This window comes from Nonomuraea insulae (genome assembly GCF_042656245.1).
In genome coordinates this window covers 56191-111802 of sequence record NZ_JBHSPA010000112.1, presented here as the reverse complement: position 1 = coordinate 111802, position 55612 = coordinate 56191, and the positions used below count along the sequence as shown (strand labels likewise).

The 55612-nt window shown below is 69.9% G+C and carries 53 protein-coding genes and 2 pseudogenes (1 of these 55 cut by a window edge); 26 read left to right on the top strand and 29 right to left on the bottom strand.

What is annotated here, in order from left to right:
• The first annotated feature begins 420 nt into the window (after positions 1–420).
• Complete coding sequence (locus ACFPZ3_RS62490) at positions 421–1917, top strand: IMP dehydrogenase (protein ID WP_379523897.1); 1497 nt, start codon at positions 421–423, stop codon at positions 1915–1917.
• Positions 1918–2031: 114 nt separating this feature from the next.
• On the opposite strand, the gene ACFPZ3_RS62485 is transcribed toward ACFPZ3_RS62490, so the two are convergent.
• From ACFPZ3_RS62485 to ACFPZ3_RS62475, 3 genes are all read right to left on the bottom strand, one after another.
• Positions 2032–3375, bottom strand: a complete 1344-nt coding sequence (locus ACFPZ3_RS62485) for an FAD-binding oxidoreductase (RefSeq protein ID WP_379523896.1) — start codon at positions 3373–3375, stop codon at positions 2032–2034.
• 353 nt (positions 3376–3728) lie between these two features.
• Positions 3729–4619, bottom strand: a complete 891-nt coding sequence (locus tag ACFPZ3_RS62480; protein ID WP_379523895.1) for an aminoglycoside phosphotransferase family protein — start codon at positions 4617–4619, stop codon at positions 3729–3731.
• Between the two features lie 169 nt (positions 4620–4788).
• Complete coding sequence (locus tag ACFPZ3_RS62475; RefSeq protein ID WP_379523894.1) at positions 4789–4926, bottom strand: hypothetical protein; 138 nt, start codon at positions 4924–4926, stop codon at positions 4789–4791.
• 185 nt (positions 4927–5111) lie between these two features.
• Here ACFPZ3_RS62475 and ACFPZ3_RS62470 point away from each other — a divergent pair, with 185 nt between their 5' ends.
• Positions 5112–6260: a cellulose-binding domain-containing protein gene (locus tag ACFPZ3_RS62470; RefSeq protein WP_379523893.1), complete on the top strand. Its 1149-nt coding sequence runs from the start codon at positions 5112–5114 to the stop codon at positions 6258–6260.
• 19 nt (positions 6261–6279) lie between these two features.
• Here the strand turns inward: ACFPZ3_RS62470 and ACFPZ3_RS62465 are convergent, their stop codons facing one another.
• From ACFPZ3_RS62465 to ACFPZ3_RS62440, 6 genes are read right to left on the bottom strand one after another with little or no spacing between them, the layout of a single operon-like run.
• On the bottom strand, positions 6280–7293 hold the full coding sequence (locus tag ACFPZ3_RS62465; RefSeq protein WP_379523892.1) for an ABC transporter ATP-binding protein: 1014 nt from the start codon (positions 7291–7293) through the stop codon (positions 6280–6282).
• On the bottom strand, positions 7286–8266 hold the full coding sequence (locus ACFPZ3_RS62460; RefSeq protein ID WP_379523891.1) for an ABC transporter ATP-binding protein: 981 nt from the start codon (positions 8264–8266) through the stop codon (positions 7286–7288). The genes ACFPZ3_RS62465 and ACFPZ3_RS62460 overlap by 8 nt, the downstream gene beginning before the upstream one ends.
• Positions 8263–9198: an ABC transporter permease gene (locus ACFPZ3_RS62455; RefSeq protein WP_379523890.1), complete on the bottom strand. Its 936-nt coding sequence runs from the start codon at positions 9196–9198 to the stop codon at positions 8263–8265. Before ACFPZ3_RS62455 ends, ACFPZ3_RS62460 begins: the two co-directional genes overlap by 4 nt.
• A 14-nt stretch (positions 9199–9212) precedes the next feature.
• Positions 9213–10139 (bottom strand): ABC transporter permease, encoded by a 927-nt coding sequence (locus ACFPZ3_RS62450; RefSeq protein ID WP_379523889.1) that lies wholly within the window; start codon positions 10137–10139, stop codon positions 9213–9215.
• A gap of 11 nt (positions 10140–10150) precedes the next feature.
• Positions 10151–11707: an ABC transporter substrate-binding protein gene (locus ACFPZ3_RS62445; protein WP_379523888.1), complete on the bottom strand. Its 1557-nt coding sequence runs from the start codon at positions 11705–11707 to the stop codon at positions 10151–10153.
• A 44-nt stretch (positions 11708–11751) separates the two neighbouring features.
• A complete protein-coding gene (locus ACFPZ3_RS62440; protein ID WP_379523887.1) occupies positions 11752–12684 on the bottom strand; it encodes a 5-dehydro-4-deoxyglucarate dehydratase in 933 nt (310 codons plus the stop codon).
• Between the two features lie 94 nt (positions 12685–12778).
• On the opposite strand from ACFPZ3_RS62440, the gene ACFPZ3_RS62435 reads away from it, so the two are divergent.
• Together ACFPZ3_RS62435 and ACFPZ3_RS62430 are read left to right on the top strand one after the other, a co-directional pair.
• Positions 12779–13564 (top strand): IclR family transcriptional regulator, encoded by a 786-nt coding sequence (locus ACFPZ3_RS62435; protein WP_379523886.1) that lies wholly within the window; start codon positions 12779–12781, stop codon positions 13562–13564.
• 44 nt (positions 13565–13608) lie between these two features.
• Complete coding sequence (locus ACFPZ3_RS62430; protein WP_379523885.1) at positions 13609–13833, top strand: hypothetical protein; 225 nt, start codon at positions 13609–13611, stop codon at positions 13831–13833.
• Between the two features lie 32 nt (positions 13834–13865).
• On the opposite strand, the gene ACFPZ3_RS62425 is transcribed toward ACFPZ3_RS62430, so the two are convergent.
• Positions 13866–15074, bottom strand: a complete 1209-nt coding sequence (locus ACFPZ3_RS62425) for an AI-2E family transporter (RefSeq protein ID WP_379523884.1) — start codon at positions 15072–15074, stop codon at positions 13866–13868.
• 681 nt (positions 15075–15755) lie between these two features.
• On the opposite strand from ACFPZ3_RS62425, the gene ACFPZ3_RS62420 reads away from it, so the two are divergent.
• The 3 genes from ACFPZ3_RS62420 (at position 15756) to ACFPZ3_RS62410 (ending at position 18605) form a co-directional block, all read left to right on the top strand.
• Entirely contained in the window at positions 15756–16952 is a 1197-nt protein-coding gene (locus tag ACFPZ3_RS62420) for a hypothetical protein (RefSeq protein ID WP_379523883.1), read from the top strand.
• Positions 16953–17030: 78 nt separating this feature from the next.
• A complete protein-coding gene (locus ACFPZ3_RS62415) occupies positions 17031–17867 on the top strand; it encodes an SGNH/GDSL hydrolase family protein (protein ID WP_379523882.1) in 837 nt (278 codons plus the stop codon).
• Positions 17868–18044: 177 nt separating this feature from the next.
• A complete protein-coding gene (locus ACFPZ3_RS62410) occupies positions 18045–18605 on the top strand; it encodes a hypothetical protein (RefSeq protein WP_379523881.1) in 561 nt (186 codons plus the stop codon).
• Positions 18606–18621: 16 nt separating this feature from the next.
• On the opposite strand, the gene ACFPZ3_RS62405 is transcribed toward ACFPZ3_RS62410, so the two are convergent.
• Entirely contained in the window at positions 18622–18888 is a 267-nt protein-coding gene (locus tag ACFPZ3_RS62405) for a PucR family transcriptional regulator (RefSeq protein WP_379523880.1), read from the bottom strand.
• Positions 18889–18956: 68 nt separating this feature from the next.
• Between ACFPZ3_RS62405 and ACFPZ3_RS62400 the strand changes: the two are divergent.
• The 3 genes and pseudogenes from ACFPZ3_RS62400 to ACFPZ3_RS62390 all read left to right on the top strand — a co-directional run.
• A pseudogene (locus tag ACFPZ3_RS62400) lies at positions 18957–19358 on the top strand (acetamidase/formamidase family protein); the annotation flags it as partial.
• A 28-nt stretch (positions 19359–19386) separates the two neighbouring features.
• A pseudogene (locus tag ACFPZ3_RS62395) lies at positions 19387–19629 on the top strand (acetamidase/formamidase family protein); the annotation flags it as partial.
• A 90-nt stretch (positions 19630–19719) separates the two neighbouring features.
• Positions 19720–20946 carry an MFS transporter gene (locus ACFPZ3_RS62390; protein WP_379523879.1) on the top strand — a complete coding sequence of 409 codons (1227 nt, stop codon included), beginning with the start codon at positions 19720–19722 and terminating at the stop codon, positions 20944–20946.
• 57 nt (positions 20947–21003) lie between these two features.
• On the opposite strand, the gene ACFPZ3_RS62385 is transcribed toward ACFPZ3_RS62390, so the two are convergent.
• The 5 genes from ACFPZ3_RS62385 to hisD all read right to left on the bottom strand — a co-directional run bounded on the left by ACFPZ3_RS62385 (position 21004) and on the right by hisD (position 26134).
• Entirely contained in the window at positions 21004–21414 is a 411-nt protein-coding gene (locus ACFPZ3_RS62385) for a hypothetical protein (protein ID WP_379523878.1), read from the bottom strand.
• Between the two features lie 195 nt (positions 21415–21609).
• Positions 21610–22365, bottom strand: a complete 756-nt coding sequence (locus ACFPZ3_RS62380; protein WP_379523877.1) for a hypothetical protein — start codon at positions 22363–22365, stop codon at positions 21610–21612.
• A gap of 78 nt (positions 22366–22443) precedes the next feature.
• A complete protein-coding gene (locus tag ACFPZ3_RS62375) occupies positions 22444–23763 on the bottom strand; it encodes an MFS transporter (protein ID WP_379523876.1) in 1320 nt (439 codons plus the stop codon).
• Positions 23764–23791: 28 nt separating this feature from the next.
• The gene (locus ACFPZ3_RS62370) at positions 23792–24829 is read right to left on the bottom strand and encodes a phosphotriesterase family protein (RefSeq protein ID WP_379523875.1); all 1038 of its coding nucleotides are present in this window, start codon (positions 24827–24829) and stop codon (positions 23792–23794) included.
• Between the two features lie 15 nt (positions 24830–24844).
• Entirely contained in the window at positions 24845–26134 is a 1290-nt protein-coding gene (hisD, locus tag ACFPZ3_RS62365; RefSeq protein ID WP_379523874.1) for a histidinol dehydrogenase, read from the bottom strand.
• Positions 26135–26255: 121 nt separating this feature from the next.
• Here hisD and ACFPZ3_RS62360 point away from each other — a divergent pair, with 121 nt between their 5' ends.
• Positions 26256–27191, top strand: coding sequence for a LysR family transcriptional regulator (locus ACFPZ3_RS62360; RefSeq protein WP_379523873.1), 936 nt, complete (start codon positions 26256–26258; stop codon positions 27189–27191).
• A 214-nt stretch (positions 27192–27405) separates the two neighbouring features.
• On the opposite strand, the gene ACFPZ3_RS62355 is transcribed toward ACFPZ3_RS62360, so the two are convergent.
• Positions 27406–28443: an ion channel gene (locus ACFPZ3_RS62355; RefSeq protein WP_379523872.1), complete on the bottom strand. Its 1038-nt coding sequence runs from the start codon at positions 28441–28443 to the stop codon at positions 27406–27408.
• Positions 28444–28680: 237 nt separating this feature from the next.
• On the opposite strand from ACFPZ3_RS62355, the gene ACFPZ3_RS62350 reads away from it, so the two are divergent.
• On the top strand, positions 28681–29370 hold the full coding sequence (locus ACFPZ3_RS62350) for an MFS transporter (protein ID WP_379523871.1): 690 nt from the start codon (positions 28681–28683) through the stop codon (positions 29368–29370).
• Positions 29371–29517: 147 nt separating this feature from the next.
• Here ACFPZ3_RS62350 and ACFPZ3_RS62345 read toward each other — a convergent pair whose 3' ends face one another.
• From ACFPZ3_RS62345 to ACFPZ3_RS62335, 3 genes are read right to left on the bottom strand one after another with little or no spacing between them, the layout of a single operon-like run.
• Positions 29518–30486: a hypothetical protein gene (locus ACFPZ3_RS62345; RefSeq protein WP_379523870.1), complete on the bottom strand. Its 969-nt coding sequence runs from the start codon at positions 30484–30486 to the stop codon at positions 29518–29520.
• Positions 30483–30797, bottom strand: coding sequence for a hypothetical protein (locus tag ACFPZ3_RS62340; RefSeq protein ID WP_379523869.1), 315 nt, complete (start codon positions 30795–30797; stop codon positions 30483–30485). Before ACFPZ3_RS62340 ends, ACFPZ3_RS62345 begins: the two co-directional genes overlap by 4 nt.
• Positions 30794–31135, bottom strand: coding sequence for a YbaB/EbfC family nucleoid-associated protein (locus ACFPZ3_RS62335; RefSeq protein WP_379523868.1), 342 nt, complete (start codon positions 31133–31135; stop codon positions 30794–30796). Before ACFPZ3_RS62335 ends, ACFPZ3_RS62340 begins: the two co-directional genes overlap by 4 nt.
• Before the next feature lie 1004 nt (positions 31136–32139).
• Here ACFPZ3_RS62335 and ACFPZ3_RS62330 point away from each other — a divergent pair.
• The 7 genes from ACFPZ3_RS62330 (at position 32140) to ACFPZ3_RS62300 (ending at position 39938) form a co-directional block, all read left to right on the top strand.
• Entirely contained in the window at positions 32140–33048 is a 909-nt protein-coding gene (locus ACFPZ3_RS62330) for a zinc-binding dehydrogenase (protein WP_379523867.1), read from the top strand.
• A 71-nt stretch (positions 33049–33119) separates the two neighbouring features.
• Positions 33120–34037, top strand: coding sequence for an AraC family transcriptional regulator (locus tag ACFPZ3_RS62325; RefSeq protein WP_379523866.1), 918 nt, complete (start codon positions 33120–33122; stop codon positions 34035–34037).
• A 1584-nt stretch (positions 34038–35621) separates the two neighbouring features.
• On the top strand, positions 35622–37181 hold the full coding sequence (locus ACFPZ3_RS62320) for a sensor histidine kinase (RefSeq protein ID WP_379523865.1): 1560 nt from the start codon (positions 35622–35624) through the stop codon (positions 37179–37181).
• A 70-nt stretch (positions 37182–37251) separates the two neighbouring features.
• Positions 37252–37686 (top strand): roadblock/LC7 domain-containing protein, encoded by a 435-nt coding sequence (locus tag ACFPZ3_RS62315; protein WP_379523864.1) that lies wholly within the window; start codon positions 37252–37254, stop codon positions 37684–37686.
• Positions 37683–38084 (top strand): DUF742 domain-containing protein, encoded by a 402-nt coding sequence (locus ACFPZ3_RS62310; RefSeq protein WP_379523863.1) that lies wholly within the window; start codon positions 37683–37685, stop codon positions 38082–38084. Before ACFPZ3_RS62315 ends, ACFPZ3_RS62310 begins: the two co-directional genes overlap by 4 nt.
• Complete coding sequence (locus tag ACFPZ3_RS62305) at positions 38065–38667, top strand: GTP-binding protein (RefSeq protein ID WP_379523862.1); 603 nt, start codon at positions 38065–38067, stop codon at positions 38665–38667. Before ACFPZ3_RS62310 ends, ACFPZ3_RS62305 begins: the two co-directional genes overlap by 20 nt.
• Positions 38664–39938, top strand: a complete 1275-nt coding sequence (locus tag ACFPZ3_RS62300) for a cytochrome P450 (RefSeq protein ID WP_379523861.1) — start codon at positions 38664–38666, stop codon at positions 39936–39938. The genes ACFPZ3_RS62305 and ACFPZ3_RS62300 overlap by 4 nt, the downstream gene beginning before the upstream one ends.
• Before the next feature lie 42 nt (positions 39939–39980).
• On the opposite strand, the gene ACFPZ3_RS62295 is transcribed toward ACFPZ3_RS62300, so the two are convergent.
• The 4 genes from ACFPZ3_RS62295 to ACFPZ3_RS62280 form a co-directional block, all read right to left on the bottom strand.
• Positions 39981–41198, bottom strand: coding sequence for a cytochrome P450 (locus ACFPZ3_RS62295; RefSeq protein WP_379523860.1), 1218 nt, complete (start codon positions 41196–41198; stop codon positions 39981–39983).
• A 298-nt stretch (positions 41199–41496) separates the two neighbouring features.
• Entirely contained in the window at positions 41497–42306 is an 810-nt protein-coding gene (locus ACFPZ3_RS62290; protein ID WP_379523859.1) for an HD domain-containing protein, read from the bottom strand.
• The gene (locus ACFPZ3_RS62285; protein WP_379523858.1) at positions 42303–42614 is read right to left on the bottom strand and encodes a PadR family transcriptional regulator; all 312 of its coding nucleotides are present in this window, start codon (positions 42612–42614) and stop codon (positions 42303–42305) included. The genes ACFPZ3_RS62290 and ACFPZ3_RS62285 overlap by 4 nt, the downstream gene beginning before the upstream one ends.
• An 84-nt stretch (positions 42615–42698) precedes the next feature.
• Complete coding sequence (locus ACFPZ3_RS62280) at positions 42699–44747, bottom strand: S9 family peptidase (RefSeq protein ID WP_379523857.1); 2049 nt, start codon at positions 44745–44747, stop codon at positions 42699–42701.
• A 174-nt stretch (positions 44748–44921) separates the two neighbouring features.
• Here ACFPZ3_RS62280 and ACFPZ3_RS62275 point away from each other — a divergent pair, with 174 nt between their 5' ends.
• Entirely contained in the window at positions 44922–45632 is a 711-nt protein-coding gene (locus ACFPZ3_RS62275) for a class I SAM-dependent methyltransferase (protein WP_379523856.1), read from the top strand.
• Positions 45633–45653: 21 nt separating this feature from the next.
• Here the strand turns inward: ACFPZ3_RS62275 and ACFPZ3_RS62270 are convergent, their stop codons facing one another.
• Genes ACFPZ3_RS62270 through ACFPZ3_RS62260 form a run of 3 tightly spaced genes read right to left on the bottom strand, consistent with a single transcriptional unit; the run spans position 45654 to position 49684 of the window.
• The gene (locus tag ACFPZ3_RS62270) at positions 45654–48554 is read right to left on the bottom strand and encodes a BTAD domain-containing putative transcriptional regulator (RefSeq protein ID WP_379523855.1); all 2901 of its coding nucleotides are present in this window, start codon (positions 48552–48554) and stop codon (positions 45654–45656) included.
• 25 nt (positions 48555–48579) lie between these two features.
• The gene (locus ACFPZ3_RS62265) at positions 48580–48738 is read right to left on the bottom strand and encodes an SDR family oxidoreductase (RefSeq protein ID WP_379523854.1); all 159 of its coding nucleotides are present in this window, start codon (positions 48736–48738) and stop codon (positions 48580–48582) included.
• Between the two features lie 4 nt (positions 48739–48742).
• The gene (locus ACFPZ3_RS62260; protein WP_379523853.1) at positions 48743–49684 is read right to left on the bottom strand and encodes a LacI family DNA-binding transcriptional regulator; all 942 of its coding nucleotides are present in this window, start codon (positions 49682–49684) and stop codon (positions 48743–48745) included.
• 165 nt (positions 49685–49849) lie between these two features.
• Here ACFPZ3_RS62260 and ACFPZ3_RS62255 point away from each other — a divergent pair, with 165 nt between their 5' ends.
• From ACFPZ3_RS62255 to ACFPZ3_RS62230, 6 genes are all read left to right on the top strand, one after another.
• A complete protein-coding gene (locus ACFPZ3_RS62255; protein ID WP_379523852.1) occupies positions 49850–50641 on the top strand; it encodes an ABC transporter permease in 792 nt (263 codons plus the stop codon).
• Positions 50638–51429 (top strand): ABC transporter permease, encoded by a 792-nt coding sequence (locus ACFPZ3_RS62250; RefSeq protein ID WP_379523851.1) that lies wholly within the window; start codon positions 50638–50640, stop codon positions 51427–51429. Before ACFPZ3_RS62255 ends, ACFPZ3_RS62250 begins: the two co-directional genes overlap by 4 nt.
• On the top strand, positions 51426–52403 hold the full coding sequence (locus ACFPZ3_RS62245; RefSeq protein ID WP_379523850.1) for an ABC transporter ATP-binding protein: 978 nt from the start codon (positions 51426–51428) through the stop codon (positions 52401–52403). The genes ACFPZ3_RS62250 and ACFPZ3_RS62245 overlap by 4 nt, the downstream gene beginning before the upstream one ends.
• Before the next feature lie 23 nt (positions 52404–52426).
• Entirely contained in the window at positions 52427–53485 is a 1059-nt protein-coding gene (locus ACFPZ3_RS62240) for an ABC transporter substrate-binding protein (RefSeq protein WP_379523849.1), read from the top strand.
• Positions 53482–54570, top strand: coding sequence for an adenosine deaminase family protein (locus ACFPZ3_RS62235; protein WP_379523848.1), 1089 nt, complete (start codon positions 53482–53484; stop codon positions 54568–54570). Before ACFPZ3_RS62240 ends, ACFPZ3_RS62235 begins: the two co-directional genes overlap by 4 nt.
• A gap of 80 nt (positions 54571–54650) precedes the next feature.
• Positions 54651–54836: a DUF4236 domain-containing protein gene (locus ACFPZ3_RS62230; protein WP_379523847.1), complete on the top strand. Its 186-nt coding sequence runs from the start codon at positions 54651–54653 to the stop codon at positions 54834–54836.
• A 9-nt stretch (positions 54837–54845) separates the two neighbouring features.
• On the opposite strand, the gene ACFPZ3_RS62225 is transcribed toward ACFPZ3_RS62230, so the two are convergent.
• Together ACFPZ3_RS62225 and ACFPZ3_RS62220 are read right to left on the bottom strand one after the other, a co-directional pair.
• The gene (locus ACFPZ3_RS62225) at positions 54846–55457 is read right to left on the bottom strand and encodes a TetR family transcriptional regulator (RefSeq protein WP_379523846.1); all 612 of its coding nucleotides are present in this window, start codon (positions 55455–55457) and stop codon (positions 54846–54848) included.
• 46 nt (positions 55458–55503) lie between these two features.
• Positions 55504–55612, bottom strand: the final stretch of a protein-coding gene (locus ACFPZ3_RS62220) for a DoxX family protein (protein ID WP_379523845.1). 251 nt of this gene lie beyond the right edge of the window; 109 of the gene's 360 nt are visible here — the last part of the coding sequence; the start codon falls outside the window, past its right edge; it ends in the stop codon at positions 55504–55506.

Sequence of the window (55612 nt, the reverse complement as noted above, 5' to 3'; positions counted from 1 at the left end):
GCGAGAACCAGCGAAACCAGTCCCCGTAACGCGGTTGCCCCATTCATCTTCGGTCCGATCTTCTTGATCATGAGACGGCGGAACAGTTCGGACGATTTATCGGACGCCGCTGGTGACATTCCGGGGTCTTTCCGGAGGAATCGCCGAAAGCCGGAAACAGATTGCTCATCGTGCCACGCTCCTGTTGCGGTGTGAGGGGCAATCGCCGGTGAAGCGGGGAAGATTCGTGCGGCGGCGGAGCAGTCGATAGGGTGCCAGGTCACGACCGCACCCGTTTCGACACGGGCTGGTCAGGGCTCTGCCGCAGTTCGTGGCATCTCCACAGCTGCCACGCCGGCACCTGCCTGCCCGGGTCTTGGAGCACGGGGCGATCTTCACGGCCGGGCAGTCGGGCCCCGGCCGACGGGTCAGGAGGAACAAGTGGCACAGATCATCGCCGAGGTTTCAAGGACGTTCAACGAGTTTCTGCTCCTTCCGAACCGGACCCGGACCGACTGCTCACCCGCGACGGTCGACCTGTCCACGCCCTTGGTGCGGCACGTCGTGGGCGAGCAGCCGGCGATCGAACTGAGTTCCCCGTTCACGTCCGCGATCATGCAGGCTGTCAGCACACCGGAACTCGCGATCGCGCTCGCGCGCAACGGCGGTCTGAGCTTCCTGCACCACAACCAGCCGATCCAGGACCAGGCGGCAGCCGTCCGGCAGGTGAAGAACTTCAAGGCCGGGTTCGTCACCAGCGACACCAACGTCCGCCCGGAAGACAGCCTGAGCCACCTGGTCGCCGTCATGCGACGCACGGGTCACAGCACCGCCGCGGTCACCCACGACGGCACCGCCACCGGCCGCCTCCTCGGCCTGGTGACCTCTCGCGACTTTCATCCCCAGCGCCACGACCTCGACGGGCCGGTGAGCGGTCGGATGATCGCTATCGCCGACCTGCCCCACGCCGGTGCCGACACCACGCTCTCCGAGGCCAACGCGCGGCTGTGGGAGCAGCGGCTGGACTGCCTTCCGCTGCTGGACCCCGACGGCCATCTGCGGTATCTGGTGTTCCGGTCCGACTACGCGGACAACAAGCGCTTCCCGAACCAGGCCGTGGACTCCGCCAAGCGCCTGCGCGTGGGCGCGGGCGTCAACACCCACGACTACCGGGAGCGCATCCCCGCTCTGCTGGAGGCGGGCGCGGACGCGCTGTGCTTCGACTCCTCCGACGGCTACAGCGACTGGCAGGCGCAAGCCCTGACCTGGGTGAAGAAGCACTATCCGGAGGTCCCCACCGGCGGCGGCAACGTGGTCGACGGTGAAGCCTTCACCTTCCTCGCGGAGGCCGGCGCGGACTTCGTCAAGGTCGGCGTGGGCGGCGGCTCCATCTGCATCACCCGCGATCAGAAGGGCATCGGCCGCGGCCAGGCCAGCGCGGTGCTGGACGTCGCCGCGGCCCGGGACGCCTTCCGTGAGCGCACCGGCGAGTACGTGCCGATCTGCTCCGACGGCGGGCTGGTGCACGACTACCACATGGCCCTGGCACTGGCGATGGGAGCGGACTTCGTCATGATGGGGCGGTACTTCGCCCGCTTCGACCAGGCGGCCGGCGCGAAGCTCCCCACCCGGGACGGTTTCGTGAAGGAGTACTGGGGCGAAGGCTCGAACCGTGCCCGCAACTGGCAGCGCTACGGCCAGGGCAGCCAGGGGCTGATCTTCGAGGAAGGCGTCGACGGCTACGTCCCCTACGCCGGTGACCTCAACGAGGGACTCGCCCTGACCATCGCCAAACTCAAGACCACGATGGTGTCCTGCGGCTCCACCACTCTTGCGGAATTCCAGTCCGCGGCCCGGCTGACCCTGGTCTCCGACCAGAGCTTCCAGGAGAGCCACGCCAGCGTCACCCTGCGGGACACCCCGGCGACCATCGCCTGAGCCACGGGCTACCGGCTGGAGGGGGAAAGTGCTCGGTCGGAACAACCCCCTCCCGCTCGTATTTTCGGCCCGCACACAGGATGCTGCCCCAATCCCCAACTCGTTGTTGGGCGCCTACCGGGGTCGGATGTTGTGGTTGCGGGAGAACAGATTGCCGGGATCGTACTGGCGCTTGACCGCCGCGAGCCGCTGATAGGTGTGCGGCGGATAGATCGCGGCGACATCCTCCTCGGTGGCAGAGGTGAGGAAGTTGGCGTAGGCGCCGCTGACATGAGGCGCGAGTCTGGCCCAGATCGCCTCCAGCGCGGGACGCGCGGCCTCGATGACCGGTTCAGGACCCGCGGAGGTGGTCACGAACATCAACTCCGCCTGGCGATGGGCGTAGGCGGTGGCATCGTCGGGGACCCGGGCGACCGCACCGCCGACGCCCCGGACGGAGATCAACGGCGAGCCCGGCGATGCCCCGGCCTCGGCGAGGATCCGCAGCACCCGCGCCACCGATTCGGTGTCGACGAACGCGCTTCGGACGAGGAACCGCAGGCCAGGAGGCGGGGTCACGCCGCCTTCCTCCAGCGTGTCCGCATACGGCTTGAGCGCGACGTCGTCGCCGAGCACCGTGCCGAGCCGGCGGATCGGGTCGATGGCCTGCGCGGCGAGTGCTGGGTCATCGCCGTCGAAGGCGACGTGGATCTCGACGGGCGCGTCGGGCCCGCCGGCGAAGGGATTGGCGAAGTTCGCGATGGAGGTGAGCTCGTCGGGGGCGGTGCGCAGGTACTCCGCCCAGCTCTGGAGCACGACGGCCGCCTCCGCCGCCGGGAAAGCGATCTTGCCATGGAACACGTCGGTCGTCGTATGGGCCGCGAACTCCAAAGCGGTCACGATCCCGACATTGCCGCCACCCCCGCGCAGCGCCCAGAACAGTTCAGGGCGCTCGGTGGCGCTGGCCCGTACGAGCTGTCCACTGGCGGTGACCACCTCGGCGGCGACCACGTTGTCCAGCGCCAGGCCGTACTTCCTGACCTTCCACCCGATACCGCCGGTCAACGTCAGCCCGCCGACACCAACGCTCTTGGTGTCGCCCGAGGAGATCGCCAGGCCATGCGGGGCCAGGGCGGCGACGACCTGTCCCCAGATAGCGCCGCCGCCGATCCGCACCAGGTGACGCTCCTTGTCGATGATCTCCACGTTCGCGAGCCGGCTGAGGTCGACCACGACGCCGTCGTCGTTGGTGCCGAAACCCGCGAAGGCATGGCCACCGCCGCGCACGGACAGCGGCAGGCCGGCGCCGACCGCGAATCTGACCGCTGCCTGCACGTCGGCGACGCCGGCGGGCCGCAGGACGTAGGCCGGACTCCCCGACGCGAACACCGCGCCACTGGTCGATGCGTACCGCGCCGCGCCGGGTTCGATGATGTCGCCGCCGAAGGTACGGCGAAGGCTGTCAAGCGCTGAGCTCATCATGGTCCCTTTCCAGGAAAGGCCGGGCACGTTGAAACGGGCGTTCAAGGTGCGCTCCCAGCCGGTCGACCATGAGATGCCGACGGCTCGAACCCTGTGACAGCGCGCTGATATGACGTACGCCACACGCAGGCGACCAGCGCAGCCTCGTACGGCGGGGGCCTCACAGCTGGTCGAGGTTGGCGGCCTTTGCTGTACGCCCGCCCTTCATGGGCGGTGGCCGGGGCCGTCCGCGGGTACCGGGGCGACCGGGAAGCCCTCCTACCGCGGGAACCGGGACGCGATCAACTGGCGTACGCGCCGGGGTGCGGAACCCGGATCCGATCCGCCCGATGTGAGGCGGACGGGCGGCATCACAGGGACGATGCCACGATGCGGTCGAGTGTCCGCCGCCCCATCGCGCTCATCGTCGGATTGCTGTCGACGTAGTACCAGACGGTGCCCATCGCCTGGGCGAAGGCCCAGGCCTTGCCGCGTTCCCACTCCAGGTCGTCGCAGCCCAGGGTCCGCCGGAGCACCTCCCGCGGATGGGGTCGCAGCAGGTGCCAGGCGCCGACCAGGTCCAGCGCGGGATCGGCCGGGCCGAAGCCGCCGCCGTCGAGGACGCCGCCGAGGCGGTCGTCCGTCACCAGCACGTTTCCGGGGATCAGGTCGCCGTGGCTCATCACGTCGTCACCGTCGCGCGGCAGTTCCCGCAGCCGGCTCCAGATGTGGCGCAGCCGCGGCACCTGCATGAGCCCCTCGCTTTCCCTGAAGCACGTGTCCATCCATTGGTCATGGGCGGTGAGGTCGCCGCCGCGCCCTCCGCCGCTGAAGCGCCGGCCCCTGGTTTCGGCCCCTCTCAGGGCGGCGATGAAGGCCGCGAGGTCTTCCGCGAACTCCTCCGACCCGCTCGGATCTGCGTCCGTGGCGACCGTTCCCGGCAGCCACGTCTGGACCGACCACGGCATGGGGTAGCCCGCGCCGGGCTCCCCCAGGGCCACGGGTTCGGGCGTGGGGAACGGCGAGACCTGCGCCAGCTCCGTGCTCGCGCGGGCTTCCCGCTCCAGATCCGACCGCGTGGTGTCGGCATCGGCCATACGCAGGGGGAAGCGCGCCGCGAGGTCGTCCCCGATACGGAAGATCGTGTTGACCGTTCCCGTCGACCGCACCGGTCGGACCTCCAGGTCGCTCCACTGCGGGAACTGCTCCTTGACCAGGGTGGCGACCACCTCTGCCGGCACGTCCACCTGGTCGTCGTGCATGGTCACTTCATGCGCCCTTTCGGCAGTGGCTCAAGGCCGTGGGTGAGGACGAACACCCGTACGGGCGGTCGCAGGATCAGCGCTCCGCCCAGTCGGCGAGCACCGCCTGGATCTGGCGGGTCGTCACGGCGGCGATCCGGGGCGGCTCCCAGGCATAAGCGGGAGGCGATCAGGTCAGCAGGTTACCGGTGTGGAAGTCCCCGTGCAGCCAGGCGAACTGAGGCAGATGGAGAGCCTGCTGCGCGGACTGCTCGCCGACCCCCGTTCCGGCCGCGCCCTCACCGGCCTGATCGCCGACACCCAGCACGCGCCGGACCTCGCCCGCGGGTGTGAAAGATTCATCGGCGGGCGGGCGCGCCCGCTGGTGGGGGCGGGTGCGGGAGCGGGCGGCGTTGACAGTGCACGCCGCGCACACGGAACATCTCCGTCGGAGACCGGATTGGGAGCGCTCCCACGCCACCGTGTCAGACCGACCCGAAAGTGAGCGATGTCATGACCCGCCCCCTCGCACGGCTGTGGAGCGCCGTCGTCTGCGCCGCCGCCCTGGCGCTCGCCGGCCTCGTCGTGAGCGTCCCCGTCGCGGCAGACACCGGCTGCCGGGTGGACTACACGGTCAACCAGTGGCAGGGCGGCTTCACCGCCCAGGTGAAGGTGACGAACCAGGGGACGGCGCTCAACGGATGGCGGTTGCGCTGGACGTACGCCGGGGACCAGCACGTCACCAGCGCCTGGAACGCCCAGGTGGAGCAGAACGCCGCCACCGTGACGGCGATCAACGTCGCATGGAACGCCTCCCTGCCCACGGGCGGCACCGCCGAGTTCGGCCTGCAGGGCACCTGGTCGGCGGCCAATCCCGCGCCCGCCGACTTCACCGTCAACGACGCCCCCTGCAACGGCGGCCCCACCCCGACCGTGACCCCCACGGTGACTCCCACGGTGACCCCGACGAGCCAACCGGGCTGCACGAGCGCGGCGATCTGCTCCGGTTTCGAGGACCAGTCCTCCACCCCGTCCGGCGACTGGCAGGTCGTCACCCCCAACTGCTCGGGCACCGGCACGGCCACCATCGATCCGGCCGTCGCCCACAGCGGCGCCAAGTCCCTGCGGATCGACGGAGGCGGCAGCTACTGCAACCACGTCTTCGCTTCCACCACTCGCGCCGTCTCGCAGATCGGCCCCGTAGTCCACGCCCGGATGTGGATCCGCCACACGACCGCCCTGCCCACCGGGCACATCAGCATGATCACCATGGCCGACGCCGGCGACGGCAACCGCGACCTGCGCGTCGGCGGGCAGAACGGCGCCCTGCAGTGGAACCGCGAGTCCGACGACGCCACCCTCCCCGAGCAGAGCCCGGCAGGCGTCGCCCTGAGCACCCCGCTCCCGGTCGGCCGCTGGGTCTGCCTCCGCTACGAGATCGACACCGCCCGGCAGTCGATGCGCACGTTCCTCGACGACCAGGAGGTGACCGGCCTGCGCGTGGACGGCGTCCCCACCCAGGACGTGGACTCCCAGTGGCTGCGCCGCACCACCGCCCCACGCCCGGCGACGCTCCGGCTCGGCTGGGAGAGCTACGGCAGCGACCGCGACACCCTCTGGTACGACGACGTCGCCGTGAGCTCGTCCCCGCTGTCGTGCTAGCCGACGCTCACCCTCACCCTCACCCGATGGCCGCCCCCTGGAGTGGGAGGTGGCACGCGGCCGCGTGCAGCGGCTCGTCGCCGGACGGCTCCAGCGGCGGCACCTCCTGGGCGCAGACGTCCTGTGCCTTCCAGCAGCGGGTCCGGAACCGGCACCCCGACGGCGGGTCGAGCGGGGAGGGCACCTCGCCCTTGAGCAGGATCCGTTCGCGCCGCACTCCCGAGGTGACGTCGAGCACCGGCGCGGCGGACATCAGGGCGGCGGTGTAGGGATGGCGTGGCCGGTCGAACACCTGCTCCGTCGGCCCCGTCTCGACGATCTTGCCGAGGTACATGACCGAGACCCTGTCGGCGACGTGGCGGACGACGGACAGGTCGTGGGAGATGAACACGTACGACACGCCCAGTCTGGATTGCAGGTCGGTGAGCAGGTTGAGCACCTGCGCCTGGACCGACAGGTCGAGCGCCGACACGGGCTCGTCGCAGACGATGACGTCCGGTTCGAGGGCGAGCGCGCGGGCGATTCCCAGGCGCTGGCGCTGGCCCCCGGAGAACTCCTGCGGGTAACGGCGCGCGTCGCCCGCCCGCAGCCCCACCATCTCGAGCAGCTCCGCCACCCGCCTGCCGCGCTCCTTCGCCGGCACCAGATCACGGTGCGTCCGCCACGGCTCGGCGACGATGTCCTCGGCGCACAGCCGGGCGTTCAGTGACGCGAACGGGTCCTGGAACACCATCTGGACCCGACGGCGCCACTTGAGCAGCTCCTTGCCGCGCAGGGCGAACGGATCCGTGCCCTCGAACCTGACGCTGCCCTCGTCCGGGCGCTCCAGCATGAGCAGCACCCGGGCCAGGGTCGACTTGCCGCAGCCGGACTCCCCCACCAGGCCCAGCGTCTCGCCGTGCGCCAGCCGCAGGTCGACTCCGTCCAGCGCGCGCAGGCGGTTGCGGCCCGAGCTGCCACGGGCCACGTGGAAGGTCTTGCTCACCCCTGCCACGTCCAGCAGAGAAGCCTCCATGGTGGCAGGTTCAGTCATCGGTCAGCTCCCTCCAGTGGTGGCACGCGGACAGACGCCCGGGCCCGGTCTCGACGAGGATCGGGCGCTGCTCCGCGCACACGTCGCCGGCGATCGGGCAGCGCGCGCGGAAGGCGCAGCCCGAGGGCACCGAGTGCAGGTCCGGCGGGCTGCCGGGGATGGACTTCAGGGTGGCGCCGCGCGCGACCTCGGCCGGCACCGAGTCGAGCAGCCCGCGGGTGTACGGGTGGCGTGGCCGGGAGAACACCTCCGCCACCCGGCCGGTCTCGACGATGCTGCCCGCGTACATGACGGCCACGTGGTCGGCCTGCTCGGCCACGACCGCGAGGTCGTGCGTGATCAGGATCAGTGCCGTCTGCTGCTCGGTGCGCAGCTCACGCAGCAGCTCCATGATCTGGGCCTGCACGGTGACGTCGAGGGCGGTGGTGGGCTCGTCGGCGAGCAGCACCTTGGGGTGCAGGGCCATGGCCAGCGCGATGAGCAGCCGCTGGCGCATGCCGCCGGAGAACTGGTGCGGATAGGCGCCGACGCGGGCGGCCGGCTCGGGAATGCCGACCCGTTCCATCAGCTCGACGGCCCGCGCCCGCGCCGCGCGCCGCGACAGGCGCTGGTGGATCCGGAACGGCTCGGCGAGCTGGGCGCCCACCGTCTGGACGGGGTTCAGCGCGGTGAGCGCGTCCTGGAACACGATGGACAGGCCGGGACCGGCCAGCCGCCTGCGCTGGGCCGGCGACAGGGTGAGGAGGTCGGTCCCGTCCAGGCGTACGGCGCCGCCCGCCACGTGGGCCACCGGGTCGAGCAGTCCGACGATGGCCTGCGCCGTCATGCTCTTGCCGCAGCCCGACTCGCCCAGGAGCGCCAGTGTCTCACCGGAGCGGACGGAGAAGCTGACCTCTCGTACGGCGCGGACCGTCCCTGCCGGGGTACGGATGTCGACCGCCAGCCGGTCCACCTCGAGCACCGGGTCGTTCACGGCTGCACCTCCTCGGCCAGGGCCTTGTTCTTGCGGCGCGAGCGGGGCAGGGTGAGGCGCCACCGCTGGCCCGGATCCATCGCCAGGCGTGCCCAGGACGCGAGAACGGTCGCCGAGACGGTGGTCACCACGATGGCGAGTCCCGGGAAGACCGCGATCCACCAGGCGCTCTGCAGGACCTGCCGTCCTTGGGCGACCATGAGGCCCCAGCTCATGTCCGGCGGCTGGATGCCGATGCCCAGGAAGCTCAGCGACGATTCGGTCAGCATCACGAAACAGAAGTCCAGGGTTGCGACGGTGAACAGGGTGGGCAGCACGGTCGGCGCCACGTGCCTGCCGATGATCGCCCAGCTCCCGGTGCCGAACGTTCGCGCCGCGTCGACGAACAGCCGGCTCTGCAGTTCGGCCGACTCCGCCCGGGCGGCTCGCAGATAGATCGGGATCCTCGCGATCGCCAGGACCAGGATGATGTTCCCCGCGCTGGGCGAGAAGACGTACAGCACGACCACGGCCAGCAGCAGGGAGGGGAAGCTGAGGATGACGTCGGCGACGCGCATGGAGACGTTCTCGCGCCAGCCTCGGTGATAGCCCGCCCACATGCCCCAGGTCGAGCCGACCACGAGGGAGATCACGACAGCCGGGATCGCGACGGAGAGCGTGGTGCGGCTCGCCACGATGAGCCTGGCGAGCAGGCTGCGTCCGAGCGAGTCACTGCCGAGCACGAACGCCCAGCCGTCGTCGAGGCTGAACGGCGGCCGGTTGACCGCCCGCAGGTTCTGCTTGATGGCCAGGTCACCGAGCAGGATCGGCCCCACGATGGCGGCGGCGGCCACGACCAGCAGGATCACCACCGCCAGGCAGGCGAACCGGTCCCGCAGCAGCAGCCGCCACCACGTGGCCCGCCGGATCGCGGGGGCGTCGACGGGAGTCATGAGGTCTCCGTTCGTCATGTCGTCACGCCCTGGCGGACCCGGGAGTCCAGCAGCGCGTAACAGGCGTCGATGACGATGTTGAGCGCGAAGATGGTGATCGCGGTCACCAGGACCGCAGCCTGCAGCACCGCGAAGTCACGCTGCAGGATCGAGGTGATCATCAGCTTGCCGATGCCCGGCCAGCCGAAGATCGTCTCGACGACCACGGCCCCGTTGACCAGCCCGATCGTGAGGTCGCCTGCCACGGTGAGCGCCGGCGGCGCGGCGTTGCGCAGCGCGTGGCCGAAGATCACCCGCAGCTCTCCCGCGCCCTTGCTCCGCGCGACCTTGATGTACGGCGCGGACAGCGCGGTGACCATCGCCCCCCGCACCACCTGCACGAGCACGCCGAAGGGCCGGATCAGCAGGGTGAGCACCGGCAGCACCCACGCCGCCGCGCCCTCCGTGCCCGAGGTGGGCAGCCAGCCGAGGGCCACGGCGAAGACCAGGACGCCCATGATGGCGAACCAGAAGTCCGGCATGCTCGCCGCGGTGGTCGAGGTGAAGCTGGCGACCCGATCCGCCAGGGAGTTCGGGCGGTAGGCCGCCCAGCTCCCGACGACGACCGCGCCGAGAATCGCCAGGATCATCGTGGCGCCCGCCAGTTGCAGCGTCGCCGGGAACGCCCGCAGCACGGCCGCGGCGGCGGGTTCGGCCGTCCGCAGCGACTCGCCGAAGTCCAGCCGGACGACCTGAGCCAGGTAGTCGCCGAACTGGACGAGCAGCGGCTGGTCGAACCCGTGCCGGGCGGCGAACTCCGCCCGCATCTCCGGGGTGGCGCTGAGGGGCAGGTAGAGATTCGCCGGGTCGCCGGTGAGGCGCGCCAGGTAGAACACTCCGAGGACCACCACGACCAGCGGGATCGCGCTGGAGATGATGCGACGCCGTAGGAAAGTCAGCACACCTACCCCTCTCAGCCGGCCGGGTGGATCTCGGCGAGACGCATCTCGTCGTTCGTGGCGGCGTTGGGCTTGTAGGCGACCTTCTTCGACAGGGCGAGGATGCCGGTCATGTGCGCGAGGACCGCGTCCCGGACGACCTCCTTGTTCTGGTACTCCAGCGCCTTGGCGAAGGCCGCCTGGCGCTCCTCCCCGGAGTCCTGCTCGGCGGCGCTGATCAGGTCGTCCAGTTCGGCGGTGCCGTAGCTGCTCTGGGCGCCCTTGCTGCCATAGATCTGGCCCATCGTGAAGGCCGCGTCACCGGCCTGGTTGCCGTGCTGGGCCTGCAGCAGGGTGGGGCCGATGTTCTTGGGGAACGGGGCCAGCAGGTACTCGAGCCAGGCGTTCACGTCGAGCATCTGGATCTTCATCGTGAGTCCCGCCTCGTTCAGCGAGTTCTGCACGACCTCCATCGCCTCGGCGGCCTTGGGGTAGATCCCGTTCCTGCCGATGATCGTGATGGGCGTGTCCGTGGGGACGCCGTCCGCCTTGGCCTCCGCGATCAGCTTCTTGGCCTGTGCCATGTCGTACGGCCAGGGCTGGATGGCAGAGCTGTGACCGGTCACGCCTTCGGGGACGACCTGGGCCGCCGGCTTGCCGAGCCCGGCGAAGACCGAGGCGACGAGCCCATCCTTGTCGACGGCGTAGTTGATCGCCTGGCGGACGCGGATGTCGTTGAGCGGCGGCTTGGTGGCATCGATGCGCAGGTAGGAGGTCTCGTTGTTGGGGAACTGCACCGCGGAGTCGCCGGCGCCGTCCTCGGGGGCGAGGCCGACGGCGATGTCCGCCTCATCACTCTTGATCATGGCGGCGCGGATGCTGCCCTCGGTGCGCCAGACGTACTCGGCGGCGGCGAAGTCCGGCGCCTTGCCCCAGTACCCGGCGAATCGCTCCAGGCGCAGACTGCGTCCGGCGTCCCACTTGGCGATCTTGTAAGGGCCGGTGCCGACGGGCTCGCGGACCTTGCCGGTGGCACTCGTGGTGGTCGGCACGATCTCGACGAAGGACAGCCGCAGCGGCAGGATCGGGTCCGGCTTGGCCGTCTTCACCTTGAGGGTCGAGTCGTCCGCTACCGTCACCGTGAGCTTGACATCGCCGAAGACGTAGCCGTCCACGTTGCAGTCGATCTTGGAGCCGACCGTGCGTTCGATGGAGAAGGCGGCCGCCTTGGCGTCGAACGCGGTGCCGTCGTGGAACTTCACGCCCTTGCGCAGGGTGAAGGTCCACTCGGTGGGTGAGCCCTGCTTCCACTCCGTGGCCAGCGCCGGCTGAAGCTGTCCGGTGCCGGGGTCGCGCTCCGTGAGCGCCTCGGTGATGTTGGCCCGGGTGACGCGCCCGGTCGCGGTGAGAGAGGCGTCGCACGGCTCCAGCGTCGGCGGCTCCTCGGGCAGAACGATGCGGACACTGTTCGCCGCGCCGGACGAGGAGGCTTCAGGGCCGCTGTTCGCGACCGAGCAGGCGCCGGCCGACAGTACGGCGCCGAGCGCCAGGAGGGCAGAGGCCGCCTGGCGGCGGCGGGGGATGCTAATCATGATTTCTCCGAAATCGCCTGTCCCGATGCCGGGCAGGCCTGGTGCTATGCGACAGGTGTCGCGCTGAGAGCGGCAAGGCCGCGGTCGATGATGCGGGCGAGCTGCTCGCGGTGCTCCGGGGTGACCTCCGCCAGCGGCGCCCGGACGGGCCCGGCGGAGCGGCCGCGGATGTCCAGCCCGGCCTTGACGAGGGAGACGGCATAGCCGGGGGTCGTCTGGCGCAGCCCGGCGAGCGGGGCGTAGAACTCGCGCAGCAGGAGCTCCTGCGTCGCCTCGTCGCCGCTGTCGAACGCCTCGAAGAACGCGACGGCGACCTCCGGGAGGAAGGCCAGCACCGCGGAGGAGTAGGCGCGGGCGCCGAGGCCGGCGTAGGAGCGGGCGAAGACCTCGGCGGTCGGCATGCCGTTCAGCAACGGGAGCCGTCCGGCGGTGGCGCTCTGGATGAGCTGGAGCAGCTCCATGTCGCCGTGCCCGTCCTTCAGCGCGACGATGTTGCCCACCTCGGCGAGCTCGGCCACCGCCGCTGGGGAGAAGATCGCGGTGCCTCGCTGGTAGAGGATCACGTCCAGATCCGTGGCGGCGGCCACCTGGCGGTAGTGCGACACGAGCCCGGCCGGCGGCCCGACCTGCAGGTACGGCGGGAGCGCCAGCACGCCGCCAGCCCCGGCGGCCTGCGCGGCACGGGCGAACTCCGCGGCGGTCCGCGTGCCACCGCCGACCCCGGCGATCACCGGGACCGCTCCGGCCACGTGCTCGGCCGCGGCCCTGACCACCGCCTGGTGCTCGGTGGCCGTCAGTGACGCCAGCTCCCCGGTCCCGCAGGCGACGAAGATCGCGCCCGGCTTCGCGGCGAGCACGTCGGTGAGATGGACCCTGAAGCGGGACAGATCCACCTCCCCCGATTCCGTGAACGGCGTGACGGGAAAGGCGAGCAAGCCGGACAGGGAGGCGGCGACTCGCTTGACGGTGGGGGGCATTAACGAACAACCTCTTGTCTACATATGGAGACTGTGTCTATATTTGTAGCCGAGAGGTTAGGTCGGTGTTTCAGCAGACGTCAAGAGGTGGTCGATGACGAAACACGTTCCGGGTCCATCGCCTGAATCCGCCGAGAGCGGAGGAGGCGTCCGCAGCGTCAAGTCGGCCGAGCGGACCATCGCGGTGCTCGAATACCTCTGCTCCGCCACCCGGGCGTGCTCACTACGCGAGGTGACCACCGAGCTCGGCCTGCCTCGGGCCAGCGGCTACGCGCTGCTCACCACGCTGCTGAACACCGGCTGGGTCGAGGCCGACGGCACCGGGCGCTATCGGATCGGCATCCGCGCGCTGCGCGCCGGGGCCGCGTACGTCGAGCGCGACGACGTCGTCCAGCGGGCACAACCGGTGATGAACGAGCTGAACATCGAACTCGGCGAGACCATCCACCTGGCGCGCCTCGACGGCGCGGAGATCGTCTACCTCGCCACCAACATCTCCCGGCACTCGCTCGCCGTCGTCTCCCGGCCCGGCCGGCGCCTGTCGTCCTGGGCGACCGGGCTCGGCAAGGTGATTCTCGCCTGGCGCTCCTGGGAGGAGGTCGACGAACTCCTCCCGGAGACCCTGGAGCCGCGCACCGCCAACACCATCACCGACCGGCCGGCGTTGCGCGCCGAACTCGAGGAGATCCGGCGCCGCGGCCACGCCGTGGACGAGCAGGAGTCAACCATCGGCCTGCGCTGCTTCGCCGTGCCCCTCGACTTCGGGACCGCCCCGAACGAGGCGCTCAGCTGCTCCGTCCCCGTGGTGCGCCTCAGCCCCGACCGCGAACAGGAGATCGTGGCCGCCCTGCTCGGAGCCCGGGCACGCATCGTGCACTGACCGATCCGTGCGGTCGCGGGGACGCCCCACCCATAGGCCCGATCATGTCCGTCTCCGCCGCACCCTCCGGCCCCTGGTCGTTCCCCGACGGGACCGGCAAGGTCGTCAAGGCGGACAAGACGCCGACGCGGATCATCGCGATGGCGGAGGGCTCCATCGTCGCCGAGGGCGCCCCGACCACGGTGATCACCGCCGAGTTGGTCTTCGGCCTCGCCTGCGTCGTGCTGCCCGGCCCGGTCGCCGGCACACCGATGGTGGTGCCCTCCTGATGACCGGCCAGAAGCAGGTGACGCAACCACGGTCACCCTGCGCTCTGGTCGTTCGAGAGCTCAGCCTTCGTCGCCGCCGGGCTCTCGCCGCCCTGACCGTCCTCGTCATCCTTGAGGTACGCCTCCGGAACCTCGGACGGGGTCGGCAGCAGTTCCTTGCGGGCCACGAACGTGTCGAGCAGCGAGAGCAGCATGGCCAGCACCGGCACCGCCAGCAGCGCGCCCACCGCTCCGAAGAGCTGCGCCCCCAGGATCACGCCCGCGAACGCGACACCCGGATGCATGTTCACCGCCCGCCCGCTGATGCGCGGCTCCAGCGTCAGGTTCTCCACCTGTTGATACAGGATCGCCCAGGCCAGCGCTGCCACCCCGATCCAGGGCCGGGGCGAGACCAGGCCCACGACGGTGGGCAGCGCGATCGCGATGTACGTGCCGATCGTCGGCACGAACTGGGCCACGATGCCCGTCCACACGCCCAGCGCCAGCCACGAGGGCATGCCGATCAGCAGGAACACGATGGCCGAGGTGGCGCCGTTGATCGTGGCCAGGATGAGGCGGGCGGAGACGTAACCGCCGGTCTTGACCAGCGACACGTCCCACACGGTGAGGAAGATCTGCTGGATGCGGCCAGGCAGGAGCTGGGCGAGCCGGCGCCGCAGCCGGGGGCCGTCGGCGGAGAAGTAGAAGGTCAGCAGCAGCAGGGCGAAGGTGTTGAACACCGCCGCGGTGATCGTGCCGAGCAGGCCGAGCACGCCGCCGACCAAGTCCTGGGCGTACGTGGCGGCCTGTTGAGGGGTCAGGTTGATGGAGCTGAGGATGCTGGATATCTCATACTTCGTGCCGAACCTGGCGTTGACCCAGTCGATGGCGCCGGTGACCACCTCGGGCAGCGCCCGCACGAGTAACGCGGCCTGCTCAACGAACAGGTTGCCGAACAGGAAGAGGAAGACCGCCGTGAGCAGGGCGATCCCGATCATCACGAGGACGGCCGCGGCGCCGCGGCGCATGTGCCGGGCCAACCGGCCCACCGCGGGCTCCATCGCCAGCGACAGGAACCAGGCCATCACCACGGTGACGACCAGCGAACCCGCGTCTGTGAGGATGAAGCGGATGAAGTACACCACGACGACGATCGCGACGATGACGAACCCGACCCGCCACACATTGGAGGCCGAGAGAAGCACCTGGACCGGAGGGGCACCCTCGGGACGGGACTCCCGGGGCTCGATCGGCTGACTCATGGCACTCTTCTGACCGGACCACGCGACGATATGCGTGCCGGCCCGCGTCCACCGGGATGTGCACTTAACCGAGCAGCCCGGGGCTGTCAGCGGTGGCGGTCCAGCCGATGGGGAAGGACCTTGAGCCAGGAGGCCGGGAGCTCCACGGGTGGCGGTGTGGCGCACTGAATAACGCGCGACGTTGTCCTGACAAGCAACCGACCCTTCTGAAATTTTCATCGAATACAACCCGCATGGGCAGGCGATCCGGCGGCCTCGACCACTGTCACATCCCCTGTCGCGCAGGCGAACCCATGCCGGTACGTTAACCGCGTTCTACCAAGGCAATTGCGTTGAACCCCGACGAGATTTCCCTGCACCAGCACGCCGATCAGGCCATGCCCGGCAAGAAGACTTTCGTGATCAGCGGGGACCGGAGAGCTGACACCGGAATTGACAGGCTTCGGCGGCTTCATATTTGCTCTGGGGCATCACCGCTATCCCTCAATGGCACCGCGAAGGGATGATCCGTTGAATGTTAGCGCTATCAACTGCGACTGGCATCTCAGGTGACGCGGCGCCGCCGGCATGGGGCGGGAGCGATACCGCGACCATGCGACGCCGGCTGGCGGCATCGCCCCGCGCCGCAAGCAGGCCGCTCCCCGAAGAGGACCGAAGACGATCATCCCCGAGGGGGATCTCATGACAGCAGTCACCACCACAGCGCCATGCCGGCCCAAGGGACGGCGGCGACGGACCACCCGGATAGTGGCAGCACTCGCCGTCCTGATGGCCGGCGCCGGAGCCGGCGTCGTGCTCGGCCTCCCCCAGGCATCCGCCGCCGCCTGCGGAGATGGCACCTTCCAGTCGCAGGTGACGGTCAGCGGTAGCACCTGGACCGCCCGCAACAGCGCCGGCAGCAGCGTCTACACCGGCACCGACTTCCGGGCGGCGGCCCAGGCCGGCATCGGCAGTCTCACGGCCGGGCGCACCTCGATCCAGCGCGTCGTGGTGCGCGGCAACGGCACGATGAGCGCCGGCGCCCGGATCTCGCTGCCGAGCTACACCTCCCTGTCGGTCTGCGGCACGATCAACGTGACCGGCTCCGGCTCGGGCGACTACGCGCCGATCTATTCCCGGGGCACCACGAACATCGAGGTCCCGTACCTCAACGTCACCGGCACCCCGATCTACGGCATCTTCCTGCGCAACGTCACGAACGTCTGGCTCGGCCAGATCGACATGCGGCTCGGCGCGGGCCTCGGCGTGCGCATCGACAACCGCGGCGACACCAGTCAGTGGACCCGCAACGTACGGGTCGACAATGTGTACGTACAAGGAGCCAGTTCGCACGCGATGGAGACCTACGGCGTCGACGGTCTCACCGTCGGCACCGTGACCGCACGCAGCGTCGGCGAGTCCGGTCTGCTGCTCAACCAGACCATCAACGCGACGGTCGGCACCGTGGACGCCGACAACGCCGGCGCCGGCACCGGGTACGCGGCCTTCCGCATGGCCAACCGCAACGGCCGGGTCGGCAGCGCCTACCCGAACAACATCCGGGTGGGCACGGTCAAGGCGCGCGGAGGCGGCCGGGGCATCTTCTGCGTCTCGGAGAGCGGCGGCGCCACCATCGATCGGGTCGACATCGCCAACACCGGCAACAACTCGGTTCTGGTGGAGAACTGCTACAACGTCGTCATCGCTGGAGCGTCGGGCACGATCAGCGGCGGCGGCGAGGTCCGCATCGCGGCCCGTACGGAATTCGCCCCGTCGTCGGGCATCAGGTTCCAGAACCTGACGGTCACCAACACCAATGTCCGGTGGAGCCCCTGCACCGGCAGCAACAACACGATCAGCAACGTGACCCGTGTCAACTCGACGCTGTCCTGGTGCTGACTCAGCCGCGCCCGCGGTCCGCAGTCCGCTGCGGCTGCCGGCGCGGTCCCTTTCGCCATCGGGTTGGCAGGAGAAACCATGCGTAAAGTCCACTTATTGATCGTCTCTGCCCTGGCGATGGCCCTGTCGCTGGTCGCCCCGGGCCCCGCCTCGGCCACGGCGACCGGCGCGGCCGGGTGCACCGCCCGGGTCGCCGGCGCGGCCCTGGCGACGACCACCGTCTGGATGGCCGGCGACTCGACCATGGCCAACCCCGGTACCGCCTGCCCTGTGGGCTGGGCCACCGAATTCGACTCGCTGTTCCACAGCAACATCGTGGTCAGCAACCTCGCCGTCGCCGGACGCAGCATCCAGACCTGGCTCTACGAGGGCAACGTGACCTCCACGATCGGCTCGAACGGCGAGTGCGTCCTCAGCTCCACCACCTACTCGTCCCGATGGCAGCAGATGCTCACCAACATGAAGGCCGGTGACTACCTGTTCATCCAGTTCGGCATCAACGACGGCTCGACCACCTGCCCGCGCCATGTCGGGACCGCGCGGTACCAGCAGCTGATGACGATGATGGCGCAGGCGGCGCAGGCCCGCGGCGCCCACCCGGTCCTGCTCACCGCCGTCGCCGCCATCACCTGCTCGGGCAGCACCGCGGTCAGGAACCGCGGCTTCGTCTCCCAGACCACCGCCGCCGGCGCCGCCACCGGCTCACCGGTCATCGACCTGCAGACCCTCAGCGTCGACTACTACAACTCCCTGGGCCTGTGCCCCAACAACGGCGACTACACCTCCGGGCTGGTCGGACAGTTCTTCTGCAACGACCACACCCACTTCGAGGCGTACGGCGCCCGGCGGATCGCCCGGCTGGTCACCGGCGCCCTGCGCACGCAGAACATCCCGCTCGCCAACTCCCTGCTGTAACACGTACCGCGCTGACCTGCGGAAACAGGCCCGCACCCGAAGTGATGCCCGCGGCGTGGCGATCGAGCGGCACGCACCCGTTGTCGTGATCACGCCGCTGACAGCGTGAACAAGGCAATCGAGAACATCTCCAAGTTTCCATGCGTCCAAGCGACTATGAACTCAACTACCGAGCACGTGAGCCGTCACCGAGTCCGCCGGTTCGGAGCCTGGGCGAGCGCCGCCGCGCTGGGCGCCTCCCTGACGACGGTCCTGGGCGGCGGCATCGCCAACGCGGCCGTAGCGGAGAATGCCGGCCAGGCCGCCAACCGGCTGGACCGGGTCGACTGGGCGTCTGTGGTGGAGCCGGCGCTGCACTGCCCCAAGCCGGGGCGAAATGCCGCCTGGTACGTCGTGCGCGCCCGCGTCGCGGCCGTCGGCGACCTTACCCGTGACGGACGGCGTGAGACCGTCGTCGTGTCGTCGTGCCCGAGCCCGACGTCGAGCAATCCCCTGATCGCCTTTCTCTACGACGGAGCCGCCAAGCCCTCGGCCCCCCACCTGCTCGGAAAGCTCGGCAAGAACCGCTACTTCAAGTCCATGAAGGTCACGGTCCACGGCGGGCTCGTGCACCTGCGCGGCAAGGTGGTCAGCGACCGAGCCCCCAACTGCTGTCCGGATCTGATCGTCAGCCAGACCTACAAGTGGAAGGGCACGAGCCTGCGCATGACCGCGGAGAAGGCGACGCGCCTCTCCTGAGCGCCTGTGAGTCCGCTCACAGCCTGGGGCGGACCGCGAGGCTGCGATCCTTCAGCGCGAGGTGCAGGTGCGAGCGGACGAGTCCGTCGCCGAGGTCCACGCCGAGGATCTCGGCTATCCGGCCCAGCCGGTAGTACACCGTGGTCCTGTGCAGGTGCAGCAGCGCGGCCGTCCGCTGGGCGTCGCATCCCAGGTCGAGGTAGGCCTCCAGGGTCAGGATCCGGCCCGAACCGTCTGCCCGTTCCAGCGGGGTGAGCACGGGGTCGAGTTCGTGCGCCGCCATCCGCCGGAGTATGCGGTAGGGCCCCGCCTGGGACCACGGCAGGATCCGCGGCGGTCGCCCGCATTGGGATGGGCGAGGACGACATGCCCACGCTGGCGTCCTTCATCGCCCGCGCCCTGGACCCCGACGCCGTACCCGCCGCACTCGCGCCCGACCCGCGCAACGCGCTGCTGCGCGGTCTGGGCGAAGGGGCCGCGCAGGTCGCCGCCCGTACCCAGCCGCCGCGCGAGAACGGCGGCAACATGGACATCAACACGCTCGGCCCGGGAGCGGTCGTCTACTTCCCGGTCTTCGTGGAGGGCGCGCTGCTGTCGCTCGGCGATCACCATCTTTCCGCGGGCGATGGTGAGTGCAGCTTCAACGCCATGGAGATGGACGGCAGGACGTGGCTTCGGCTCAACGTGATCAAGGACGGTATGGCGCGCCACCGGATCACGACGCCGGTGGTGCGACCGGCCCCCCTGGGCGCGCGCTTCGGCCGGCCGCTACCTCGGCTTCAACGGCTTCTGCTTCAGCGGCGAGAAGCAGGGCTACCAGGACGCGAGCTTCGCCGCGCGCGAGGCGATGAGCCGGGCCGTGGACTACCTGATGGGGCTGGGCTACAGCGGGGAGCAGGCCTATGTGATCCTCAGTGTCGCGCCGGTGGAGTTCCGCATCAGCTGCATCGTGACGATCCCGAATCCGACCGTGACGCTCTATCTGCCGATCGACATCTTCGACGCCGACATCCTGCCCAGGTAAGCGCGCTTTCCGCCGCGACCGTACGAGCAGGCGGGTGGACGCCAAAAACGCGTTGCCGTATATCCGTGCGAAACGTATGGTTTTGCGCTCGTGATCACATTAGTGGAGCGAGTCCTGCCTGCCCGGCTGGGGACAGGATTCCGGCGGTTGCTGGCCTCGAGCTGGCTGACGAACCTCGGTGACGGGGTCGCGGCCGCCGCGGGCCCGCTGCTGATCGCGACGCTGACCCGAGATCCGCTGCTGATCTCGCTGTCGGCGCTGGTGGGCTGGGCGCCGCCGCTGCTGTTCAGCCTGTATGCCGGTGTGCTGTCGGATCGGCACGACCGGCGCAGGATCGTGCTCATCGCGAACGCGATGCGGGCCGTGGTGCTGGCCGCGCTCGTCACGCTCATGGTGACCGGCACAGTGACCGTGGCGACGGCGCTGGTGGCGCTCACGCTCCGGTCCATCACCGAGGTGTTCGCCGACAGCGCCACGTCCACGCTGACGCCCATGATGGTCAGCAGGGACGATCTCGTCATCGCCAACGCCCGCCTGGGCACGGGATTCATCACGCTCAATCAGCTCGCCGGACCGCCGATCGGCGCGGCACTGTTCGGCCTGGGCTTCACCTGGCCGTTCGCGGGCCAGCTTCTCCTGGTGGTGGCGGGAATCGTCCTGGTCTCCCGGATCACGTTGCCCCCGCACGGCCGGCAGGCCGACGATCTCAAGCCGAACATCGTACGGGAACTCGTCGCCGGGCTCAGCTGGACCATCCGGCACGCGGCGGTCCGCACGCTCGCGCTCACGATCCTGATCTTCAACTTCACGTTCGGCGCGGCCTGGTCGGTTCTCGTCCTCTACACCCAGGAGCAGCTCGGCCTCGGCGCCATGGGGTTCGGCCTGATGACCACCATCGGCGGGATCGGCGGCCTGATCGGCACCGGCCTGTACGGGGCCATCACCCGCAAGGTGAGCCTCGGCGCCCTGATGCGGATCGGGCTCATCATCGAGACCTTCACCCACCTGGGCCTGGCCCTGACCCATTCGCCGTGGGTCGCCGGGGGCATCTTCCTGGCCTTCGGCGCGCACGCCTTCATCTGGGGCACGACCTCGGTCACCGTCCGCCAGCGCGCGGTCCCGCGCGAGCTCCAGGGCCGGGTGGGCAGCGTCAACACCATCTGCGTCTACGCCGGTCTGGTGATCGGCTCACTGATCGGCGGTGTCCTGGCCACCCACTTCGGTGTCGCGGCGCCGTTCTGGTTCGCCTTCGCCGGCTCCGCGGTGTTCGTGGTGCTGCTGTGGCGGCAGCTCATGCTCATCTCCCACGACGGCTGAGCCGGAGGTCATAACTGGTATGGCCTCCGGCGGTTCGCCTGGCGATGCGCCTACTGATCAGAGTGCCAGCAGATCGAATCCGCCGTTGGCCAGGTGTCCCGTATTGGTGTCGTAGACGTGGACGGTGATGGTGTTGTTCTGCCCCGAGCAGGTCGCGGACGGGTTGCGGTAGGCGATGTGCGGCACTCGCCGCGGCTCACGTGGAGTGAGCAGGACGAGCGCGCTGGGCGCCTGCACGGAAGAGGCGAGCCGAACGCAGTACCGGCCGGTGGCCGCCCGCCAGGAGCTGACGACGTTCAGGCCCTTGTTCAGGCTGCCGTCGGAGTTGATGATGGCGGCGGCGGTGGCGGAGAACGTCGCCGCGCGCGTGTGCGCGCCCCGGATTTCAGCGTGCGCGGGAGAAACCGCTGCCGCGATGAGACCGGCGACTGTCAGTGCGAACGCGCCTGACACAGTACGACGAAGCATGATAATTCCTTTCGATCGCGCCCCTAACAGGAAGCAAGATTGAAAGTAAGTCCGAATCCGCCACGGCACCGTGCGCCACCCCGACACGGACAATCAAGAAACTTTGCGAGATCACATGTGAACCCGTGACCGTGACTGATACCGCGTTTAGCCCTCGTCGCCGCGACCGGCAAATTCATGAGGAAACGGTTGGCTTCACCCGGCGTGAGTCAGCCGGACATATCCGTACGGATTGAAGAACAGATCGTCCTCGTCATAGCGGTCGCATGTGCCGGTGCGCAGCACCCAGCGTGGTGCGTCCTCGGTCATCCGGAAGCCGGCGCCGTCCTCGATCTCCTCCGCGCGCGGATCGGTCAGGAGGTAGATCGCCAGCGTGTCCAGGTGCGCGACCAGCTCAGGCAGCTCGTCCTTCGCCGGAGGCTCCCCGCCGACCTCGATCTCCACCTCGGGCGCGCCGAGCAGGTGCATGCCGCAGCTGTAGAGCACCTGGCCGTCGTAGATCGGCCGTTTCACCCAGGCGGCGACGAGCGCGTCGGCCAGGTCCTCGTCCTCGGCGCCGGCCGCTCGATCGGCCAGCGCGAGCCAGCGGTCCCGGCCGTGCGCGATCCCGCTGCTCTCGTTCTTCACCGCCGCGGCGCCGGACCGCAGCAGAGCGGCCGTCGCCGCCAGCAGCCGCCGCGAAGTGTCGGCCGCCAGCTCCCGCATCATCGGCGCGGACAACAGGTAGCCGACGGTGTCGTGGGACTCCACCGCGGCCCGGTCCGCCTCGTCGAACGAGGCCGCCGCCAGGCCGGCCTCGAACGCCTCCGGCATCCGCGGGTCGGGTTCGGCCTCGGAGTATTCGCGGTCGAGGACGAACCCGCCGAAGCCGGCCGCGACCCGCTCCATCTCCGAAAGGCCCAGCCCGGAGGCGAGCACGCACAGCACATGCCGGGGAAACGCTTCACTCATCCCAGCACGTTATCGATCACGATCGACGCCTCGCGTCGATTCCCCGCTATCTCCCGATATATGGCGCGGATACCGCCATCATCGCCGGTGTCCGGCACTCACGCCGGACCGCCCTTCGACGCGCGTCTCGGGAGTCGTCGCCGCCACCGCGAGGGCCGCGAGGGCCACCACGACGAGGTAGTAGCCGGGCGCCACGGCGGTCCCGGTGATGTCGACCAGCCAGGTGCCCACGAACGGCGCCGTGCCACCGAAGAGGGCGAAGGCCACGTTGTAGCTGATGGCGGCGCCCGTCACGCGGGTCGCGGCGGGCAGCAACTCGACGAAGAAGGTGTAGCTGCCGCCACCGTAGGTGCACAGCGCCGCGGCCAGCAACAGCTGCCCGATCACCGCGGTGCCGAACGAGCCGCTGGTGACGAGCATGAACGCGGGCAGCCCCACGACCGCGACCGCCGCCGCGCCAATGATCAGCATCGGCTTGCGGCCGAACCTGTCGGACAACCGGCCGCCGATCGGCAGCAGAACAGAGAACGACAGCAGCGCCACGGCGTTGGCCGCCAGCGACTGCAGCAGGCTCATCCCGACGACGGTCTGCAGATAGGTGACGAAGTAGCCGACGAGGACGTAGAAGCCCAGACCGGACAGCGCCATGACGGCGAAGATCTGCCCCAGCCGGACGCCGTTGCCGCGCAGGCTGCCCCGCACCGGGCTGGCCTCGACCGCGTTGTCCCGCTGGAGCTCCTGGAACACCGGGCTTTCCTCGGTGCGGCGGCGGATGTAGATGCCGATCAGCGAGAGTGGCAGGGCCAGCAGGAAGGGGACGCGCCACCCCCACGAGGCGTAGGCCGTGTCCGACACCGCCTCGGAGATGGCCATGATGATGACCAGGGCGATCACGGACGTCGCGGCGGAGGCGGCGATCGTGATGCCGATCCACGTGCCGCGGCGTTCGAACGGCGCGTGTTCGAGCACGAACGACGGCGCGCCGACCGCCTCGCCACCCGCCGAGAAGCCCTGCGCCAGCCTGCACACCACGAGCAGGACGGGGGCGATGATCCCGGCCGCGGCGTGCGTGGGCAGCAGCCCGATGAGCGCGGTGGCCACGCCCATGCACAGGAGCGTGGCGTACAGGACGGTCCGCCGACCGGCCCGGTCGGCGAGCACTCCGAAGAACAGCCCGCCCAGCGGACGGGCGACGAACGCGACACCGTACGCGGCGAAGACCGACAGCAGGCCGGCGACCGGGTTCTCGCTGGGGAAGAAGGCCTTGGCGATGGCTACAGCCGAGAAGCCGTAGATGGCGAAGTCGTAGAACTCGACGAACTGGCCCGTGCCGGCACCGAGCAGCACACGCCGCTGGGCGGCGGTCGTGCCACCCGGGCTGATGAAGTCGCGGATCATGGAGGGGGTGAATCCTTTCGGCTGGCGATCAGCCCGCGAAGGCGAGCGCGTGAGCGGGGTTGGCCACGGTGATCTGCGCGATTTGGGCCTCGCTGACGGCCTTTCGCCGCATCAGCGGCAGGACGTGCTCCAGGATGTGGGCGTATCCTTCACCGCCGTAACGCACCAGGTTGGTCTTGTGGCAGATGTCCTGCGAGATGAGGATCTGAGACGCGTAGCCGCCGTCGATCAGATCCACGATGTGATCCACGCGGGTGGCGTCGTTCGGCATGTCGATCGGCGCCAGCGAGTAGTAGCTGGACTCCTGCCCGAAGAGGTCGAACGCGACGTAACACCCGCTGCTTGCGATGGCCCGCATCTCGGGCGCGGAGAACACGGTGCGTTCGACGTGGCTCATGATGACCCGAGCCGGGTCGACGTCCTCGGCTACCAAGATGTCGAGCGCCCGCCCCGGCGAGCGCGGATCGCGACCGGGATGGATCATCAGGGCCGCGCCGGTCTCCCTCTGTGCCGCGCACGCGGCCCGCAGCACCTTCTCCTCCTGAGGGTGCAGCGGGTGGCTGAGCCCGATCTCCCCGATGATCCCCGCCCTGATCGACGTGCCGCCCACGCCGGTACGGACGTCGGAGACGATCTCCGCGGCCAGGTCGTCCCGGTCCCTGGTCGTCACGTCGGCCGGGTGGTAGTCGCGGTAGTAGAAGCCGCAGCCCATGACGACGTGCACGCCGCTGCGCCGGGACACGGCGGCCAGCCCATGGGGATCGCGGCCGAGCCCGATGCTGGTGGCGTCCACGACGGCGCTCCCGCCCGCCTCCGCGTAGTGCCGTAGCTCGTCCACGGCCACGCCCACGCTGTCGAGACGGAGATCCTCGGAAGTGTGCCGGCGACGTACCCGGTAGTGGTTCTCCAGGGTGATCGGCGCGTTGTCGATCGCCCGCTCCCCGACCGTGGAGCGGGACGGGAGCGGCCGGGACAAGTCGCTCAGCAGGTGCTCGTGCGGCTGTGTGTGCCCGAGCGTGGCCGGGTCGATGTCACCGAGTACGGTACGGACGATGGTCTGCGACATGGATCCTCCAGCCGGTCAAGCCCAGGCCGGGCGATGTCCCCGGGGCTGGGCCCGCAGGTCGCCCGAGCGTGCGTGTCCCTCGAAGCGCTCGGCCCGGGCGGCACGGCCGCACAGTTCGCCGAGATAGGCGCTGGCGGCGTCGGTGGTCACCTCCTGGTAGGTGACGGTCTTGACGTACATGCCGACCCACAGCCCGCCCGTGTAGCGGGCGGCTCCCCTGGTGGGCAGCACGTGGTTGGTGCCGATGACCTTGTCGCCGAAGGAGACGCACGTCCGATCGCCGAGGAAGAGCGACCCGTAGTTGCGCAGCCGGTCCAGGGCCAGGCGCGGCTCCCTGGTCAGCACCTGGACGTGCTCGCTGGCGTACTCGTCCGCCACGGCGAACGCCTCCTCCAGGTCGTCCACCACGATGACCTCGCCGTGGTCCCGCCAGGCCGGCCCGGCCACGTCGCGGGTGGGCAGTTTCCCCAGCTGATCGTCCACCTCGCGCAGCGTCGCCTCGGCGAGGCCGGCCGAGGTCGTGACGAGGACCGCCGGCGAGTCGGGGCCGTGCTCGGCCTGGCTCAGCAGGTCCACCGCCACCACGAACGGGTCGGCGCTCTCGTCGGCCACGATCAGCACCTCTGTCGGCCCGGCGAACAGGTCGATGCCGACCTCTCCGAACAACTGGCGCTTCGCCTCGGCGACGTACGCGTTGCCGGGCCCCACCAACATGTCCACCCGCTGGATCGACTCCGTCCCGAGCGCCAGCGCCGCCACCGCCTGCACACCGCCCAGCAGGTAGATCTCATCGGCTCCCGCCAGGTGAATGGCGGCGATCGTGGCGTGCGGGAGGTCGCCGCCGGTGGCCGGCGTGCAGGCGGCCACCCTCGGCACACCGGCGACCTTGGCCGGCACGATCGTCATGTGCGCCGAGGCCAGCAGCGGATACCGGCCGCCCGGCACGTACGCGCCCACGGCCCCCACCGGGATGCACCGCTGCCCGAGCAGCACACCGGGCTGGGTCTCCTCCTCGAAGTCGCGCAGCGAGGCCCGTTGCCGCTCGGCGAACCCGCGCACGTTCGCCTGCACCTGTCTGATGTCGGCGAGGGTCTGCCGGTCCACGCGGCGCAGCGACTCCTCGATCTGCCGCTCGCTCAGCCGGAACTCCTCCGGCGCCCACTTGTCCAGCCGCTCGGAGTGGGCGCGGACCGCAGCATCCCCGTTCCGCCGCACGTCGTCGATGATCTCGGCGGCCACCGTACGGGGATCCACGCCCGCCGCCATGGAGACGCTCGCCGGCGCACCCTTGACTATCCTCCGCATGCCTCTCCTTTACCCGTAATGGCACCATTGCTGCTGGTCAGAGGTGATTTCCACGGAGTTTAGGGGCCGGCAAGCCATCGCACAACGGGGACGAATCCAGTCCGATCGATAGGGTTTCCCTATGACGTTGCAACAGCTGCAGGCGTTCCTGGAAGCACGCAGAGGTGGCTCGTTCACCGCCGCGGCCCGCAGCCTCCAGCTCACCCAGCCGTCCGTCTCGGAGCTGGTGCGCCGGCTGGAGGACGAGCTCGGCATGGAACTGTTCCGCAGAGTGGGCCGGGGCCTGGTCAGCACGCACGCGGGCGACGAGCTCGCGCCCTTCGCCGAGCGCGCCCTGGCCGCCGCCCATCAGGGCGCCACGGCCGTGCGCGCGCTGCGCGACCTGGAGGGCGGCACGGCGACCTTCGGCCTGTTGCGCAACGCGGAGTTCTACGCTCTGTCGGAGCTGGCCCTGCACTTCCACCGCCGCCACCCCTCGGTCCGGGTGCGGCTCGTGGGCCAGAACTCCGCCGAGACCGCCGCCGCCGTCCAGAGAGGCGAGATCGAGGCCGGGCTGGTGACGCTGCCGGTGGACAACGAGGGCCTGTCCGTGGCGCCGCTGGTGCGCGACGAGGTCGTTTACATCACCGCGGACGCCGGCCGCGCCGCCTGCCCGCGCACCGTCGCCGACGTGGCGGCCGCCCCCATGATCTTCTACGACGCCCACTACGGCGACACCGACCCGGCCCGCCGCCAGCTGGCCACCCGGGCCCGGCTCGCGGGCGTCACCGTCGAGCCCCTCATCGAGGTCGAGCATCTCGCCTCAGCCCTGACCCTGGTCCGGGCCGGCGTAGGTGACACCTTCGCGTGCCGGGCGGCGGTCGCCAGCCACACCTTCCCGGCCGGGCTGCACGTGACCTCTTTCGCCGAACCGATGTACGACACGATCGCGCTCGTCACCCGCCGTGGCCACACCCTGTCACCGGCCACGCTCGAACTCGCCCGGTTCGCCCAGCGAACGCTCCTGGACCACGCTCGCGGCCCGCACGGCACCACGACGATCGTTTCCCCGCGCTGACGGGCACCCGCTCATGGCGCATCCGCCCGCATCACCGGCCTGACCGGCGTGGCAGGGCAAAGCCGGCCAGGACGATCGGCTCAACCCCCGATCTCTCCCGGGCACTGGGCAAGCCTCCGGGGTCGGTTTTCACGGTGCTGAAGCATCATGGTGGCATCGCGCCGGCCGAGCGGGTGCGCTCTACACGCTCTTCGAATCACGGCACCAGGGGGCCCTAGGAAGAACCGTCGCGCAGGGCGCTCGCGATCTCCGCGGCGGCGAGGCGGCGGGAGCCGACGTAATAGAGCAAGGCCCCCGCAGGCAGTTCGGTTCCCCAGCCCGGGTTGACCGTCAGCACGTCGCCGGCCCGGGCGGCGAGCATCGTGGCGCCGTAGCGCCGGCCGAGCACGGTCTGGCAGCGGTCGACCAGCACCGGTCCCAGAGACTCCGGCAGCCGCACCGAGTAGGTGTCGGCACCGCCGTGGGTCATCAGCTGCGTGTAGATCTCGGTGATGCCGGGGTCCTTCAGCTCCTCGGTGATCATGTGCGCGTTGTGCCACTGGACACAGCGGACGGCCTCATCGAGGTAGCGGAGGTGCCGGACCCTGCTGAGGTCGCGCAACGCCACGACGAGATGGGCGCTGCCGGCGACGTGGTCGGCGGTGATCGCGACCGTCAGCGCCTCGTTGTCGTCGCGGACGTCGATCAGCACGCTGTACGCCCGATGGACCCCAGCCCTGCGCAGCACGCCCTCGTCGGCCAGGTCACCGCGGACGAACGCGACGTCGCGGTCCGACATCGGGTGCGTCGCCACGTCGTCCCACGCGCAGAGCACGAGGCGGCTCGAACCGTCGGCGAGCAACTCGTCCACCATCTGCTCGGTACGTCCCGGCGTGTAGCCGAGCAGCACGACGTGACCTGACATCTCCACGGTGACCACACCCCGCATCCTTCGTCCCTTCGCCTTCTCCAGTGACGTCGAGAGCCTGGCGAACACGGTCGTCAGCGTCGCGATGCCGCCGACGATGACGTACACGCCGACGGCATGGCCCGCCGCCGACTCCGGGTACAGGTCGCCGTAGCCGACGGTCGCGGCGGTGACCACGAAATACCACCAGTAATTGGCCGGGTCGGCGATCGCGCTGCCCGCCGGCTCCGCGAGGGCCATCAGCGGCCAACTGGTCACGAACACGAGGCTGAGGACGAGGACCGGCGTCCACCAGGTCCCCAGCAACGTGATCTGGGCCAGCAAGCGAGCCAGATAGAACTGCACGCTTCCCCCCGTCTGACACGCTCAGGTGCGGGACACTCTAGACAAAACCCATAAAGCAGCGCTACGAGACGTCTGGCCCTCGGCGCAGTCGGGCCCGACCTGCTGTATGGCCTCCGCATGGAGCGCCACCGTGTCCCGCTCGGAAATCCGGTTTCGTACTGTGAGCTGGGATTGCTGCGCGCTCGGAACGGCTGCTGCGACCATCCCAAGGTGTTGTCATCGCTTGTCCACCGGTTGGTGAGGGGCTTGTTCGGCCTGCTGGCGGTTCTGATCCGCGCTGATCTGCCGAAGGACGTTGAGCTGCTGGTGCTTCGTCACGAGAATCAGGTGCTCCGCCGTCAGCTCGGCGGCCGGCCGCGGTGGGATCACGCCGACCGGCTCTGGCTGGCGGCGTTGTCGCCGCCGCCGGTGGGCGGAGGTGTTCCCGGTCACCCCGGCGACGATCCTGCGTTGGCATCGTACCCTCGTGGTGCGGCGAGCTTCCTGGTCGGATGCCTGCCGACGTACGAGTCGATCGGCGTGGCCGCCCCCATCCTGCTGATCTGCCTGCGCATCCTCCAAGGACTCGGCGCGGGAGCCGAACAGGCGGGCGCGATGACGCTGGTCTCAGAGTTCGCCCCCCGGGCGCGCCGCGGAATGTTCGCCGCGCTGCCGTACGTCGGCATCCAGGGCGGCACGCTCCTCGGCGCCGGGATCTTCGCCGTGCTCAGCGCGCTCGACCAGGATCTCGTGCACAGCTGGCTGTGGCGCGTCCCGTTCCTGTTCAGCGTGGTGCTGATCGCCGTGGCGCTCGTGATCCGGCTGAAGATGCAGGAGAGCCCGGCGTTCAAGGCGATGGAGAGCAACCGGGAGCTGGCGGGGCGGTCACGAGCGGGCACCACGCCGATCTCCTGGCACGTGATGTCCTGCTCGAAAATTGTGATGTGACCGACCTCGACGACCAGCAATCCATCCGCCGGAAACCGGTAGTTCTCGGCATGATGGGCGAATACCTCCACACCGCGTGAGCTTGTCACTTCAAGTGACAAGCTCACGAATCCTGTAATTGAACCCCACAGGACGATAAGAACACGCTTAGCCGGGGGAGCCTTCCCGGCCGTCGTAGCGCTGGGCGAGCACCCGCAGGCGCTCGCCCAGCCGTTCGTGTTCGCCGGCCAGGCCGTCGGCCTCGAACCGGAGTTGGCGGAAGCGCGTGGCCTCTTCTCCACGCGTCACGGCGAGATTGTCGTCGATCTGGCGGCGGGCCACCCCGAGTCGCTCTCCCGCGTGGCCGACCAGCTCGGTCTGCTCGCGCAGGCCGTCGCGGGCAGCCACCATGGCCTCCCGGTCGGCGGGCGACAGAAAGGGATGCCGGTTCCAGTCGCCGGTGTAGCGGACGGTGTAGTCGCCCACGCTGTGCGGGTGGCGGGACTGCGCGGTGACGATCGCGTTCCTGATGCGGACGTGGCTCACCTCCAGGGTCCCGCGTGCCTGCTTGGCAGCGCGCTGCGCGGCCCCCAGTGAGCCGCGCACCGCGTCGAGGTGCAGCCGGACGATGTTCTCGGAGGCCGGCCCACCACCCAGGCGGGCCGACCCGCCCGACCGTGACGGTTGCTTCTTCAGCCGGTCGAACGCCTCGGCGATCTTACGCATGGCCAGCTGCATCTGGCCGTCGGTACGCAGGGCAGCGGCCTGCACGGCGGGCACCGACTGGGGAGCCACCTGGCGGGCGATGCCGGCGTAAGCGGCGTAGAACAGGTAGGCCGCCCCGCCCGCCGCCGCGACCAGCGCCGCCGCCTCGACTCCGCCGGACGCGATATCCATCCGCCGGCCCAGGTCAGCGGCCCGTGTGGCGGTGTCCGCCGTGTGCGCGCCGAACGCCTGCGCAGCCGGGCCGGCCTCGTCGCGGGCGGGCCGCTGGGCAATCGCCATCTCGGCCCCTCGGCCGCGATGGAAGCCCGCGCCCCGCGCCAGCAGCGTGAGATGGTCGTCAGCCGGCACGTCGCGCGGCTGCTCGACCGGCAGCAGGGGCGCGCCCATCGCGACCAGTGGGTCGTCGCTCATGCCAGCATCCGGCGCACGGCCTCGGCGCGCTGGATGCTGGCCAGCTCGACGTCGGCGTTGCTCCTGGCCATCACGATCTGCCCGTCGGCCGTCAGGCGGGTGCGACCGTGCAGGTCCTCGGACTCCTCCAGCATGTTCCGCATCAGCGCCTCCAGCGCGATCCCGACGTACGGCAGCAGCCCGGCGGCAGCCACAGCGGAGCCCAGCGACCGGTTGAACTCCTCGTGCTCCTCGGCCAGCACCTGCCCCGCGTGCCCAGACCTGGTCCGCCCGTCGTTGTTGTGCACTACGTAGTCCGGGATCTCGCTCACGGTCCCTCCAGTCGCCGCAGCAGATCGTCGAGTGAGGCGTTCATCTGGGAGAAGCGGCCCAGTGCCTCGGCCTCGAATTCGTCAAGCCGCTTCGCCATGGTCTCCGGCGCGAGGGCAGGTGGCAGGTCGTCCGCGGGCTCCCCGCCTCGCGCGAGCCGGTCCTGCTGCGCGGCCCGCACGGCGGCCAGCACCTGCTCCTCCAGTTCCTGGGAATCGAGCCGGAGCGCCCGCGGGGCGATGCGCACGCGCTCAAGCAGGCCGTCAGCGCCGACCGTGGCACCCACCAGCCCGCGGGCCGCCTCCCCGAAACCACGGAGACCCTCGTCCTCGGAAGCCATATACCTGCCTCAACAACCGCGATCTTTGTGGCAGATCCATGTATAGCACTCGGGCCGGGCGCTCGTCAGGCGGCAGCGCTCCCCCGGCTTCGCAGCCCAGCACCGAACGCGGCCAGGCACCACGACAGGAACTCCTCAACCGTCCCCATCGCCACTGCTCGATTGGATCTTGCACATGATCCGTCCAGTGAAATGATCTCCCAAGTGCGGCGGACGTCACGTTTTCGCCCGCACCCGCTCATCACTGATCGCCGGCCCCTGCCCCGATTCCCCCACTCCTGTGGTAGCACATGTCACAACCAGACTCCCATCACTCCTCATCGGACGCAGAGCCTTCGGCCTCGAAGTCGCCGCGGCGTCGTTGGCTGCCGCACTCGGCCCAGCCCTTCCCGCGGGCGCGACGGAGTTACGGCGATCGGCGACGCTGTTCGACGAGACGACGAGGAGGCGATCCAGGCCCTGCGCGCCAAGGGTGCCCGCCGCCTCGGAACCTGCGCCGCACCCCGTGAAAGGCAAGGAAGCGGCGTAGGAGACGGTCCGAGTAGGCGGCAGGGTACCGCAAGAGCGGAGGCGGTCGATTGTCCGGGAACACGCCGCTGGCGGTCGAGGACACCATCAAACGCCCACCGGCAGCGGCGATACTTCTGGCCCGCTCCCGCCACGTCTCTGTCCGCTCCCTGGAGCGGTACGCCCGCCCCGGCGTCGATGCGGTCGCCCGGCACGTCGCCGAACGCGACCCCGCGGCCGGAAGCGCTGACGCCTCAAGATCATGGCACTGTCGGGCAGGCCCTCGCCCGTCACAGCGTCATTCATCGGATGGGTGCGAGGGCGACACGCCGCGAGTCGCGCTGACACAGATCGTCAACTTATTGATTCTCGCGGGACTGGGTCGCCGTTCCGGTCCTGCGTAGGGTTCCAAGAAGGCGGCAGTGCGGCATTCGCGCACTTCATCCGCTGCCGCGCCGGGTGTTCCGGCGTATTCACAAGAGAAGGAAGCACACCATATGCGCGCCCTTGTGGTCGCTCACGGCGACGCCGGGCCCATCCGGTTCGCCGATGTCGATGAGCCCGTACCGTCCGCCGGTGAGGCGTTGGTGGAGATACGGCACATCGGTCTCAACTTCGGAGAGCTGAATTACGTGCACCAGTGGCCGGCCGGCGCCGTGCACGGTCACGACGCGGCAGGCGTCGTGGTGCGCGCCGCATCCGACGGCTCGGGGCCGCCCGAAGGTACGCGCGTCTCAGTGGGAATGGCTCCCCACGCGTGGGCGCAGCGGGCGGCAGTCAGCTCCGCCTCGCTCGGCACCGTCCCCGAGGGCGTGGACCTGGCCGACGCCGCCGCGCTGGGGATCGCCGGAGTCACCGCACTCCGGGTGCTGCGCAAGCGTTCCCTGCTGGCGCGCAACGTCCTGGTCACCGGCGCCAGCGGGGGCGTGGGGCACTTCGCCGTCCAGCTGGCGGCGTTGGCGGGCGCCCGGGTGACGGCACTCGTCGGTTCCCCGGACCGGGCCGCCGGACTCCGCGAACTCGGCGCGGACGAGGTCCTGACCGACCTGGCCGAGACCGAGAACCGGTTCGACCTCGTCCTGGACACGGTCGGCGGGCCGCTGGTGGCCCAGGCGTGGAGTTCCCTCGCCGAGGGCGGCACCATCCACCTGGTCGGTTACTCCTCGGGGCAGGAGACCACGTTCCCGTCCGGGGCCTTGTTCGGCTTCGGCGAACCCCGCAGCATCGCCACCTACGGCGACATGGCGCCGACCAGCGGGGAGCTGACGGACCTGCTGGGCCTTATGGCCGCCGGGAGGCTCTCGGCACCGGTCGGGCTGCGAGGCGACTGGCAGGACGTGGACGACGCCGTCCAGGCGCTGTTCGCGCGGAAGGTGCACGGAAAGGTCGTTCTTGACGTGGCCTGAAGCTGTGAACGAGGGCACGTGCGCCGCCGCCCGCCAGTGGGCGGCCGGCGGCGGTGGACGAGAATGGACCCATGGATGTGCTGGCGGAGGTCTTGCGTGTTTCGGGTGCGCGTGGGGCGCTCGGGGTCATGCTGAAGGCCGGAGGAACCTGGGGCCTGTGGCTGGACTCCTATCCGGGAGCGGCACTGCACGTGGTGTCCCGCGGCACGATGTGGCTCCGCGTCACAGGCGAGAAACCGATTCAGGTGCAGGCCGGAGACGCCGTCCTGATGCCGCCGGGCACCGCACACGGGATATCCGGCGGCGCCGGCGTGACGATGGGTTCCTGCGACCGTGAGGCGGCGGCCCGGGCTTTTGCTGATGGCCGAGCCCTGCGGCTGGGCTCGGCGCCGGTGCGGACGGAAGTGATCGTCCTGCACTATGAGCAGGACACGGAGGTGAGCACACCGGTGCTTACCTCCCTCGCCCGGCCGATGCACGTCACAGCCCGCCAGAACGCGCAGCTCAGAAGGACCGTCGAACTTCTCGCTGCAGAGCTCGCACAGCCGCAGATCGGCACCACCGCCGCCGTCAACAGCATCGTCGACCTTCTGCTCGTCCAGTTCGTACGCGCCTGGCTGGCCCGCCACCCGGAGGAGCAGTCCGGCTCATGGCTGGGCGCGATGCGTGATCCGGTCGTGCGCGACGCCCTGGCGTGTGTCCACGCCCAACCGGGACACCCCTGGACCACGGAGACCCTGGCCGCCGCGACGAGCGTCTCCCGGGCGACGCTGTCCAGGCGTTTCCGGTCCGCTCTCGGGCAGACGCCGGGCGCGTACGTGACACGGTGGCGCATCGACCTGGCGTCCATCCGGCTCCGCGATACCGATGAGCCGGTCGAGTCGATCTCCGGCGCGGTCGGCTACGCCTCTCCGCACGCCTTCAGCCGTGCCTTCCGACGGGCCCGAGGCATGGCCCCGGGCGAGTACCGTTCCCGACTTCGCCAGTGATCGCAGGCAGGCGATCACTGGCGGCAATGGCAAGGGCTCACGTCGAACAGAGCGGTGAACTTGCTGTCCCGGTACTCTGATCAGGAATCGGAAGTCACCGATTCGATTGCCCAGGTCGAGCATCAGGTTACGGGCTTGCTGGGCGACCCAGCCGGCGGTTGGGTTCGCCGTGACCCCCAGCACGTGCACCCGCCGCGTGGCGTGCTCGGCCACAGCGAAGCAGTACAGCCGCGCGAGCATGACCGTCTCCACGCTGAAGAAGTCGCGGGCAAGAATCCCGGACGCCTGAGTCTTGAGGAACTGAGCCCAGGTCGGACCGCCGCGCCGAGGCGCTGGATCGAAGCCCGCCCTCTTCAAGATCGCCCACACGGTGGCGGGGACACCCTCCGGCCCAGACCGGCGATCTGCCCAGCGATGCGCCGATATCCCCAGTCCGGATTCTCGGCGGCCAGGCGCAGCACCAGGGCGCGAATGGCAGGTCGGATCGATGGCCGTCCCGGCCCATTCTTGGAGTAGGTCCAACGTCGCTTCACCAGGTCGGCGTGCCAGCTCAGGAGCGTCCGCGGTGTGACGAACAGGTGACATCGACGGCATCGAGGAAGGAGCCGCGCAAGCGCGGAGAGGATCGCCCGGTCCGCCCAGGACGGCCGGGGAGCAGCGACCTGACGGCGGAGCACAGCCAATTGATGCCGCAACACCAGGATCTCTACGTCTTTGGACGCCTGTGATCGGGCGAGCAGCGCAATCCAGCCGGATGCTCGTTAGACAATCAGGTACAGCAGCCGCGGAGCCATCCCACGATCCTGCCGGAGCTGGGCCCATCGAACACAGCATCTCGCTCGGCCGGCGCAGCCAGCAGTTCCTCACGACTCCAACTCGCGGGATCGGGGGCCACCAGCTCACCCGTCCCAAGATCCCTGTATTCAGCGGAAACCGGCGCGTCTATCCCAAACCAACCCTCACTCAGCGGCAGGCGGGAATGGATACGACTCAAGCCGTCAACCTCCTTCGGCGCCACCGGCCATGAATCACTTCCTTCGTCGATTCCTCCACGCCTATCCGTGGCGCACACCCTCTATTCGTCAGCCGAGGCGGGGTCTCCGCAACGCCGGCGCCTGGTCCACATGACGCCTGCCGCTTACCTCGGTAGACCGCCCGGATCAGCCACGCTGCCTTCCTTTAGATCAACATCCGGTGGCTGGCCGCTCATGGGCGAGGAAGGCTGATGTCCGTGCTCCTGGATGTCGGCGATCAGCGGATGGAAGCTGAGGGAGCGATCTCTATTTACGATTACAAATAACATATGTCAACTCATGTCCTTGAATGCAGAAATTGTCCAGCTTGTCGGAATTGGGACGACCTCGCTAGCGACATTTTCGAATGGCCGTCACTGTCATCACGAGAATGCCGCAAGTGCATTCCTTGGCATTTGATGTGATGCTACGGTTTGGACTTGATTCCGGCCGGACAGTCACACCGGGACGCGCTCCCTGACATTTGCTTGCCATCTCCCATATCAGCATGAGGATCTGATTGATGTCAGCACATGCCCCTCAACGCTCGCGGTCACCCGTAAAACGAGCATTGCTCTTCTTCGCCGTCGCAGCGCTGGTCCTGGGCGGCGTCTGCGTGTGGCTCGTCGCGCAGATCTCCCCAGCGGAAAGGGCCGCGGCCGGCGTCGGCGGTATGGCGGCCCTCGCGGCCGCGGCGATCGGCGTCGCCGCCTTTCACGCGACGGCCGCTCGCCTCGCACGCCAGCGCACGCGCCAGGTCGAGACCTCGGCGGAGCTCCTGGAGCAGGAGGTGCGATGGCTGGCCGAGGACCTGCTGCCGGCACTCGGGCGCCGCCTTCACCACGGCGCCACCGTCCCCGACGCGCTGGCCACGGTGGCGCAGCCGTCCCATCCGGTCGCTCAGCGGTTGCGGCAGGTTTTCGGGCAGGCGCTGGAGACGGAGAGGCGTACGCGGGCGGAGGCGGTGACCGCCTGTTCGGCCATGGACAGCGAGCTGCGCCGGCTGGCCGAGCAGCAGCTTCCAATTCTGGTCAAAGGTGTGCGCGCGGGGCAGGGTGCGACGGACCTCGCGCTGGCGGAGGTGATGCGGCCGAGCCAGCCGTCCGTACGACACCTGTGGGCACAGATCACACGTGAGCTGGAGAGCGGCAACCGCCAGGGGGCGGCCGCCATGGCGGCCTGCGCGGACGCCGCCGCCCGCATCCAGGCCCAGGTGACCAGCCTGCTCGGCTGGCTGCGGGAGCTGCAGGACGCCTGCGGAGAGCAGGAGGAGATCTTCGGGCAGCTGCTGGAGGCCGACCACCGCGTCTCGCAGATGGGCCGGATCGCGGACAACATCGCGCTGCTGAGCGGCGGGCGTTCCGGCCGCCGCTGGACCAAGCCCATCGTGATGGAGAGCGTACTGCGGGGCGCGATCGGCCGCATCGGCGCCTACCGGCGCGTCCAGCTGCACTGCGCCAGCACCGCCGCGATCGCCGGGTACGCCGCCGAGGGCGTCATGCACGCCCTGGCCGAACTGGTCGACAACGCCACCAAGTTCTCCGCCGACAACACGAGAGTGCACCTCTACGTGGAGGACGAGGACGCCGGCCTGGTGGTCACCGTCGAGGACAGCGGCCTGGGCATGCGCTCCCGCGAGCGCCGCCTGGCGGAGACGTTGATCAGCCGGCCGCTGGATCTGACCATGTTGCCCGGCACCCGCCTGGGGCTGGCCGCGGTGGGGCGGCTCTGTGGCAAGTACGGCCTGACGGTCAGCCTCCGGCCTTCCGCGCGTGGCGGCATCGGTGTCGTGCTGCTGATCCCCCGCCAGCTGATCATGTATCCGCGGGTGGAGGAACCGCCGGCCGACCAGGCTCCACCGCGGCCGCGCGCCGACGCCGTGACGACGGTCGTTCCCCGGCACGACTCGGCCTCCGGTGACATCGAGCAGGCCGCGCTGCCGAAGCGGCCTCGCGGGCAGACGCTGCTGGCGGCCTCGCAACCGCCCGCGGCGGCTGTGAAGGCGCCGGGACCGCGGACACGGGACGGCGCCGCGGAGCGGCTGGCGGCGTTCCGGCAGGCGAGCAGCGTCCACCCGGATGCGGGAGCACCATCCCAGGACTCCCCGCCTCCGCACGAGGACGGCCGGTAGGACGCCGTCCCGCAGTAGATCCGATCGCCGATGGGAGGCAAGGGGTGACAAGGTGCGCCCCGTCGTTTCGATGAACCCCACGCATGCAGTGAGCGCCGCTGACCGTGATCTCGGTTGGCTGCTGAACAACCTGCGCGGCAATACGCCGGGAGTCGTGCACGTGCTGGTGTTGTCCCGGGACGGGCTGAAGATGTGCTGGGCCTCCGGCCTGCATGCCGACAAGGCCGACCAGCTCGCGGCCATCACCGCCGGAATCCAGAGCCTGGCGCTGGCCGCCTCGGGCGAGTTCGGCGATCGCACCGGATCAGGCCAGGCCATGGTGGAGTTCGGCGGCGGGCTGCTGCTGATGGTGCCGGCCGGTGAAGGCGCGCATCTGGCCGTGGTGGCCGATGAGGACGCCGACGTCGGGACCGTCGCGCACAACATGAACGAGTTGGTGGAACAGATCGGAGCGTTCCTCACCGCGCCGCCGCGTACAACCGACCAGTACGACACCCTGCCATGATCGGAGAGCCGGCTCCTCACCGGAACAACCCGCAGCCGCGCGGCGACGGCCGGCGGCCACTGGACCGGGAGAACCCGGACCGGCTCTACACCGTCACGGGTGGACGTTCCCGCGCCGGCGACCGGACCTTCGACACGGTCACGCTCATCGTCGCCGAGAGCGATCCCCAGCCGGGACAGCAGTCCGAGCACGCGCGGATCCTGCGGATGACCCGGCGGCCGCTGTCCGTGGTGGAGATCTCCGCGCGACTGCGGCTGCCCGTCAGCGTGGTGAAGATCCTGCTGTGCGATCTGCTGGACAGCGGTCACATCACCGCCCGCCACCCCGTGCCCACGCGAGCGTCCCTCCCTGACCTCGAAACTCTGGAGAAGGTGCTCATTGGACTTCGCAACCTCTGACCACACGCCGTTGCCGGCGACCGCCACCGATGCGTTGAAGATCGTGGTCGTGGGCGGGTTCGGCGTGGGCAAGACCACCATGGTGAGCGCTGTCAGCGAAATCCGGCCGCTGAGCACCGAAGAGGTCATGACGCAGGTCGCGGCGGGGGTCGACGACATCAGCCGGGTGGTCGCCAAGCGCACCACCACGGTGGCCTTCGACTTCGGCCGGATCACACTGGACGAGCGCCGGGTGCTCTACCTGTTCGGCGCCCCCGGCCAGGAACGCTTCTGGTTCGTGTGGGATCAGCTGTTCGCCGGCAGCCTGGGAGCGGTCGTGCTGGTCGACACCCGCCGCCTCGAAGACTCCTGGTACTCCATCGACCGGCTGGAGCACCATCGCACCCCGTTCGTCGTCGCCGTCAACCGTTTCGGCCACGGGCCAGAACTCGGCCGCATCGGTGACGCGCTGTCGCTGCCGCCGCAGGTGCCGCTGCTGGACTGCGACGCCCGCGACCGCGACTCGTGCAAACGCGTGCTGATCGCCCTCGTCGAGCACGTCGTGAGCGTGCATACCGTCCTGCTCAGGGAGAAGACCTCGTGACCGACGTTTCCCCCGCATCCGAGCACGCCCTGTCGCCGGATGCGCGCTGTCCCTCCCCTGCCGACGCCATCCGCTTCTACGGCCCCCAGATCGCCGAAGATCCGCCTTCGCTGTACGCGCTGATGCGACGGCGAGGACCCGTCGTGCCCATCCTGCTGGATGGCGATGTGCCCGCCTGGTTCGTCCTGGGCTATCGCGAGGTGCATCACATCACCGCCAACCCCCAATGGTTCGCCCGCGACTGCCGCCGCTGGAACCTCTACGACCAGCTGCCGGCCGACTGGCCGCTGCTGCCGTACGTCGGCTGGACGCCGTCGGTGATGTTCGCCGAGGGAGCGGAGCACCTGCGGCGGGCCGGAGCGATCGGCGACGCGCTGGACGCGCTCAACCGCACCGAGCTGGCCGCCACCTGCGCGCAGATCGCCGACCGGGTGATCGACGCCTTCGCCGGCGACGGACACGCCGACCTGCTCACCCAGTACGCCTACCAGATCCCGGCGCGGGTCATGGCCAGGCTGTTCGGCCTGCCGGAGGCCGACATCCCCGCGCTGGTCAACGACGTCTTCGACTCGCTCGACGTCGACGACAACGCCGCCCAGGCGCATCAGCGGCTGCACGCCAGGATGCGGCAGCTGGTGGCCGACAAACACGCCCATCCCGGCTCTGACGTGCCCTCCAGGCTGCTGGCCCACTCCGCGCGGCTCGTCGACGACGAGATCGTCATCGATCTGCTGGTGGTGATGGCCGCCGCCCAGGCGCCCACCGGCAACTGGATCGGCAACGCGCTGCGGCTGATGCTCGTCGACGACGACTTCTCCGTCACGCTGCAGGGCGGCCGCAGCAGCGCCGCCGAGGCGCTGAACGAGGTGTTGTGGAAGGACACCCCCACGCAGAACTTCATCGGTCGCTGGGCGGTACAGGACTGCCATCTGGGCGGACGGCTCATCCGCAAGGGTGACCTGCTGGTTCTCGGGTTCGCCGCGGCCAACACCGACCCGCAGGTCCTGCCGCGCTCCCACAGCGGCAGCGGCGCCAACCGCGCTCACATGTCCTTCGGGCACGGCGAGCACGGATGCCCCTTCCCGGCACCCGAACTCGCCGAGACCATCGCCAAGACGGCGGTGGAGGTGCTGATCGACCGGCTTCCCGACGTGGCGCTGGCCCTGCCGGTCTCGACGCTGCGCTGGCGGCCGTCGGTGTGGATGCGCGGCCTGTACGAGCTGCCGGTTGCGTTCACGCCCACGCTTCCGCTCAACCGGCCCGCCACCTGATCACCGCCGGGCCGCGGAGCCACTCCCCCGCCCCGGGCGCCGTCACCGCGCGGGGGTGAAGGACACCGGCAACGCGTCGGGGCCGCGGGTGAAGACGCCCTTCTCCCGTGGGAGGAACCCTTCGAGCAGCCGCAGGTTCGGCATGGCGTCCAAGAGCTGGTTGACGGCCACGTCGACCTCGGTCCTGGCCAGCAGGGCGCCCACGCAGAAGTGCCGGCCCAGCGCGAAGGCCAGATGCCCCGCGGCGGCGGAGAAGGAGGTCGACTCCTTCAGTTCGGCGCGGAAGATGTCGAAGGTGCCGGGGTCGGCGTAGCGCCGCTCGTCCCGGTTGGCGGCGGCGATCAGGCAGGTGACGGTGCTGCCCGCGGGCACCACCCCGCCGCTCAGCTTCACGTCCTCGGCCGGCTGTCGCATGATCATGTGCACCGGCGGGGTGAGGCGCAGCGTCTCGGCGAACGCGCGCGGGATCAGGCTCCGGTCCTGGCGCACCGCCTCCAGTTGGCCGGGATGCCGCAGCAGGTTGGCGAACAGGCTGGCGATGCCCTTGTCGGTCGTCTCCCCGCCCGCGGTCAGCAGCAGGCTGCAGAACGCCTTGATGTCCTCATCGCTCATCCGCGTGCCGTCGATCTCCGCCCGGCACAGCGCCGACAGCAGATCGTCGCCGAGCTCGGCACGGCGGCGCCGGATGATGGGGATCATGTAGGCGGCGAACTCCTCACGGGTACGCAGCCCGCGCCCGGTGACCTCGGGGTCCTGGCTCAGGTTGCCGAGGAAGGCGATGATGGCGGTGTACCAGGAGTGGAAGCGGGCGTGATCGGCCGTGTCCAGGCCGAGCATGTCGACGATGACGTTGATCGGGAAGCGGGTGGCGAACTGCGTCACCAGGTCCACCTGCCCGGCGTGCCGGAAGGCGTCGATGAGTTCGCGGCAGTTGCGCTCGATCACCGGCAGGAACTTCTCCTGCAGCTCGCCGCCGCGGAAGGCCGGGGCCACCAGCGCCCGTCTCACCGCGTGCTCGCGCCCGCTCATCTGCAGGAACGTACGGCCGTGGACGGGTTCCAGTTGCCAGTCATAGTTGGCGGTGGTGAACACCTCGTCCTTGAAGGCGCGCTCGACGTCGTCGTATCGGGAGATGATGTAGCTTCGCGTGCCTTCATGCCAGATGAGCGGCGCCTCGTTGCGCATGACGCGATAGGCCGAATAGGGATCGGCGGCGAAGGCGTCGGAAAGAATGTCAGGTGTGTTCACAGCCGCGGCCATAACACTCCTCGCTCCGTGACGAGTACCAGCGGATCGCTTTCACACTAAATCGCCGCCCTCTGCCGATCCAGCCCGGCCGCTGTACCCCTCAATCACGCAACTGTTGCCAAACATCGCAAAACAGCTATTTCAGAATTGATTATGAATTGCGGCCTTTGCGCTCCAGGCGCAGCCGCGATGAACAGGGCAGACGGGGCTCGGCTCGTGGCGATGACGGGACGTTCGCACGTGCCCGGGCGAGCCGCATGCCGCCGGCGCGATGCCGGAAAAGTCGGCGTTCCAGGTCAGATCCAGCCCCTCAGGTGCACTCGTCTGGTTGATCGAGTCCGAGCTTGGCACGCAGGCGGGTGACGCCGGCGTGGAGAATGGGAGGCACGGTGATCACGATGACCGCGGCGTCGCCGAGGCTGTGCGATGCGGCCTCCACGATCATCCAGCCGAGCAGCACGGTCAGCGGGGTCCAGGTGCGCAGGTCCGTACATAGGATCCAGCGGAGAACGGCCAGGAGATGGCCGATCAGGCCAGACCGTGCCGGCCGGCGCAGGGTCAGAGCCAGCGCGGGCATGCCGAGGGCCAGCCTGAACGCGAAGCGGGTGCGGGCCCGCCGGTCCCGCAGCACGTCGAGCTCGCCGAGCCATTCGTCCAGATAGCTCGCTCTGACCGCCGCCGGGAGAAGCAGCGCGCCGAGGACGAGCACCCGGAACGTCGCACCGGTGTCCCGGGGCAGGTGGGTCAGGCGGCCGCGGGCGATCGACACGAGTTCGTCCGCGACGGCCGGCAGGCCGTCGCTGTAGTCGAGCTCGGTCATGCTCTGGACCAGCGTGGTGATCTCGTCGCCGAACTCCGCGCGGAGTTGTGCGGCGTCGCATTCGGTGTCCCTCATAACGTCGTGGAGCAGGGCGGCGCAGACAGTGGCACAGTCCAGGCCGACGTCGAGCACGATCTCCGCCACGGCGACGGGGTGGGTGATGTACGGGTCGCCACTCTTGCGCACCTGGCCCGCATGACAACGGTCGGCGAACTCGTAAGCACGCTGGATCCTGTCACGCTCCGCGGCCGTCAGGTCGGCGGGCAGCCGGGCCAGCAGCGGCTCCAGCAGGCCGGTCATGACGTCGCCGTCCGAAGGTTCACGGCCGGTCCGCGGGACCGCTCGGCTCGCTCGAGGGCGGCGCGAGCCCGGAGCGCGCCCTGCTCGGTCAGCGTGTAGTAGTACCGGGCGCGACGCCCCTGGGCCAGATGTTCGGCCGCGGACTCCTTACGGCGCTCGATCCAACCGAATTCACGCTCCAGCCGGGCCAGGATCGGATAGATGGTGCCGCTGGGCTGGCAGGTCTTCTCGCACAGTTCCAACCCGTAGCGGCGCCTGGCCGGGTCGGACAACATCTCTCGCAGCACGAGCATCGTCTGCAGGGTCATCCGCGGACCATCCATATGTAGGACTCTAGACATCCAACACGGAACGTGACATCGCCTCGCGGGTGACAACCAGGTGCCCGCTCGCTAGTCCTGGAGGAGAGTACGGCGCAGGAAGTCCAGTTCGAGCAGGAGCAGGTTCTCGGCCACCTCCTCTTGGGCGGTCATGTGCGAGACGCCCGACAGCGGCAGGACGGTGTGCGGGCGGCCTGCGGCCAGCAGCGCGGAGGACAGTCTCAGCGTGTGGGCGGCGAAGACGTTGTCGTCGGCCAGGCCGTGCATGAGCATGAGCGGGCGGCGCAGGTTCGGGGCGTCGGCGACGATGGAGCTGCGGTCGTAGGCTTCGGGGTGCCGGTCGGGATGGCCCAGGTAGCGTTCCTGCCAGTGGGTGTCGTAGAGCCGGGCGTCGGTGACCGGCGCGCCCGCGACGGCGGCGTGGAAGACGTCGGGGTGCCGCAGTACGGCCGCGGCCGCCAGGTAACCGCCGTATGACCAGCCGCGGATCGCCACCCGGCCCAGGTCCAGATCGGGGAAGCGGCCGGCGGCGGCGTGCAGCGCGTCGGCCTGGTCCTGCAGCGCCGCGCTCAGCTTGTCCAGGTGGATGGCCCGCTCCCAGGCAGGTCCCCGGCCCGGTGTGCCGCGCCCGTCCACGACCAGCACGGCGAAACCCTGGTCGGCGAACCACTGCGAGAGCGCGAAGTCGTCCAGCCCGGACAGGACCATGGCGCCGCCCGGCCCGGCGTACGGGTTGAGCAACACCGGCAGCCGCCGCGAGCCCGGCACGTGTCCGGCCGGGAACATGATCGCGCCGCGCAGCTCACGCTTGCCCAGCGACACCAGTTCCACCTGCGGGCGCACGACCGGGATCGCGCCCTTCGAGGCGATCGGCGTGGTCGCCCGCCCGTCGGTCAGCGTGACCCGGGCTCCGTGCGCCGCCAGGGTGCGGGTGACGATCAGCGTGCGGCCGCCGCCGCGCGTTCCGGTGTGCACCCCCGGCTCGGAGGTGAGCCTGATCAGCCCTTCGCTCCTGGAGTAGCTGTACAGGTGCCGTTCGGTCGGCTCCTCGCAGCACTGCGCGAGCACGGTGTCGCCGTCCACCGCCAGGATCCGCAGCACCTGCAGACCCGGCGGCGTGACCAGGTCGTCCCCCACCATCAGGCGGCGGGTATCGTCGCGGTCCACCGTCCAGACCAGCTCCCCGCCCGCCGTGCGGACGGGTGTGCCGGGCACCAGCTCCAGCCAGGCGCCGTCGGTGTCCTCGCGCAGCAGCGTGGTGGCGCCCGTCTCGGGATCGGCCTCCAGGACCCGGGTGGTGCGCTGGTCGCGGCTCTGGACCAGCATCAGCAGGCCCTGTCCCGTCCACGACACCGCCGCGAGATACTCGAACGCCGCTCTGTCCCAGACCACCTCGGTACGCTCCCCCGCCAGTGTGGTCAGCCAGAGCGTCACGTCGGCGTTGTCGGTGCCGGCCGCCGGATAGGACATGGTCCTGGGCGGCCTGCCGGGATCGGCGGGCTCGGACAGGTGCCACTTGCTCACCCGGGCGTTGTCCACCCGCGCCACCAGCAGGCGCGTGCCGTCGGGCGCCCACCAGTAGCCCCGGTGCCTGGCCATCGACTCGGCCGCCACGTGCTCGGGCAGCCCCCAGGTCACCTCGGGGCCGTCGGGCGTCAGCAGCGGCCTGCCGTCGACGTGCAGGGCGCCGTCGCACAGGTGGGCGACGTGGTGCCCGGCCGGGTCGAGTCTCGGGTCGGACCCGGTCGTGCCGAGCGGGGTGATCGCGCCGGTCAGCAGGTCAACGGTGTGGAGCGCGCCGTCGAGCGCGTAGACGGCCTTGGTGACCGCGGAGTCGGTGGCGTAGGCGACGATGCCGCTCGCGCGTTCGCGAGTGCGTTCCCTGCGTGCGCGCTCCGCCTCCGGCAACGTCTCACCCGACGGCGTGCCGGGGTCCACGAGCAGACGCTCAAGCCCCGTGGCCACGGTCAGCGTCCACAGCCGGTTCACCCGGTCGTCACCGGCCGAGGACCTGAGAAAGACCACCCGGGCGCCATCCGGGGAGATCGTGAAGTCCCTCGGGATTCCGAGCTTGAAACGGGCCGTGCGGGCGTGCTGGCGGGGAAGTGTGAGGGGAGGCATGGGGGGATGATAGGCACGCCACTCAAGCCGGCCGCAAGACGTAGATCGCAGTCGGGGGCGTGCCGAGATCGTTAGGCTGCGACGATGGAAGGCGTAACCGACAAGCCCGAGAATTTCCCCGCAGGGCATCCTGCCTGGGTTTCGCGCGCAACCCAGCCTGTGGATCCGGACCAGGTGAACGACTACGACAGCTTCGCCGAGGCGTACTCGGCGGAGACCGAGAACAACATCTTGAACGAGTACTGGGCGCGGTCCTCGATCATGGCCCTCGTCGGCGACGTGGCCGGGCGCCGGATCCTGGACGCCGGCTGCGGCTCAGGCCCCCTGTCCGCCGCGCTACGCGAGCGCGGTGCCGCCGTCACCGGCATCGACGCCAGCGCCGGGATGCTGGCGGTGGCCAGGCGGCGGCTCGGTGACGACGCGGACCTGCACGTGGTCGACGTGCGTGATCCGCTGCCGTTCGCCGACGGCGCGTTCGACGACGTGGTCGCGTCGCTGGTGCTGCACTACCTGGAGGACTGGGGGCCGACGCTGGCCGAGATGCGGCGCGTGCTCAGGCCCGGCGGCCGGCTGATCGCGTCGGTCAACCACCCGTTCGTGGAGCATTTGACACAGGATCCTCGGCCCAGCTATTTCGAGAACACCAGCTATACCGACGAGTGGACGTTCGACGGGCGGTCCTTCCCGATGACCTTCTGGTGCAGGCCCTTGCACGCGATGACCGATGCCTTCACCGCCGCCGGCTTCCGCCTTGCCGTCCTCAGCGAGCCGCAGGCCGACCCGGCCGCCCGTGAGCTGTTCCCCGACGACTTCCCGAACTTCGCGGGCAAGCTCGGCTTCCTGGTCTTCGTCGTCGAGGCACCGCCGTCGACCGCGGGCGGCTAGTTACGCCTCGTCCTGGTCATCCTAGGGCCGCTGCTGTACGGGAGAGCCCACCACCTCGACGACGGACTCGGGCAGGCCCATCAGCTGGAGGACCTCCGGGGTGGCGGCGCCCATCACGGCCGCCGCCTGGGCGGCCTGCCGGTATCGCGTCCTGGCCTCGGCGTGCTCGCCACGGGCCGCGGAGACGCGGCCGAGCCCGGCGAGTGTGCGTACTCGGTTGCCGACGCTCTTGACCCAGTGCGGGTCGAGGTGTTCCAGGGCTTCGCCGTACAGGCGCTCCGCCTCGGTCAGGTCGCCCCGCAGCAGGGCGATGTCGCCGAGGCCGCGCAGGGCCGCCGCCAGGGAGTCGGAGCCGCCGGCGTGGCGGGTGAGAGCGGCGGCCTTCGCGTAGTCGGCGCCGGCCGCCGCCTCGTCGGCGCCGACGAGGTGATCGCCCCGGTTGACCAGCAGGTCGGCGCTGTCCTCCAGGGCGCCGAGCTGCTCGGTGAGGGTGAGCGCCTCGTCGGTCAGTGCGATCGCCTCCGTACGGTCGCCCCGCACGCCCGCCAGGCCGGCGAGCATGTCCAGGGCCAGCGCGGTGCCCCAGCGGTCACCGAGCGAGCGGAATCCCTCGATGGCCGCGCCGAAGTCCCGCGCGGCCCGCGCGATGTCCCCCTCGCCGAGAGACCCGAAGCCCGACACGTACCGGGCGACCGCCCGCACCCACGGCTCGGAGCGGTCGCCCTGGGACGACACGAGCAGGTAGGCGCTCTCCCGGTCGGGCTCGGTGGCGTTGCGCAACATCCACAGCAGCAGGACGGCCGGGTAACGGCCCGGTTGATCGCCCGACCAGGCGGCGGCCAGCGCCTTCCCGGCCGGCGCGCGGTGCCGCTGCCACACCGGCCGCCCCACGGCGCCGGACGCGGCCAGCAGCACGCACATCGCGTACTCCTCGCCGAGCCCGGCCGGGGGCGCTTCGCCCATCGCCGACAGCAGCGCGATCGCCTGCGGCGCGATCGAGGCGGACATGCCCCGGATCCACAGGTAGGCCGCGGCCGGGGCGAGCAGTTCGAGGGCCGTCCCCACCTCCGGCGCCTCGACGGCCCAGCGTACGGCCGCCAGGAGGTTGCCGTGCTCGGCGGTGAGGACCGGCAGCCACGTCAGTTGCTCGGCCCGCCGCAGGTGCGGGTCGGCGGTCCGCATCAGGTCCAGGACATGCCGGGCGTGGGCGCGCCGTACCGGCTCGCTCTCGTCCGCCGCCGTCAGCCGTTCCGCACCGTACGCGCGGATCGTCTCCAGCATCCTGTATCGGCCGCCCGCGACCTCGAGGAGCGACTTGTCGACGAGCGACTCCAGCGTCTGCCCGTCGGTGCCGCACACTCGCAGCGCGGACTCGGCCGTCGCGCCACCGGCGAAGACGGTGAACCGGCGGGCGGCCCGTTGCTCGGGCTCGGACAGCAGGTCCCAGCTCCACGCGACCACCGAGCGCAGGGTCCGGTGCCGCTCGTCGGCCGTACGGCTGCCGCGGGCCGTGACCCCGAGCCGGTCGTCCAGCCGTCCCGCGAGGTCGTCGAGGTCCAAGGTGCGCAGCCGCGCGGCCGCGAGCTCGATGGCCAGCGGCAGGTTGTCGAGTGCCGCGCAGATCCGCCGCACCGCCTGCGGGCCGGCGGAGAGACCGCGCCGCACGGCGCGGGCCCGGTCGGTGAACAGTTGTGCCGCCGCCTCGTCATCGAGGGGGCGCACCTGCCACAGGCTCTCGCCTATGATGCCGAGCGGCTCCCGGCTCGTCGCCAGGACACGTAGCCGCGGGCAGGCGGCCAGCAGCCGTGCCACGAGCGCGGCGGCCTCGTCGATGACGTGCTCGCAGTTGTCCAGGACGAGCAGGAGCACCCGGTCCGACAGCGCCGCCGTCAGGCGGTCGACCGGGGTCTGCCCGCCTCCGCCGATCTGGAGCCCGTTCTCACGCAGCCCGAGCGCACCCAGGAGCGCCTGCGGCAGGCCGCCGCCGTCGCGCAGCGGGGCCAGCTCCACGAAGCACACCTCGTCGGCCGCGGCCGACGCGACCTCGACCGACAGCCGGGTCTTGCCGACGCCGCCGGGGCCGATCAGCGTGACCAGCCGGGCCACCCGCAACAGCTCGGTGACCTCGGCCATCTCCCCGGCACGGCCGACGAAGGCCGTCAGCTGGGCGGGCGGGGCGGCGGGCGATGGCGACGGGCCGGCGTTCAGCAGCTCCCGGTGGAGCGCGACGAGCTCGGCCGAGGGGTCGGCGCCCAGCTCCTCGGCCAGGTGCCGCCTGGTCTCCTCGAACACCACCAGCGCCGCGGCCTGCCCGCCCTCGGCGAACAGCGCCCGGATCAGCAGCCCCGCGAGCCGTTCCCTGAGCGGGTTGCGGCCGACCAGCTCGCGCAACTCGGGCACGGCCGCGCGATGTTCCCCGACCCGCAGCTCGCCCTCGATCCGGTCTTCGAGGGCGCCGAACCTCTGCTCCTCCAGCCGTACGGCGGCGGGCTGGGCGGCCGGGCTCTCGGCGAGGTCGGCCAGCGCCGGCCCCCGCCACAGCTCCAGCGCCTCGCGCAGCAGCGTGACCGCCCGTGCGGCGTCGCCGTCGCGCAGCGCGGCGCGGCCCTCCCCGGCCAGCCGCTCGAACCGGCCGGCGTCCACGTCGTCGTACGGCACCACGATCCGGTAGCCGGCCCCGGTCCGCTCGATCGCGGCCGCCGGACCCAGGGCCGTACGCAACCTGGACACCTGGGACTGCAACGCGTGCGGCGACGGCGCCGCGCCAGGATCGATCTCCTCGGCCAGCCGGTCGGCCGACACCACCTCCCCGGGGCGTACCAGCAGCAGGGCCAGCAGCGCGCGCCGGGCCGGGCCGCCCAGCGGCACCTCGGCCCCGTCGTCGCGCCACGCCCGGGTCTGTCCAAGGATCGCGAACCGCATGCCGGTGATTATCCACCGGCGGGGGTCACACGATGGGGCCGAGGCAGGTCCCGCCCGAGACGTCGACGGTCTGGCCGGTCACCCACCCGCTCTGCGGGCCTGCCAGGAAGCCGGCCACGTCGGCGACGTCCTCGGGCTCGCCGAGCCGCCAGAGCGCGGTGATCGCCTCCAGCCCGGCGACCATCCGCCTAGCTGATCGGGACGGTGAGGCGGTGTCTGGTGGGTGGTGCCTCCCTGCGCTCGCCGAGGAGGGTCATGAGCTGGTCCATGGCCACCTCGCCGAGCTTTTCGCCGTCCACGTCGATCGAGGGGACGTCACCCAGGCCGAGGCTTTCGACGATCATGCGCTCCGAGCTGACCACGACATCGCGGATGCCGCGGCTGAGCAGGGCGAACATGAGGCCAAGGCCGATCGAGGTCGAGTAGGGGACCACGGCGGTGGCCCGGGCGGCCACCACGGCCTCCGCCGTTCCCACTCCGGCGGCGAACGTCGAGGGATAGGGCCCGAGCATGGTCAGCGTCGCGCCGCTCGACTCGGCCGAGGCGCGGATGGCCGCCTGGCGCTGGCGATCCTGCCAGGAGCCCGCGGGGCCGCCGATGTAGGCGATGCGCTCGTGGCCCTTCTCGACGAACCAGGTGACGAGCGCGCCGAAGGCGGTGGCCGTGTCGGCGACCGCCGAGGTCATGCCCTCGATCTCGCGGTCGATGAGCACGGTCGGCTTGAACGACGCGGCGGCGCGGACGATCTCGTCCGAGCCTCGGGGCGCGGTGAGCAGGAAGCCGTCGACCTGGTGCGCGAGTTGTCCGACCGCGGTGAGCTGGGCTTCGTGCTCCAGTGAATGCACCGCGATGGTCAGCTGCATGCCCGAGTCGGCCGCGCGCGCCTGGGCACCGCCGATGATCGGGGTGAAGAAGGTGTTGTCGAGCGTGGGCACCACGACGGCGACCACTCCGGTTCTCCCGCGGGCCAGCTGGGTGGCCGCCCGGTTGGGGACGAATCCGAGCTGCTCAGCGGCTGCGCGGACGCGGGCCACCGTTTCCGGGGCGGCCAGGTCCGGCCGGCCCAGGGCGCGGGAGGCCGTCGCCTTGGAAACCCCGGCCATCGCGGCGACGTCCGCGAGTGTCGGCACTGATCCTCCTTGAGTCGTTACACGGGATTCACACAGGGGTTTGTGCGCGAGGCGGCCCATAATCTATGGTCAGGCTCTTGGAACCGGTTCCGCAACCGGTTCCAAGCAAGCGTACGCCCCCCGAGAAAGGACGCCGACATCTCCCGCAATACGGCCTTTCTGCTGGTGCCTGGTCTCGCCTTCCTCGTCGCGGGTTTCCTCGTCCCCTCCGCCGCGATGCTCTTCGCGCCGCCGGACGTGGCGACCAGCGAGATCTTCGCGCGCCTGGGCGAGATGCTCACGGATCCCTACGATCTGGAGGTGATCGGGCGCACGGTCGGGCTGGCCCTGGCTGTCACGATCATCTGCGTCGTCCTCGGCTTTCCCATCGCCTACTGGCTCGCCCGCTCGCCGTCTCGCTGGAGCGGGGTCTTCCTGGCAGTGGCGATCTTCCCATTGATGCTGAGCAATGTGGTGCGGACGTTCGGCTGGCTGGTGATTCTCGGCTCGAAGGGGGCGCTCGGCCAACTGCTCGTCCAACTCGGCATCGTCGACGTGGCGCCGCAACTGCTCTACACCAAACTGGCGATCGTCCTCGGCCTCACCCAGCTGTTCCTGCCGCTGGCGATCATCTCCTGCTACTCGGCCGTCGCCCAGGTCGATCCCAGCCTGGACGACGCCTCGCGCGGGCTCGGCGGGAGCAGGGTCCGCACGATGTGGAACGTCGTCATCCCGCTGACCATGCCGGGCATCGTGGTGGCCGCCACCCTGGTCTTCGCGGGGTCCGTCACTGCCTACACCACGCCCTATCTGCTCGGCGGGTCCAGTCAGCGGATGCTCTCCACGCAGCTCTTCAACTACGCGAGCACCACGGTCGACTGGGCCTCCGCCTCGGCGACGGCGCTCATCATGACGGTCCTGGTCTTCCTGGTCTCCGGGCTGTCCTCGCTGATCGGGCGGAAGGGGGCCACCTCATGAAGCGGCCGATCACGGCGGCGCTCGCGGTCATCGGCTACGTCATCATGATCGTGCCGATCATCTTCGTGGTCGCCACCGCCTTCACGGCGGGGAGCACCCTGAGGTTTCCGCCTGACGGGATCTCGCTGCGCTGGTTCGACGAGGCGCTCGGTTACGAGCCGTTCATCGAGGCCGCGATCTCCAGCCTGGAGCTCGCCGTGCTCGCCACCGCGCTCGCGCTGCTGATCGGCGTGCCCGTCACGCTCGCCGTCCACCGTGGGAAGCTCCCTGGCAAGGGCCTGGTCGAGGGGTTGTTCCTGTCGCCGCTCATCGTCCCTGAGCTGGTCGTCGGCCTCGCGCTGTTCCAGCAGCTGATGATCGGCATGGACCTGAACAACTTCACCGCCCTGATGGTCGGGCACACGGCGCTCATGCTGCCCTATGCGGTACGCGTGACCGGCGCCTCGCTCGCGCTGGCCGACCCCGCGCTGGAGGAGGCCGCCCGAGGGCTCGGCGCCTCGCCGCTGCGCGCGTTCTTCAACGTGACGTTGCCCGTCCTGCGTCCGGGAATCTTCTCTGCCGCGCTGCTCAGCGTGGTCACGTCCGTCAACAACGTGCCGTTGTCGCTGCTGCTGCAAGGACGCGACTTCCGGACGCTGCCGGTGACGATGCTCGACTACGTGCAGCAGTCCTATGACCCGATGGTCGCCGCCGCTTCCACTCTCGTGCTGGCCGCCACCGTGGTCGTCGCGGTGATCGCCGAGCGCACGGTCGGTTTCGCCAAGATCTTCGGAGGGATCAACCAATGACCGCCGCCGCCGAGTTGATCGGAGTCACCCAGAGGTTCGGCTCCTTCACCGCCGTCGATGAGATCGACCTCGCCGTACCCTCGGGGAAGCTGACGACGCTGCTGGGCCCGAGCGGCTGCGGCAAGACCACCACGCTCAGGATGATCGCGGGCTACTCGGCACCGACGTCGGGGACGATCCGCATCGACGGGGTCGACAGCACGCGCATGCCGCCGGAGAAGCGGAATCTGGGGATGGTCTTCCAGTCGTACGCGCTGTTTCCGCACATGACGGTGGCCGACAACGTCGGTTACGGGCTCAAGCTGCGCAAGGTATCGTCCGCGGAAAGACGGTCGCGGGTCATGGAGACGCTCGAGCTCGTCGGGCTCGCGCACCTGGCCGACCGCAAGCCGAAGAAGCTCTCCGGCGGGCAGCAGCAGCGGGTGGCACTGGCCAGGGCGATCGCGATCAGGCCCAAGCTCCTGCTGCTGGACGAGCCGCTGTCCAACCTCGACGCCCGCCTGCGCGTCCAGATGCGGGCCGAGCTCAGGCGCATCCAGGCGGAGACCGAGCTGACCGTCATCCTCGTCACGCACGACCAGGACGAGGCGCTGGAGATGTCCGACGAGATGGTCATCATGAACGAGGGCAGGATCGTGCAGCAGGGCTCTCCTCAGCAGGTCTTCCCCCGTCCCGCCGACCGCTTCGTCGCCGAGTTCCTCGGCTACGAGAACTTCCTCACCGCGGCCGACGGCACCCCTCTGACCATCCGGCCCGAGCATCTGCGCATCGCCGAGAAAGGTCACGGCCTTGACGCGACGGTGGTCGACATGGCCTTCCGCGGCGTCGACCTGCTGGTCTCGCTCGACGTGGTCGACCCGTCGGGCGCGACCGTCCGGATGCTGGCCGACGTACGCGGCGGCGCGACCCTGACACCCGGATCGAGCGTCTCGGTGATCGCGCCGGACGACCGTCTGGTCTCACTCACCCGCTGAAGCCCCTGAAAGAAGGAACCCCCATGCCCACGCGCCGTGCCGTACTGGCCGCTGCTCTGACCGTACTCGCCGCGGCGGGATGTTCCGGCTCCGGCTCCGGCTCCGGTGAGGAGCAGGCCGATCAGAACACCATCGTCGTCAGCACCTTCCCCTTCGGTGTGAAGGAGTTCGAGCAGGCGGTCATCGCTCCGTTCACCAAGCAGACGGGAATCAAGGTCGAGCTGGACACCGGGTCCAACGCCGACCGGCTGTCGAAGCTGAAGCTCGCCAAGGGCGAGCCGGATGCGGACGTGGTGCTGATCTCCGACTACTTCGCCGCGCTCGGGCAGAAGGACGGCCTCTTCCAGAAGGTCGACGTGCCCAACATCAAGGAACTCGCGCCGTTCGCGACCGAGAGCGCCTACGAGGGACCGGCCTACACGCACCAGCTCAACGGGATCATCTACAACACCGGCAAGCTCAGCCAGAAGCAGGCCGCCGACTGGGGGCTGTTCGCGAGCCCGGCCAGCAAGGGCAAGGTCGCGCTTCCCGATATCTCGGTGACCGCCGGACAACTCATGATCTCGGGGGTGGGTGAGTCGTACGGCAAGGGCGCCTACGACATCGACACCTCGTTGCGGACCCTGTCCGGCTGGGCGCCCAACGTCCTGCAGTTCTACACCTCCTCGACCGAGGTCACGAACCTGCTGACCCAAGGCGAGATCGTCGCCGCCGACGCGCTGAGCGGCTTCGCCACCAAGCTCGTCACCTCGGGCGAGCCGATCGCCTGGACGGCTCCCGCCAAGGGCCGCTACATGGCCACCAACCGGGCGATGATCCCCAAGGGCGCGCGCAACCAGCAGGGAGCGGCGAAGTTGATCGACTACATGCTGTCGGCCGAGGCGCAGAGCGCCATGGCGAAGGCCGTCGGTGACCTGCCCACGAACCCGAAGGCCGAGATCCCGGCCGACATCGCCAAGGTCACGGGCGAGGCGGCGAAGGACCCCGTGGCCGCCGGGTTCAAGACCCTCGATCCCGCCCAGCTCGTGGACACCCGCGCCACCTGGGTCGACCGCTTCACCCGCGAGGTGGCCGGCAAGTGAACCTTGACCTGATGCCCAAGGTGGATCTGCACTGCCACCTCATCGGCACCGTTCGCTCGTCGACCTTCGCCGAACTGGCCAGGCGGGAGGGGCTCGACCTCCCAGACGCGCCCGAGCGGATCTACGCGAACGTGAACTCGCTTCCCCCGGACCCGGCGCTCTACCTGAACACCCGGATCCCGGTTCCGCAGGGCAGGAGCGCCGACGAGCCCGAGGTCTCCCACTCGCTGTTCCAGCTGTCCTCGTGGGTTCTCCAGGTCCTGCGCGACGCTGACGATCTCACCAGGATCACCTACGAGGCGTTCGAGGACGCCCACCGGACCAGCGCGACCAGGCATCTGGAGCTCTCCTTCGACGCGCTGACCGAACATCAGGAGAAACTCGGCTACGCCACGGTGGTCGAGGCGTACGCCGAGGGCATCAGGATGGCGGAGCGCGACTTCGGCATGTCGGGCAGGCTCATCGCGGCCGTCGACCGGAGCAGGTCGGGCGAGGATGCGCTCTCCTGGATACGCACGGTTGTCGGCAACCCGCACGATTACGTGGCGGGGATCGGGCTGGACAATCTGGAGACGGCCGGGCCGCCCGAGCGGTTCGAGGCCGCCTTCCGGCTCGCCGGCGAGGCCGGGCTTCGCCGTACCGCTCACTCCTCCGAGCACGCGCCCGTCGCCGCCAACACGATCACCTGCCTCGACGTTCTCGGGTGCGACCGGATCGACCACGGCTACTTCGTACTCGAGGACGACGAGGTCGTCGCCAGGGTCAGGGACGAGCGGATCCCGTTCACCGTCATCTCGACCACCTCGCGGCGCTCGTGGCGGCCGTGGCGGCGGGCGTCGATCGCGGCGATGCTCGATGCCGGGCTCAACGTCATTCCCGCCTCCGACGACCCGGGGATGTTCCCGACGTCGCTGGCGAACGAGTATCGGATCCTCTCCGATCGACTCGCCGTACCGGATGAGCGGTTGCGTGCGATGGCGATGGCCGGGGTGGAGGCGTGCTGGCTGCCGGAGCCTGAGAAGGACGCGCTGCGCAAGCGCTTCGAGGACGAACTCGCCGGCGTGCCGCCCACCCCCGGGGCCTGACGAAGTTTTACTGAACCCGATATATCGCGCGCGATTGGGTAGCGGGAGGTTCTCGCGATCTCAATGGAGGAAAGGCGAATATGGGCTGGAGCTACCGAAAGTCGATCAAGTTCGGCCCGTTCCGGCTGAACCTGTCCCGTCGTGGCGTGGGGCACAGCTGGGGCAACCGGCTGTTCCGGGTCACCCGGGGGGCGGACGGGCGCAGGACCGTGTCGGTCAACCTGCCCGGCGGCTTCCACTGGCGCAAGACGAACAGCGGACGCTGACCACTCGGGTCATCGGGGCCGGAGGTTCGCCTCCGGCCCCTCCCCATGTCCTGACGCCTGGCCGAGGCCATCCGGTACGAGTGGCAGGAGGAGCTCATAGAGGTCGCGAAGCTGGTCGGCGTCGACCGGGGGAAAGACGACAGTGGCTCCGACCGCGAGCAGGTAGGGCAGCAGGGCGGCCGTCCTGGCCTCCTCGTCGCTGGCGACGGCTGATCGCCACACCCGCTGGAGCGCGGACAGCCTGGCCTCGTCAAGGCGAGTCTGTACGGCACGCACATCCGCGTCCCAGGTCGCCCACGCCCGCAACGCGACATCGAGTTCCGGACGATAGAGCCCTGTGCCCCCGGGGCGGACGAGTTTCGTCAGCCGCGCCAGGATGACACGGGCGCCGGCCGATTCCCCGACCTCGGAAATCGCATTCTCGAGCGTTTCGATCGATAGCTTCTCGAAATGGGCGAGAAGCGCTTTCTTGTATCCCTCGGCGCCATCGAAGTGATGGTGGAACGACCCTTTCGACAGGTTGAGCCGAGCGGCGATCCGGTCGATGCGAATCCCTGCCGCACCTTCTTCCGCGAGGACCTTCAAGCCTTCCTTCAGCCACCGCTCTCGTGCCGTGCTCATCCGGCAAACGTACCATCGGGTATGGAGCGGTCCGCGCTTGCGAGCTTCATGCCAGGAAGCTGTAGAAGCCGGCCGCGACGCAGATCAGCAGCATGACGGTGGCGTTGAGGAAGAGGTTGCGGCCGAAGTCCCTGGCCGCGATGTGCATCGCGATG

Coding starts and splice junctions, on each gene's coding strand:
- ACFPZ3_RS62425 (WP_379523884.1), bottom strand. CDS start 15,074: ATGAGTCAGCCGATCGAGCCCCGGGAGTCCCGTCCCGAGGGTGCCCCT.
- ACFPZ3_RS62465 (WP_379523892.1), bottom strand. CDS start 7,293: ATGACTGAACCTGCCACCATGGAGGCTTCTCTGCTGGACGTGGCAGGG.
- ACFPZ3_RS62325 (WP_379523866.1), top strand. CDS start 33,120: ATGGATGTGCTGGCGGAGGTCTTGCGTGTTTCGGGTGCGCGTGGGGCG.
- ACFPZ3_RS62290 (WP_379523859.1), bottom strand. CDS start 42,306: ATGACCGGCCTGCTGGAGCCGCTGCTGGCCCGGCTGCCCGCCGACCTG.
- ACFPZ3_RS62270 (WP_379523855.1), bottom strand. CDS start 48,554: ATGCGGTTCGCGATCCTTGGACAGACCCGGGCGTGGCGCGACGACGGG.
- ACFPZ3_RS62420 (WP_379523883.1), top strand. CDS start 15,756: ATGACAGCAGTCACCACCACAGCGCCATGCCGGCCCAAGGGACGGCGG.
- ACFPZ3_RS62435 (WP_379523886.1), top strand. CDS start 12,779: ATGACGAAACACGTTCCGGGTCCATCGCCTGAATCCGCCGAGAGCGGA.
- ACFPZ3_RS62330 (WP_379523867.1), top strand. CDS start 32,140: ATGCGCGCCCTTGTGGTCGCTCACGGCGACGCCGGGCCCATCCGGTTC.
- ACFPZ3_RS62225 (WP_379523846.1), bottom strand. CDS start 55,457: ATGAGCACGGCACGAGAGCGGTGGCTGAAGGAAGGCTTGAAGGTCCTC.
- ACFPZ3_RS62360 (WP_379523873.1), top strand. CDS start 26,256: ATGACGTTGCAACAGCTGCAGGCGTTCCTGGAAGCACGCAGAGGTGGC.
- ACFPZ3_RS62245 (WP_379523850.1), top strand. CDS start 51,426: ATGACCGCCGCCGCCGAGTTGATCGGAGTCACCCAGAGGTTCGGCTCC.
- ACFPZ3_RS62445 (WP_379523888.1), bottom strand. CDS start 11,707: ATGATTAGCATCCCCCGCCGCCGCCAGGCGGCCTCTGCCCTCCTGGCG.
- ACFPZ3_RS62230 (WP_379523847.1), top strand. CDS start 54,651: ATGGGCTGGAGCTACCGAAAGTCGATCAAGTTCGGCCCGTTCCGGCTG.
- ACFPZ3_RS62375 (WP_379523876.1), bottom strand. CDS start 23,763: ATGATCCGCGACTTCATCAGCCCGGGTGGCACGACCGCCGCCCAGCGG.
- ACFPZ3_RS62280 (WP_379523857.1), bottom strand. CDS start 44,747: ATGCCTCCCCTCACACTTCCCCGCCAGCACGCCCGCACGGCCCGTTTC.
- ACFPZ3_RS62380 (WP_379523877.1), bottom strand. CDS start 22,365: ATGAGTGAAGCGTTTCCCCGGCATGTGCTGTGCGTGCTCGCCTCCGGG.
- ACFPZ3_RS62335 (WP_379523868.1), bottom strand. CDS start 31,135: ATGGCTTCCGAGGACGAGGGTCTCCGTGGTTTCGGGGAGGCGGCCCGC.
- ACFPZ3_RS62240 (WP_379523849.1), top strand. CDS start 52,427: ATGCCCACGCGCCGTGCCGTACTGGCCGCTGCTCTGACCGTACTCGCC.
- ACFPZ3_RS62310 (WP_379523863.1), top strand. CDS start 37,683: ATGATCGGAGAGCCGGCTCCTCACCGGAACAACCCGCAGCCGCGCGGC.
- ACFPZ3_RS62485 (WP_379523896.1), bottom strand. CDS start 3,375: ATGAGCTCAGCGCTTGACAGCCTTCGCCGTACCTTCGGCGGCGACATC.
- ACFPZ3_RS62385 (WP_379523878.1), bottom strand. CDS start 21,414: ATGCTTCGTCGTACTGTGTCAGGCGCGTTCGCACTGACAGTCGCCGGT.
- ACFPZ3_RS62415 (WP_379523882.1), top strand. CDS start 17,031: ATGCGTAAAGTCCACTTATTGATCGTCTCTGCCCTGGCGATGGCCCTG.
- ACFPZ3_RS62430 (WP_379523885.1), top strand. CDS start 13,609: ATGTCCGTCTCCGCCGCACCCTCCGGCCCCTGGTCGTTCCCCGACGGG.
- ACFPZ3_RS62345 (WP_379523870.1), bottom strand. CDS start 30,486: ATGAGCGACGACCCACTGGTCGCGATGGGCGCGCCCCTGCTGCCGGTC.
- ACFPZ3_RS62455 (WP_379523890.1), bottom strand. CDS start 9,198: ATGACTCCCGTCGACGCCCCCGCGATCCGGCGGGCCACGTGGTGGCGG.
- ACFPZ3_RS62285 (WP_379523858.1), bottom strand. CDS start 42,614: ATGACCCTGCAGACGATGCTCGTGCTGCGAGAGATGTTGTCCGACCCG.
- ACFPZ3_RS62470 (WP_379523893.1), top strand. CDS start 5,112: ATGACCCGCCCCCTCGCACGGCTGTGGAGCGCCGTCGTCTGCGCCGCC.
- ACFPZ3_RS62295 (WP_379523860.1), bottom strand. CDS start 41,198: ATGGCCGCGGCTGTGAACACACCTGACATTCTTTCCGACGCCTTCGCC.
- ACFPZ3_RS62440 (WP_379523887.1), bottom strand. CDS start 12,684: ATGCCCCCCACCGTCAAGCGAGTCGCCGCCTCCCTGTCCGGCTTGCTC.
- hisD (WP_379523874.1), bottom strand. CDS start 26,134: ATGCGGAGGATAGTCAAGGGTGCGCCGGCGAGCGTCTCCATGGCGGCG.
- ACFPZ3_RS62370 (WP_379523875.1), bottom strand. CDS start 24,829: ATGTCGCAGACCATCGTCCGTACCGTACTCGGTGACATCGACCCGGCC.
- ACFPZ3_RS62405 (WP_379523880.1), bottom strand. CDS start 18,888: ATGGCGGCGCACGAACTCGACCCCGTGCTCACCCCGCTGGAACGGGCA.
- ACFPZ3_RS62265 (WP_379523854.1), bottom strand. CDS start 48,738: ATGGTCGCCGGGCTGGAGGCGATCACCGCGCTCTGGCGGCTCGGCGAG.
- ACFPZ3_RS62480 (WP_379523895.1), bottom strand. CDS start 4,619: ATGCACGACGACCAGGTGGACGTGCCGGCAGAGGTGGTCGCCACCCTG.
- ACFPZ3_RS62250 (WP_379523851.1), top strand. CDS start 50,638: ATGAAGCGGCCGATCACGGCGGCGCTCGCGGTCATCGGCTACGTCATC.
- ACFPZ3_RS62315 (WP_379523864.1), top strand. CDS start 37,252: ATGAACCCCACGCATGCAGTGAGCGCCGCTGACCGTGATCTCGGTTGG.